This window comes from Olleya sp. AS48, from assembly GCF_038900355.1.
Lineage (GTDB): Bacteria > Bacteroidota > Bacteroidia > Flavobacteriales > Flavobacteriaceae > Olleya.
This window is the reverse complement of sequence record NZ_JBBMRD010000001.1, coordinates 115343-173013: the sequence shown is the minus strand read 5'-3', so window position 1 is coordinate 173013 and position 57671 is coordinate 115343. Positions and strand designations below refer to the sequence as shown.

General features: G+C 31.7%; 59 protein-coding genes and 1 other RNA gene (2 of these 60 running past the window's edge). 29 read left to right on the top strand and 31 right to left on the bottom strand.

Features of this window, described 5'->3' with window-relative positions:
- From WNY60_RS00815 to WNY60_RS00790, 6 genes are all read left to right on the top strand, one after another.
- Positions 1-64, top strand: partial view of a universal stress protein gene (locus WNY60_RS00815; RefSeq protein WP_342861184.1) — the 3' portion only. It extends 779 nt beyond the left edge of the window; only the last 64 of its 843 coding nucleotides appear in the window; its start codon lies off the left edge, out of view; its stop codon occupies positions 62-64.
- Positions 65-72: 8 nt separating this feature from the next.
- Positions 73-834, top strand: a complete 762-nt coding sequence (locus WNY60_RS00810) for a patatin-like phospholipase family protein (protein WP_342861183.1) — start codon at positions 73-75, stop codon at positions 832-834.
- Between the two features lie 80 nt (positions 835-914).
- A complete protein-coding gene (locus WNY60_RS00805) occupies positions 915-2477 on the top strand; it encodes a YdiU family protein (protein WP_342861182.1) in 1563 nt (520 codons plus the stop codon).
- 372 nt (positions 2478-2849) lie between these two features.
- A complete protein-coding gene (locus WNY60_RS00800; protein WP_342861181.1) occupies positions 2850-3359 on the top strand; it encodes a peptide-methionine (S)-S-oxide reductase in 510 nt (169 codons plus the stop codon).
- 35 nt (positions 3360-3394) lie between these two features.
- A complete protein-coding gene (locus tag WNY60_RS00795; protein WP_342861180.1) occupies positions 3395-3835 on the top strand; it encodes a DUF2452 domain-containing protein in 441 nt (146 codons plus the stop codon).
- Positions 3828-4244, top strand: a complete 417-nt coding sequence (locus tag WNY60_RS00790; protein ID WP_342861179.1) for a hypothetical protein — start codon at positions 3828-3830, stop codon at positions 4242-4244. The genes WNY60_RS00795 and WNY60_RS00790 overlap by 8 nt, the downstream gene beginning before the upstream one ends.
- 101 nt (positions 4245-4345) lie before the next feature.
- Here WNY60_RS00790 and fsa read toward each other — a convergent pair whose 3' ends face one another.
- From fsa to ffs, 4 genes are all read right to left on the bottom strand, one after another.
- Positions 4346-4999, bottom strand: a complete 654-nt coding sequence (gene fsa / locus WNY60_RS00785; protein WP_090840428.1) for a fructose-6-phosphate aldolase — start codon at positions 4997-4999, stop codon at positions 4346-4348.
- Positions 5000-5185: 186 nt separating this feature from the next.
- A complete protein-coding gene (locus WNY60_RS00780) occupies positions 5186-5617 on the bottom strand; it encodes a hypothetical protein (protein WP_342861178.1) in 432 nt (143 codons plus the stop codon).
- A gap of 2 nt (positions 5618-5619) precedes the next feature.
- A complete protein-coding gene (locus tag WNY60_RS00775; RefSeq protein WP_342861177.1) occupies positions 5620-6420 on the bottom strand; it encodes an SDR family oxidoreductase in 801 nt (266 codons plus the stop codon).
- A 141-nt stretch (positions 6421-6561) separates the two neighbouring features.
- Positions 6562-6660, bottom strand: an RNA gene (gene ffs, locus WNY60_RS00770) — signal recognition particle sRNA small type.
- Positions 6661-6748: 88 nt separating this feature from the next.
- On the opposite strand from ffs, the gene WNY60_RS00765 reads away from it, so the two are divergent.
- The 5 genes from WNY60_RS00765 (at position 6749) to WNY60_RS00745 (ending at position 11693) form a co-directional block, all read left to right on the top strand.
- The gene (locus WNY60_RS00765; protein ID WP_342861176.1) at positions 6749-7786 is read left to right on the top strand and encodes a glutaminyl-peptide cyclotransferase; all 1038 of its coding nucleotides are present in this window, start codon (positions 6749-6751) and stop codon (positions 7784-7786) included.
- 152 nt (positions 7787-7938) lie between these two features.
- Positions 7939-8646 (top strand): hypothetical protein, encoded by a 708-nt coding sequence (locus WNY60_RS00760; protein WP_342861175.1) that lies wholly within the window; start codon positions 7939-7941, stop codon positions 8644-8646.
- A 27-nt stretch (positions 8647-8673) separates the two neighbouring features.
- Positions 8674-9057 carry a thioesterase family protein gene (locus tag WNY60_RS00755; protein ID WP_342861174.1) on the top strand — a complete coding sequence of 128 codons (384 nt, stop codon included), beginning with the start codon at positions 8674-8676 and terminating at the stop codon, positions 9055-9057.
- 71 nt (positions 9058-9128) lie between these two features.
- Positions 9129-10682 carry a hypothetical protein gene (locus tag WNY60_RS00750; RefSeq protein WP_342861173.1) on the top strand — a complete coding sequence of 518 codons (1554 nt, stop codon included), beginning with the start codon at positions 9129-9131 and terminating at the stop codon, positions 10680-10682.
- A 393-nt stretch (positions 10683-11075) separates the two neighbouring features.
- Positions 11076-11693 (top strand): hypothetical protein, encoded by a 618-nt coding sequence (locus WNY60_RS00745; RefSeq protein ID WP_342861172.1) that lies wholly within the window; start codon positions 11076-11078, stop codon positions 11691-11693.
- A gap of 68 nt (positions 11694-11761) precedes the next feature.
- On the opposite strand, the gene glyA is transcribed toward WNY60_RS00745, so the two are convergent.
- Entirely contained in the window at positions 11762-13036 is a 1275-nt protein-coding gene (gene glyA, locus WNY60_RS00740) for a serine hydroxymethyltransferase (protein ID WP_342861171.1), read from the bottom strand.
- 144 nt (positions 13037-13180) lie between these two features.
- On the opposite strand from glyA, the gene fahA reads away from it, so the two are divergent.
- Together fahA and WNY60_RS00730 are read left to right on the top strand one after the other, a co-directional pair.
- Positions 13181-14473, top strand: coding sequence for a fumarylacetoacetase (gene fahA / locus WNY60_RS00735; RefSeq protein ID WP_339809435.1), 1293 nt, complete (start codon positions 13181-13183; stop codon positions 14471-14473).
- A 118-nt stretch (positions 14474-14591) separates the two neighbouring features.
- Entirely contained in the window at positions 14592-15773 is a 1182-nt protein-coding gene (locus tag WNY60_RS00730; protein WP_342861170.1) for a hypothetical protein, read from the top strand.
- Positions 15774-16037: 264 nt separating this feature from the next.
- On the opposite strand, the gene WNY60_RS00725 is transcribed toward WNY60_RS00730, so the two are convergent.
- From WNY60_RS00725 to ytxJ, 22 genes are all read right to left on the bottom strand, one after another.
- On the bottom strand, positions 16038-16640 hold the full coding sequence (locus WNY60_RS00725; RefSeq protein ID WP_145001946.1) for a short chain dehydrogenase: 603 nt from the start codon (positions 16638-16640) through the stop codon (positions 16038-16040).
- 127 nt (positions 16641-16767) lie between these two features.
- Positions 16768-17334, bottom strand: coding sequence for a hypothetical protein (locus WNY60_RS00720; protein WP_342861169.1), 567 nt, complete (start codon positions 17332-17334; stop codon positions 16768-16770).
- Positions 17335-17381: 47 nt separating this feature from the next.
- On the bottom strand, positions 17382-17621 hold the full coding sequence (locus tag WNY60_RS00715; RefSeq protein ID WP_342861168.1) for a hypothetical protein: 240 nt from the start codon (positions 17619-17621) through the stop codon (positions 17382-17384).
- A gap of 334 nt (positions 17622-17955) precedes the next feature.
- A complete protein-coding gene (locus WNY60_RS00710) occupies positions 17956-18663 on the bottom strand; it encodes a hypothetical protein (RefSeq protein ID WP_145001949.1) in 708 nt (235 codons plus the stop codon).
- A gap of 241 nt (positions 18664-18904) precedes the next feature.
- Positions 18905-19585 (bottom strand): hypothetical protein, encoded by a 681-nt coding sequence (locus tag WNY60_RS00705; protein ID WP_342861167.1) that lies wholly within the window; start codon positions 19583-19585, stop codon positions 18905-18907.
- Between the two features lie 374 nt (positions 19586-19959).
- Complete coding sequence (locus WNY60_RS00700; protein WP_342861166.1) at positions 19960-21144, bottom strand: YHYH protein; 1185 nt, start codon at positions 21142-21144, stop codon at positions 19960-19962.
- 166 nt (positions 21145-21310) lie between these two features.
- Entirely contained in the window at positions 21311-23068 is a 1758-nt protein-coding gene (locus tag WNY60_RS00695) for an FAD/NAD(P)-binding protein (RefSeq protein ID WP_342861165.1), read from the bottom strand.
- A 220-nt stretch (positions 23069-23288) separates the two neighbouring features.
- Entirely contained in the window at positions 23289-24944 is a 1656-nt protein-coding gene (locus tag WNY60_RS00690) for a serine hydrolase domain-containing protein (protein ID WP_342861164.1), read from the bottom strand.
- A gap of 199 nt (positions 24945-25143) precedes the next feature.
- Positions 25144-25560 carry a hypothetical protein gene (locus WNY60_RS00685; protein WP_342861163.1) on the bottom strand — a complete coding sequence of 139 codons (417 nt, stop codon included), beginning with the start codon at positions 25558-25560 and terminating at the stop codon, positions 25144-25146.
- Between the two features lie 182 nt (positions 25561-25742).
- Positions 25743-26570: a hypothetical protein gene (locus WNY60_RS00680; RefSeq protein ID WP_342861162.1), complete on the bottom strand. Its 828-nt coding sequence runs from the start codon at positions 26568-26570 to the stop codon at positions 25743-25745.
- Between the two features lie 261 nt (positions 26571-26831).
- Positions 26832-27251, bottom strand: coding sequence for a hypothetical protein (locus WNY60_RS00675; RefSeq protein WP_342861161.1), 420 nt, complete (start codon positions 27249-27251; stop codon positions 26832-26834).
- A 17-nt stretch (positions 27252-27268) separates the two neighbouring features.
- Positions 27269-28159, bottom strand: a complete 891-nt coding sequence (locus WNY60_RS00670; protein ID WP_342861160.1) for an ATP-grasp domain-containing protein — start codon at positions 28157-28159, stop codon at positions 27269-27271.
- A gap of 341 nt (positions 28160-28500) precedes the next feature.
- Positions 28501-29469 (bottom strand): TIGR03571 family LLM class oxidoreductase, encoded by a 969-nt coding sequence (locus WNY60_RS00665; protein WP_342861159.1) that lies wholly within the window; start codon positions 29467-29469, stop codon positions 28501-28503.
- Positions 29470-29528: 59 nt separating this feature from the next.
- Positions 29529-30467 carry an aldo/keto reductase gene (locus tag WNY60_RS00660; RefSeq protein ID WP_342861158.1) on the bottom strand — a complete coding sequence of 313 codons (939 nt, stop codon included), beginning with the start codon at positions 30465-30467 and terminating at the stop codon, positions 29529-29531.
- A gap of 3 nt (positions 30468-30470) precedes the next feature.
- On the bottom strand, positions 30471-31679 hold the full coding sequence (locus tag WNY60_RS00655; protein ID WP_342861156.1) for an MFS transporter: 1209 nt from the start codon (positions 31677-31679) through the stop codon (positions 30471-30473).
- A 25-nt stretch (positions 31680-31704) separates the two neighbouring features.
- Positions 31705-32643, bottom strand: a complete 939-nt coding sequence (locus tag WNY60_RS00650; RefSeq protein WP_342861154.1) for a cyclase family protein — start codon at positions 32641-32643, stop codon at positions 31705-31707.
- A gap of 135 nt (positions 32644-32778) precedes the next feature.
- Positions 32779-33876 (bottom strand): L-dopachrome tautomerase-related protein, encoded by a 1098-nt coding sequence (locus WNY60_RS00645; RefSeq protein ID WP_342861153.1) that lies wholly within the window; start codon positions 33874-33876, stop codon positions 32779-32781.
- A gap of 33 nt (positions 33877-33909) precedes the next feature.
- Positions 33910-34392, bottom strand: a complete 483-nt coding sequence (locus tag WNY60_RS00640; RefSeq protein ID WP_342861152.1) for a cupin domain-containing protein — start codon at positions 34390-34392, stop codon at positions 33910-33912.
- A 118-nt stretch (positions 34393-34510) separates the two neighbouring features.
- The gene (locus WNY60_RS00635) at positions 34511-35083 is read right to left on the bottom strand and encodes a Crp/Fnr family transcriptional regulator (protein WP_342861151.1); all 573 of its coding nucleotides are present in this window, start codon (positions 35081-35083) and stop codon (positions 34511-34513) included.
- A gap of 137 nt (positions 35084-35220) precedes the next feature.
- Positions 35221-35826: a MarC family protein gene (locus tag WNY60_RS00630; RefSeq protein ID WP_145001963.1), complete on the bottom strand. Its 606-nt coding sequence runs from the start codon at positions 35824-35826 to the stop codon at positions 35221-35223.
- Between the two features lie 5 nt (positions 35827-35831).
- A complete protein-coding gene (locus WNY60_RS00625; RefSeq protein ID WP_342861150.1) occupies positions 35832-36338 on the bottom strand; it encodes a DUF3124 domain-containing protein in 507 nt (168 codons plus the stop codon).
- A gap of 4 nt (positions 36339-36342) precedes the next feature.
- On the bottom strand, positions 36343-36729 hold the full coding sequence (ytxJ, locus tag WNY60_RS00620) for a bacillithiol system redox-active protein YtxJ (RefSeq protein WP_145001965.1): 387 nt from the start codon (positions 36727-36729) through the stop codon (positions 36343-36345).
- Between the two features lie 262 nt (positions 36730-36991).
- Here ytxJ and clpB point away from each other — a divergent pair, with 262 nt between their 5' ends.
- The 3 genes from clpB to WNY60_RS00605 all read left to right on the top strand — a co-directional run bounded on the left by clpB (position 36992) and on the right by WNY60_RS00605 (position 42181).
- Complete coding sequence (gene clpB / locus WNY60_RS00615) at positions 36992-39601, top strand: ATP-dependent chaperone ClpB (RefSeq protein WP_342861149.1); 2610 nt, start codon at positions 36992-36994, stop codon at positions 39599-39601.
- A 149-nt stretch (positions 39602-39750) separates the two neighbouring features.
- Positions 39751-41667, top strand: a complete 1917-nt coding sequence (locus tag WNY60_RS00610; RefSeq protein ID WP_342861148.1) for a PEP/pyruvate-binding domain-containing protein — start codon at positions 39751-39753, stop codon at positions 41665-41667.
- A 100-nt stretch (positions 41668-41767) separates the two neighbouring features.
- Positions 41768-42181: a hypothetical protein gene (locus WNY60_RS00605; RefSeq protein WP_339809054.1), complete on the top strand. Its 414-nt coding sequence runs from the start codon at positions 41768-41770 to the stop codon at positions 42179-42181.
- A gap of 21 nt (positions 42182-42202) precedes the next feature.
- Here the strand turns inward: WNY60_RS00605 and mqo are convergent, their stop codons facing one another.
- Together mqo and WNY60_RS00595 are read right to left on the bottom strand one after the other, a co-directional pair.
- Positions 42203-43690, bottom strand: a complete 1488-nt coding sequence (mqo, locus tag WNY60_RS00600; protein ID WP_342861147.1) for a malate dehydrogenase (quinone) — start codon at positions 43688-43690, stop codon at positions 42203-42205.
- 105 nt (positions 43691-43795) lie between these two features.
- Complete coding sequence (locus tag WNY60_RS00595) at positions 43796-44413, bottom strand: OmpW family outer membrane protein (RefSeq protein ID WP_342861146.1); 618 nt, start codon at positions 44411-44413, stop codon at positions 43796-43798.
- Positions 44414-44592: 179 nt separating this feature from the next.
- Between WNY60_RS00595 and deoC the strand changes: the two genes are divergently transcribed.
- From deoC to WNY60_RS00550, 9 genes are all read left to right on the top strand, one after another.
- Positions 44593-45264, top strand: a complete 672-nt coding sequence (gene deoC / locus WNY60_RS00590) for a deoxyribose-phosphate aldolase (RefSeq protein WP_342861145.1) — start codon at positions 44593-44595, stop codon at positions 45262-45264.
- A gap of 36 nt (positions 45265-45300) precedes the next feature.
- Entirely contained in the window at positions 45301-45999 is a 699-nt protein-coding gene (gene deoD / locus WNY60_RS00585; RefSeq protein WP_145001973.1) for a purine-nucleoside phosphorylase, read from the top strand.
- A 10-nt stretch (positions 46000-46009) separates the two neighbouring features.
- Positions 46010-46516, top strand: a complete 507-nt coding sequence (locus tag WNY60_RS00580; RefSeq protein ID WP_342861144.1) for a GNAT family N-acetyltransferase — start codon at positions 46010-46012, stop codon at positions 46514-46516.
- 34 nt (positions 46517-46550) lie between these two features.
- The gene (gene smpB / locus WNY60_RS00575; RefSeq protein ID WP_145001975.1) at positions 46551-47009 is read left to right on the top strand and encodes an SsrA-binding protein SmpB; all 459 of its coding nucleotides are present in this window, start codon (positions 46551-46553) and stop codon (positions 47007-47009) included.
- Positions 47010-47213: 204 nt separating this feature from the next.
- Positions 47214-49682, top strand: coding sequence for a DUF5686 and carboxypeptidase regulatory-like domain-containing protein (locus tag WNY60_RS00570; protein WP_342861143.1), 2469 nt, complete (start codon positions 47214-47216; stop codon positions 49680-49682).
- 122 nt (positions 49683-49804) lie between these two features.
- Positions 49805-50755 carry an SDR family oxidoreductase gene (locus WNY60_RS00565; protein ID WP_342861141.1) on the top strand — a complete coding sequence of 317 codons (951 nt, stop codon included), beginning with the start codon at positions 49805-49807 and terminating at the stop codon, positions 50753-50755.
- A gap of 10 nt (positions 50756-50765) precedes the next feature.
- Complete coding sequence (locus WNY60_RS00560; RefSeq protein WP_342861139.1) at positions 50766-51368, top strand: hypothetical protein; 603 nt, start codon at positions 50766-50768, stop codon at positions 51366-51368.
- A 76-nt stretch (positions 51369-51444) separates the two neighbouring features.
- Complete coding sequence (locus WNY60_RS00555; RefSeq protein ID WP_342861138.1) at positions 51445-52356, top strand: AraC family transcriptional regulator; 912 nt, start codon at positions 51445-51447, stop codon at positions 52354-52356.
- A 4-nt stretch (positions 52357-52360) separates the two neighbouring features.
- On the top strand, positions 52361-52876 hold the full coding sequence (locus WNY60_RS00550; RefSeq protein WP_339809063.1) for a hypothetical protein: 516 nt from the start codon (positions 52361-52363) through the stop codon (positions 52874-52876).
- Positions 52877-52926: 50 nt separating this feature from the next.
- On the opposite strand, the gene WNY60_RS00545 is transcribed toward WNY60_RS00550, so the two are convergent.
- Entirely contained in the window at positions 52927-53550 is a 624-nt protein-coding gene (locus WNY60_RS00545; protein ID WP_342861137.1) for a LysE family transporter, read from the bottom strand.
- Between the two features lie 185 nt (positions 53551-53735).
- Between WNY60_RS00545 and WNY60_RS00540 the strand changes: the two genes are divergently transcribed.
- Positions 53736-54410: a YiiX/YebB-like N1pC/P60 family cysteine hydrolase gene (locus WNY60_RS00540; protein ID WP_342861136.1), complete on the top strand. Its 675-nt coding sequence runs from the start codon at positions 53736-53738 to the stop codon at positions 54408-54410.
- 11 nt (positions 54411-54421) lie between these two features.
- Here the strand turns inward: WNY60_RS00540 and WNY60_RS00535 are convergent, their stop codons facing one another.
- Entirely contained in the window at positions 54422-55063 is a 642-nt protein-coding gene (locus WNY60_RS00535; RefSeq protein ID WP_145001983.1) for a protein-L-isoaspartate(D-aspartate) O-methyltransferase, read from the bottom strand.
- A gap of 159 nt (positions 55064-55222) precedes the next feature.
- On the opposite strand from WNY60_RS00535, the gene WNY60_RS00530 reads away from it, so the two are divergent.
- The 3 genes from WNY60_RS00530 to WNY60_RS00520 form a co-directional block, all read left to right on the top strand.
- On the top strand, positions 55223-56182 hold the full coding sequence (locus tag WNY60_RS00530; protein WP_342861489.1) for a Gfo/Idh/MocA family oxidoreductase: 960 nt from the start codon (positions 55223-55225) through the stop codon (positions 56180-56182).
- A gap of 158 nt (positions 56183-56340) precedes the next feature.
- Positions 56341-57228 (top strand): 3-hydroxybutyryl-CoA dehydrogenase, encoded by an 888-nt coding sequence (locus WNY60_RS00525; RefSeq protein WP_339809067.1) that lies wholly within the window; start codon positions 56341-56343, stop codon positions 57226-57228.
- A 112-nt stretch (positions 57229-57340) separates the two neighbouring features.
- Positions 57341-57671 carry the start of a DUF1015 domain-containing protein gene (locus tag WNY60_RS00520; RefSeq protein ID WP_342861134.1) on the top strand. Its footprint extends 908 nt past the window's final position, so the window shows 331 of its 1239 coding nt (coding positions 1-331); its start codon is at positions 57341-57343; its stop codon lies off the right edge, out of view.

Genomic DNA, 57671 nt, shown 5'->3' with positions numbered 1-57671 from the left:
TCATAGTAAAGTTGAAGACATTAGCTATCAAACAGATGTACCCTTTTTAGTGCTTCACGAATAATTTAAAAGATGAATATAGGCTTAGTTCTTTCTGGTGGTGGTATGCGAGGTGCTGCACATATTGGTGCAATTAAAGCATTAGAAGAGTACGATATTTTCCCTACACATATTGCAGGTACAAGCGCAGGAGCTATTATTGGTTCATTATATGCATATGGCTTTTCATGCCAACAAATGATGGAATTTTTAAAAACTATCCAACTTTTTAACTACAAAAAATTTGCTATTAGCAAACCTGGTTTTATTGATGCCGAAAAATATTATAACTACTTTAAAAAACAGTTTCCAGAGGATAATTTTAAAGCATTAAACAAACAGCTTTTTATAACTGCTACAAACATTTTAAGTGGTGATTTAGAAGTATTTAATGAAGGTGAATTAATTAAACCTGTTTTAGCATCGGCAGCTTTTCCTGGATTATTTTCTCCAATAAAAATGAAACATGGCTTGTACGTCGATGGTGGTGTACTTAACAACTTTCCTGTGGACGTGCTACAAAAAGAATGCGATCAAATTATTGGCGTTTATTTAAATTTATATAAAACAAAAACAGAAGCTCAATTAAAACATTTTCATAATATTATTGAGCGTTCCATTACTTTAGGTGCTGTAAAAACAGATATGGAAAAGTTTTCAAATTGTGATGTTTTAATAGCACCTCAAGCACTAAGTCAATTTGCACTTTTTGACAAAAAAAATATCGATGCTATTTATAAAATTGGTTACGATAGCATGAAAGACGTCTTAAAAAACCAAAAATCAAAGACTTAAAATATATTTCGTAAAGCAATAAAATGCACAACTCTTATTATGACAAGCAATTCCGTATCTTTGTTATATAAAGGCTTGACATGAAACTAAACATAAAAAATACATTTACCTCACAACTTCCCGCAGATCCAATAACAGACAATAGCAGACGTCAAGTTACTAAAGCTTGTTATAGTTTTGTAACACCAAAACAAACTGCAAAACCAGAATTAGTTCATGTCTCTCCAGAGATGTTGGACACCTTAGGTATGTCAGAAAACGATGCTAAAACAAAACAGTTTTTAAACGTGTTTACAGGTAATACTGTGTTGGAAGGGACAACACCATACGCCATGTGTTATGGTGGTCACCAATTTGGACATTGGGCTGGGCAATTAGGTGATGGTCGTGCTATTAATTTATTTGAAGTCGAACACAAAAACAAAAACTGGAAACTACAATTAAAAGGTGCTGGAGAAACACAGTATTCTAGAACAGCAGACGGATTAGCAGTTTTAAGAAGCTCTGTTAGAGAGTATTTATGTAGCGAAGCCATGTATCATTTAGGTGTACCAACCACACGTGCTTTAAGCTTAGCATTATCAGGAGACCAAGTCCTGCGCGACGTTATGTATAACGGTAATCCTGCTTACGAAAAAGGCGCGATTGTGTCTAGAATTTCTCCAAGCTTTTTACGTTTTGGAAGTTTCGAGATTTTAGCCTCAAGACAAGATACAGAAACCTTAAAAACACTTGTAGACTATACTATAAACACCCATTTTGCGCATTTAGGTAAACCAAACAAACAAGCTTACGTTCAGTTTTTTAATGACGTAGCTCTACGAAGTTTAGACATGGTTATCCATTGGCAACGTGTTGGTTTTGTGCATGGCGTTATGAATACCGATAACTTATCAATCCTAGGATTAACCATAGATTATGGACCTTACGGTTGGTTAGAAGGTTTTGAGCCTGGATGGACGCCTAACACTACAGACAATCAAAACAAACGTTATCAATATGGATCGCAACCAGATATTGTGCTTTGGAATTTATACCAATTAGCCAATGCCTTATATCCATTAATAGAAGAAGCCGAAGGTTTAGAAGCGGTGTTAGCAAATTATGCCGAACAGAAAGATATCCAATACCTACAAATGATGCGTAGTAAAATTGGATTGTCATCCGAAGAACAACTAGATGCCAACCTTATTCAAGAATTAGAAGATTGTTTGCAGTTAACAGAAACAGATATGACTATCTTTTTCCGTAATCTATGCGATTTTGATGGTGCAAATCCGACTAATGGATTACAAATTATTCGTGAATCGTTTTACGACATAAAATCAGTAACCGAAGCTATAAAAGACAGATGGAATTTATGGTTTGATAGTTATGCAGACCGTTTGGAACGCCACCCAATTTCAGCGCAAGCGAAAAAAGAAAACATGAACAGCGTAAACCCAAAATACGTGTTACGTAATTATATGGCACAATTAGCAATAGATGACGCCAACAAAGGCGACTACAAACTTATTGACGACTTATTCAATTTATTAAAACAACCTTATGCAGAGCAACCAAAACACGACAAATGGTTTGCAAAACGACCAGAATGGGCAAGACATAAAGTAGGTTGTTCTATGTTGTCTTGTAGCTCTTAATTGTTATAAACACTCTTAATTGTGATAAATATGTACTGTTTAACTCCTCTTTCTTCCTGCTTTTTTTCCAAAGCAATAATTCATTCTCCTCTTAAAATAAGAGGAGAGCTAAAAAACAAGATGAATTAAAATAAAAATAGAATTAAAAACACAACTAAAAACAACATCGCAAACAGCTCCTCTCTTTAGCTAAAGAGAGGTGATTTTTACTTCAGTAAAAATCGGAGAGTTTGACTTAAAACGCGAAGCAGTTTTAAAAAAGAACCTCAAATCAAACTATAACAAACTAACACCTCTTCCTTCACGCTTTTTTCCCAAAGTAGAAATTAATTCGCCTCTTAAAAATAATAAGAGAACTAAAAATTTAAAACAATGAACAATAAAATAGCATTTGGAGGTGGTTGTCATTGGTGCACGGAAGCAGTATTTCAAGCCTTAAAAGGTGTAGATAAAGTAGAACAAGGCTTTATAGCTTCCACTAAAGACCACACAACTTTCTCAGAAGCAGTGATTGTTCATTTTAATCCAGAAATAATTACGCTTGATATCTTAATTCAAATTCATTTATATACGCACAAAAGCACTTCTAATCATTCCATGCGTATAAAATACAGATCAGCAATCTATTATTTTTCCGAAGCACAAAAAAAAGATACTACTTTACTACTAGCAACTTTACAGTCAGAATTTGAAGCAACTATTATTACAAAAACACTTCCTTTTAAGGACTTTAAACCATCAGAAGCACAATTTAAAAACTACTACAAAAACAATCCAAACAAACCCTTTTGTCAAACTTATATTAACCCAAAACTTAAGTTATTACAAGCAAAGTTTAGCAAACATTTAACGGATAACCTACAGCGTAAATCTATTAGCTAGTAGCTATTTAGTATCTTTGTTAAAAAAGAAAAAGGATGTCAGACACTAAAAAACCTGATAATATTGTCTTTAACCAAGAAACACAAAAATACGATGCATCATTAAAACCGTATGCAACAAATGTTGGTGCTCCAGCCATAAAAGTAACTGAAAACGTCACTTGGAAAAACAAAAACGTACACAAAGCCAATCAGCAAATTAAAGCCAAGTATTTAGAGCTAAAAGCCGAATATGAAAAAATGATGGCAGAGCTAGAATATAACAATCTAGTCTATAATGCTAAGTTTAGTTTTCAGCCTATAATTGGCGATACCTATCATTTATACAGAGATAAAAAAGGACAACCTTTTTTATCCATTATTGCTCCAGAACAATGCAATTTTGACTTTATAGGTAGTTTTTACTTAAATTCTGAACATATCTGGAAAAGAATAGACGAAGAAATTACTGGACAAGATCTAATTACTAATGACTAATCTCCATATTATAAGTCTACTCTTCGATTTTGGATTAGTAGTTTTAATTTGGATGGTTCAGCTTATTATTTATCCAAGTTTTAAATATTACAATCAAGAGTCGCTAATAAAATGGCACGCCAAATACACGGTAAGAATAGCTGGTGTTGTTATCCCGTTAATGTTTGGACAGCTTATACTCTACTTATATCTAGTATTTACGCAACCCGATGCCTCTGTTTATATTAGAAGCGTTTTAACTATCAGTGCGTGGATAGCAACATTTGCAATATTTGTTCCGTTGCACAACACTATTAACAACGGAAAAAGTACAGAAAAAACACTACAAGATTTAGTATCAAAAAACTGGATAAGAACAGCAATTTGGACGTTATTATTTATAATTAACCTAATTACAATAGTAAAATAAAAAGCATAAAAAAATCCCAAGCATAACACTTGGGATTTTTTGTATAGTTTTTATAGTAATAAATAGCAGCAAAAGGACTCACTATTTAATAAGTCCTAAAACTAGTTTCCTTTTTTGTAATCTTCTAAAAACTTAGCTAAACCGCTATCTGTTAAAGGATGTCTTAATAACCCTTCAATAGAGCTTAAAGGACCAGTCATAACATCAGCACCTAATTTAGCACAATCAATTACGTGCATTGTGTGACGTACAGATGCAGCTAAAATTTCAGTTTCAAAAGCGTAGTTATCATAGATATGTCTAATCTCTGCAATCAGGTTTAAACCATCCGTAGAGATATCATCCAAACGTCCAATAAAAGGAGATACATAAGTTGCACCAGCCTTAGCTGCTAATAATGCTTGACCAGGAGAAAACACTAACGTTACATTAGTTTTAATACCTTTATCGCTAAAGTATTTACAAGCCTTAATACCATCTTTAATCATTGGTAATTTAACCACGATTTGATCATGTAATTCAGCAAGCGCCTCACCTTCTTTAACCATACCTTCAAAGTCAGTAGCAATTACTTCCGCACTAACATCACCATCCACAATGTTGCAAATGTCAACATAATGCTTCATGATATTATCATGTCCTGTAATCCCTTCCTTAGCCATTAAAGACGGGTTAGTAGTAACACCATCTAAAATACCCATATCCTGAGCGTCTCTAATTTGGTCTAAATTGGCAGTATCAATAAAAAATTTCATTCTAAAATATATTTAAGTTGTGTATATAATCATGTTGGGCGTTACCACAAGGGTCAGGCTGTTCGTTATATCTTTTTTTGCCATTTGTGGCAGCAAAAAAAGGATGCCACTTCCATCCTTAACGCAATGCAAAGTTACAATTTAACTTTTGCAAGTAAAATAATGATATCAAATGATATTAACATTTTACTTAAAAAACTCAAAGGTTTTCTCGCAATCTAAGTCTTGTATGTAATAATTCATTTTAAAATTATCATGATCCCATTCTAATCGCCAATCAAAAACGGTAATCTCAAAATAGATAAATACTAAAGAAAAAATACAGAAAATTGTAATTACACTTTTAGAAATAATCTTATAAACCTTATGCTTAGCAATACTTAACAAGTAAATCACACCATAAAATAAAAGACTCCAAAACAGAATGTTACCTATAAAGCCTTTTATAAATAAATCGCCAGACATAGAAAAAACCCAAGAACGGTCGGTACTTTGTATAAAAGGAAACCCTAAAAAACTAGGCCAATTCTCGTCTGTTTTACAAACATATTTATAACTAATACTATCCGTCAAAGTAAATCCTACAGCAATGCACAAAGACGCTAGGATTTTTTTCATTATTAAAGCTTATAATGATTAAGTAAAAGCTTCTCATACATCGTATCAGGCAACAAAAATTTTAAAATAATAGAAAACTTTTGCATTGGCGCACCAACCTTGTAATGTATTTTAGGCTTTTTAGTATTAATTACTTGATGTACTTTTTTAGCAACAGCAATTGGAGAACTGCTATTATCTACATGATCATCAATATCTTTAAGTACGTTTGGATACTTGGTGTAAGGCGAGTCTTTTAAAACAGGTGCATGATAACGTCCTGCAGCAATATTAGTTGCAAAATCACCTGGAGCAATATTGGTAAACTTTACGCCAAAATCCTTGGTTTCCATACGTAACGCTTCCGTAACAAGCTCTAAAGCACCTTTACTAGCACTATAAATACCACGATAAGGCAATCCCATATATCCTGCAATGGATGTAATGTTTATAACCAAACCTGACTGTTGTGCTCTCATTTGAGGTAACACTGCCTTGATAACATTTATAGGTCCAAAAAAGTTAGTATTAAAATTATGTTGGATTTGCTCTTGCGGAATTTCTTCAATTGCACCATTTATTCCAACACCTGCATTGTTAACCAACACATCCAACTTCCCTTCTGCTGCAATCACTACTTTTACAGCTGCTGCAATAGTCACCGTATCATTAACATCTAAAGCGACCAACTTAAATTTACTGTTGGTATAATTAGACGGATTACGACTGGTACCATAAACAACACACCCTTTTTCGGTTAAAAACTCACCTATAGATTTTCCTATTCCAGAAGAACCTCCTGTAATTAATACGACTTTAGACATGTAAATAATTTTAAAAGTTAAAAGTAAAAAAGTTGAATTACAAAACGACTGTAACCAAAAAAGATTTGCTAGAATTAACTAACAAATCTTTATTTTATGTTTTTAAATCTCTTTTTAAAAAAGGATTCAGAGTAATCAAAAAAAAGGCAAGCTACCTACATCACACCGCTACGACCATCTACCTTTGCTTCGTTCCCGACCTGGAGGATTCAACAGGAGCTGGTTGTGTAGGACTTGCCAGGTGCAAAGATACACACATTTTATTTTCTTGCAATCATTTTTTATAATGAATTTTAATAAATAACTTGCTCTCAAATAAGTTTACAAAATGAAAGCATTTAAATACCTTACAATCATATTTTTAGCAATCACAATATTTTCTTGTGGTAACGACGTCGAAGCACAAAAAAAGAGTTTTTCGGTATCAACCAACGCTAAAAACGGTACAATTAGCATTGATAAAACGCTAGAAGTGTCTCTAAAAAATCCTAAAAACATACCAATAACCTCTGCGCTTTATCAATTAGATGGCAAACCAATTGAGGCTAAACAAACACTTTCCGATTTTAAATTAGGAGAGCATACTTTAAAAGCAACCATTAATTTTGATGGCGAAACCGCAGAAATCAATCAAACCATTGCATTATTAAGTGATGTAGCTCCAAAGTTTTTATCTATAGAAGTAATTAATACGTTTCCGCATGACAACACTTCTTTTACACAAGGTTTAGAGTTTAACAATGGTGTGTTATTTGAAAGTACTGGACAACGTGGCGAATCTAAAATTAGAAAAATAGATTATAAAACAAGTAATGTTATTACTGAAACTGCTATTCCTGATGCCTTTTTTGGAGAAGGTATTACAGTTTTAAACAATACCGTTTACCATTTAACTTGGCAAGGTCAAAAAGGATTTACTTATGATGCCACTACCCTAGAAAAGAAAAGCAGCTTTAATTATGGTCAAAGTAAAGAAGGTTGGGGATTTGCAAACGACGGAACTAAACTATATAAAAGTGATGGTACTAGTTTAATTTGGAGCCTAAATCCAGATACGCTAATTGAAGAAGATCACATACAAGTTTGCACTACAAAAGGAAAAATTGGAAGATTAAACGAAATAGAATTTGCTAACAACAAGTTATATGCTAACATCTGGGAGAAAAACGGAATAGCAATTATCAATCCTAAAAATGGTGCTGTAGAAGCAGTTATTGACTGTACAATCTTAACAAAACAAATTCCTAATTTTTCGATTAACGAAAACTGTTTAAATGGTATTGCTTACAATCCAGAAACGCAAACTTTTTTCTTAACCGGAAAACGTTGGGATAAATTATTTGAGGTTAAAATTTTAGAAAACTAATCCAAAACAAAAAGTTAAAAGATTATAAATTAGCTGTTAAAGTCTCTTAATTAAATTTATCATGTCATTGATAAATCTAAATTTGAGACTAATCAACCAACCAAATTTTGAAATATCTTACGCTTTTATTTGTCTTTTTGACAAGCTGCTTTGTGTCCGCACAAACGGTAAATGGTATTGTTTACGACTCCATTTCTACCATAGAAAACATTAAAATAACCAACCTCTCTTCAAAACAAATGACAGCTTCCGATGTTAACGGAAGGTTTTCAATAGCAGGAAAAATTGGAGATACGCTTCATGTCAGTTCGTTATTTTATAATGAGCAAAAGTTAGTTTTAAAAGACTATCATTTCCACGAAAGTGTAGTTATCGAACTTAAACAAATTTTAAATAATTTAGACGAAGTACAACTTATCGAACCTTATAAGGAGACTTTAGCAGATATTAATGTTGTCGAATCAGAACTAAAAAATCAGATTTTGACAGACATCAAAAACAATCCTCATTTGTACTCTAAACAACCCACAACTGGTGGAATTGATATTATACAAGTTATTGGACTGATTGCTAAATTGTTTAAAAATAAGGACAAATATGTCGAACCGCCTTTTATTGAAATGACTTACGAAGATTTAGAATCTCTTTTTGAAAAATCTAGTTTATTTAATAGACGATTTTTAACTCAAGATTTAGCTATTGAAGAAGAATATATTCCCATGTTTTTTGAGTTTATTATCAAAAACGAACTAGATAGCGAGCTTTTAAAAAAAGAAAAAGAAGTAGATTTAATAGAGCTTTTTGTGCAAAAAGGAAAAGCATTTAATAATATTATTGCTGACTATAAAAACAAACAATAAATAGTATTTTAGTACTTTATTAGAGACATGAAAACATACAGTAAAAATTTAATAGTTACTCTTGATGATTTAGATGCGCTAAATCACGTTAATAATGTGCGCTATATTGAATGGGTAAATCACATTGCAAAAACACATTGGCAAACTGAAGCATCAACTAAAATGCAAAGTGATTTTTATTGGGTATTACTGTCACATCATATTGAGTATAAACATCAAATTGTGTTAGGTGATACAGTAAGACTTAAAACCTACATTAAATCTTGCCAAGGTGTTAAATCTGTTCGTGTTGTGGAGGTTTTGGTTGATGACAAAATTTGTGCGTATTCCGAAACTAAATGGTGTTTAATACATGCGGAAACTAATAAACCTGCAAGAATCACAAATGACATTATTTCTATTTTTCAATAATTTTAAAGTCATATACTATTTACCCCTCAAAAAAGTTATATTTTAGTCAACCAAAGTTACAATTACATTTTATGAAGCGTACGCTATATTTTATTTGCTGTCTTGGATTTATATTATTTTGCAGTTCTTGTCGTAAGGATTTTGAATTTCAGGCTAGTACTGGAAATTTAGGTTTTTCTAAAGACACGGTTTATTTAGATACTATTTTTGCAAATATTGGGTCAAGTACGTACAACTTAAAGGTATACAACACTAGTGATGATGATATATCTATACCTAATGTATCTTTACAAAACGGAGAAAACTCTGGATATCGTTTAAATGTAGACGGTCAAGCTGGAAAAAGTTTTCAAGACGTGCAAATCCTAGCAAAAGACAGTCTTTTTATATTTATCGAAACAACATTTAATACAAACAACTCACCTATTATTGATAATCAGTTTGTATATACAGATAAAATATTGTTTGATTCTGGAGATAATCTTCAAGACGTAGATTTAGTAACTTTAGTCAAAGACGCTATTTTTATCTATCCTGACAAGGACAATACAACTGGCATAATTGAAACCTTGACTTTAACTATTGATGGTGAATCTGTTGCAACAGACATACAAGGTCGCGAGTTACTTCCTGAAGAATTAACTTTTACTAATCAAAAACCATACGTTATTTATGGCTATGCAGCTGTACCAAATGGAGAAACACTAACCATAGATGCTGGTGCACGCGTTCATTTTCATGCTAACTCAGGTTTATTAGTCTCTGAAGGTGCTACTTTAAATGTCAATGGTGCTTTAAGTAGTGACCCAGAAGTATTAGAAAATGAAGTCATTTTTGAAGGTAACCGTTTAGAACCAATATACAGTGATGTACCTGGACAATGGGGAACTATTTGGTTATTTGAAGGCAGTCAAAATAATACTATTAATCATGCTACAATTAAAAATGCAACCGTAGGTGTGTTATCCGATGGTAATGCAGATGCTATAACGGATAAATTAACCATTACAAACTCTCAGATATATAACATAAGTACGTTTGGTATATTAGGACGTAACACGTCGATTAAAGCAGATAATATTGTTTTAAACAATGCTGGACAAGCTAGTTTTGGTGCCACTTTAGGTGGAAAATACAATGTCACCCACTCTACTATTGCTAATTATTGGAACAGTAGTTTTAGACAATTCCCAGCTTTATTAATTAACAATTTTGTTATCGATGAAGAAAATACTGCGTTTATTTCGGATTTAACCGAAGCTAATTTTAGTAATTGTATTATTTACGGAAATGATAATCCTGAATTATTAATAGATCAAATTGAAGATGCATCTGTAGTTTTTAACTTTAAGTTTACTAATTGTTTACTACGTTTTCAAGATTCTAGTAATTTCTTTTCTAGTCCTAATTATGATTTTGATGATGCCACACATTATGAAAACATGATTTTTAACCAAGATCCTGATTTTAGAGATGTTTTTGAAAACGATATGATTATTGGTGAAAACTCAGCTGCTAATGGTCAAGGTAACACAGCATTTGCTACACAAGTCCCAAATGATATTTTAGGCGTTAACAGAACCACTAGTCCTGACTTAGGTGCATTTCAACATATCACTTTTTAGTTTGAGCGAAAGAATAAAATAGGCCTAGCTTTTTCAATTAGTTTTGAACTAAATAACAACCCTCAATTATTTAGTCATGATAAAGTTAAAAAGAAATATGAGCAATTTTGATAGATTAGTCCGTTTTATTGTGGTGATATTGCTTATCTCTATATTATATGTTGGAGAATTTAAAGGTCTCATAGCTTTTATAATTATAGTAGTTTCCGCCATGTTTTTATTTGCTAGTGTTACAGCTTTTTGTCCATTTTACAAATCGACTAATATTTCTACGTATGACTCTGACGACTATCTATAACGTCCTCAATAACATCTGATTTTATAGTTACATTATATAAAAATGGTCTGATTATTGAGAATAAACAAAAAGTTTAATCTCTTAAATATAATCTTATGAAATCAAGTAAAATTACTCAACGTATTGCAGCTTTAATTTTATTATTATTTATGATTACTGCAAATGGACAAACAAGGCATAAAAGCAACTCTAGCTTATTAGCTTTGGAAACCTTAAATCTAATTACTTTTTTTAACACATTAAACACGTATCCAAATGACTTTTATAAAGGTGAAATGACTTTGAATGATGGATCAATCCTTATTGGACATTTTAGTCTAAACAATTCAAGTACTGATAATTATGTTGTGCTGCATGACGATGGAGAGACTTACCATTATTATTGTAAGGATGAAATTAAAGATGTTATGTTATACAATCCAAATTCTGTCAACAATACAATATTTGAATTTATAAAAGATGATGGTAAATTATACCGAAAAGTATATGATAATAATAAGGACGTTATTGTTTATGACACTGCTAATTATCCTTTTGATAATACTTTAGTAGACCAAGTTATTATTGATGTAGATAATCAATTAATTGAAACATGGAATTTTTGGACTTCTGGACCAAAACATGATTTGATTAAATATCTAAGAGATAGAGATAATATTAGATATAAGCGCAGCCAATTTAAGTCGTTAGACGATATATTTGAAAAATTATAAAACAAAAAAGCCTGCTAAAGTATAGCAGGCTTTTTTTCCGCGAAAGCGAAAAATAATTTTATAATAGACTAAGCTACAAACAATGGTAACTCGCTCATCATTGCATTAACTTTAATTGCTATTTCGTCTAATAACTCTTCGTTTTCATGATTCATGATTACTTGATCAATAAGCTCTACAATAGCTTCCATTTCGTTTTCTTTTAAACCTCTAGTTGTAATTGCAGCAGTACCAATTCTAATTCCAGAAGTTACAAATGGTGATTTATCATCAAAAGGCACCATGTTTTTATTAACTGTAATGTCTGCTTTTACTAAAGCTTTTTCAGCATCTTTACCTGTTATGTTTTTGTTACGTAGGTCAATTAACATCATGTGGTTGTCTGTACCACCAGATATAATTTTGTAGTCACGCTTAACAAAAGCGTCTGCCATTGCTGATGCATTTTTTTTAACCTGTAGCATATAATGCATAAACGGTTCTGTTAGTGCTTCTCCAAAAGCAATTGCTTTTGCTGCAATTATATGCTCCAATGGACCACCTTGATTACCAGGAAATACACCAGAATCTAAAAGTGATGACATCATTTTTAAATTTCCGTTTTTAAGTTTTAATCCAAATGGGTTTTCAAAATCTTTACCCATTAATATCATACCTCCTCTTGGTCCACGTAACGTTTTATGTGTTGTAGTTGTTACAATATGACAATGTGGTAATGGATCGTTTAAAATACCTTTTGCAATTAATCCAGCAGGATGTGAAATATCTGCTAATAACAAAGCACCAACACTATCAGCTATTGCTCTAAAACGTTTAAAATCTATATCTCTAGAATATGCAGATGCTCCTGCTATAATTAATTGTGGCTTTTCACGCGTTGCTATCTCTTGAATCGTGTCATAGTTTAAAACACCTGTAGCCTCTTCTACTCCGTAAAAAACTGGGTTGTAAAGTTTACCCGAAAAGTTTACAGGAGAGCCATGTGTTAAATGTCCACCATGAGATAAATCAAAACCTAAGATTTTATCACCTGGTTTTAATACTGCATGATAAACTGCTGTATTTGCCTGACTTCCAGAGTGTGGTTGCACGTTTGCATATGCTGCACCAAACAATGTTTTTGCTCTGTCAATTGCGATTTGTTCTACCTCGTCAACCACTTCACAACCACCATAATAGCGCTTTCCAGGATACCCTTCGGCATATTTGTTAGTTAGCACAGATCCAGCTGCTTCCATAACTTGGTCACTGACAAAGTTTTCGGATGCAATCAATTCTATACCATCTAGTTGGCGTTCTTTTTCTGCTTGAATTAGTTCAAAAATTTGTTCGTCGCGTTGCATAATTGTATGTTTTTAAATTTCCGCTTTAAGCGAAAATAGTTTTATCGTTAAATATTTATCAAAAATAAGAAATACTGCTTGTAAATAATTGAAAAAACATATATTTACTTAGAATTTATAAACAACAAATCAACAATTATATATATGCCATTATCCGCAAATAATCCAGACAGAAAATCATGGTTACACGTCGATAAAAACTCTGACTTTCCTATTCAAAATATTCCTTTTGGTGTTTTCTTAACTAGAGACGACATTATTACTATTGGAACACGAATTGGAGACACAGCAATTGATTTAGGCGCTTTACACCAATTAGGTTATTTTGAAGGCATTCCATTAACAGATGATATTTTTCTTCAAGACACCTTAAACGATTTTATTGCTGATGGACGCAAAACGTGGCGTTTGGTTAGAAACAGAATTGCTGAAATATTTGATGCTGACAATGACTCGCTTAAAAATAATGTAAAACATAAAGAAGTTGTTTTATTTAGATTAGACGAAATTGAAATGCAGTTACCAGTGCAAATTGGTGATTACACAGATTTTTATTCTAGTATAGAACATGCTACTAATGTTGGAACGATGTTTAGAGATCCTGACAATGCCTTATTACCAAACTGGTTACACATACCTGTTGGTTACCATGGTAGAAGCAGCTCTATCATCCCATCTGGAATACCAGTGCACAGACCACAAGGTCAAACCTTACCTGCTGGAGCAACTGAACCTGTATTTGGACCAAGTAAATTAGTGGATTTTGAGTTAGAAATGGCTTTTATTACTACTGATGCAAATGATTTAGGAGAACCAATTCCGGTTAATGAAGCTGAAGAATATATTTTTGGTTTAGTATTATTTAATGATTGGTCTGCACGTGACATCCAAAAATGGGAATATGTGCCATTAGGACCATTTTTAGCTAAAAACTTTGCGTCATCAATATCTCCTTGGATTGTTACTTTAGACGCGTTACAGCCATTTAAAGCTGACAGCCCGAAACCACTTAAAAAGCTTTTACCTTACTTACAACAAAACGGTAAAAAGAGTTACGATATTAATTTAGAAGTTGCTATACAACCTGAAAAAGCTAAAGAAACTGTGGTTAGTAAATCTAACTTTAAGCATATGTATTGGAGTATGTCGCAACAATTGGCGCATCATACTGTAAATGGATGTCCAGTTAACTCTGGAGATATGATGGGAAGTGGTACTATATCAGGACCAACACCAGATACTTATGGATCAATGTTAGAATTATCATGGAGAGGTGAAAAACCTGTAAAACTTAATGATGGTACAGAGCGTAAATTTATTAATGATAATGATACCGTTATTATGAGAGGTTACTGCGAAAAAGATGGTACTAGAATTGGATTTGGAGAAGTAAAAACAAAATTATTACCAGTGTTTGAGCCTAAAAAATCAAAATAACAACTTTTTAAATATCAGTTAGTTAACCCTTAAATCTAAAAGTTTAAGGGTTTCTTTTTTGGGTTTGGCACGTAAATTGAAATTCTATATATATAGAAACCAATTAAATCCAAAAAAGATGAGAAAATTTACACTTATTTCAGTAGTTCTTCTAGTGCTTACATCTTGTGTTGGAAGAAAACAAATCGAGAAACAATTACATTCTGGTGATTACGATTTAGCCATTAGTAATGCTTTAAAAAAGTTAGAAAATAACAAAGACAAAAAGCGTAAACAAAGCTACGTAATGATGCTTCAAGATGCCTATTACAAAGTGGTTGACGAAGATCATACTAACTTAAACCATTTAACTAAAGATGGAAATCCAGAGTTGTATGAAACGATATATAACACCTATTTAGATTTAGATAGTCGTCAAAATGCTATCAAACGTGTTTTACCTTTACAAATTAGTGGACAAAATTTAGAACTTAATTTTAATGATTATAGTGATGAAATAATTAACTATAAAACTAAAGTATCTGAGTATAAATACACGCAAGCTAAGCAGTTAATGACAACAGATAATAAGTTTTACAATCGTGATGCTTATGAGTTGTTACAGTCCATTGAAGCGATTAATCCTAACTACAAAAATGTTAGAGAATTATTAAATGAAGCTCATTTTAATGGGACAGATTTTGTTTTAGTTACTGTACAAAATCAGACTCGACAGATACTACCACAACGTTTAGAAGCCGATTTATTAAATTTTGATACTTATGGCCTTAATCAGTTTTGGACAGCATATCATGCTAATCAAGATCATACCATTGATTACGATTATGCAATGGAGCTACAATTACAACGTATAAATATCTCTCCAGAGCATATTACAGAAAGACAATTATTACGTCAAAAAGATATTATTGATGGTTGGGAGTATGCTTTAGACATTAACGGAAATGTTGTAAAAGACAGTTTAGGTAATGATGTTAAACAAGATAAAATTATAAATATTAAAGCTAGATTTTTTGAAGTTAATCAACTTAAATCTACGCAAGTTATTGCTAAAGTTGTTTATACAGATTTAAAGCAAAATCAAATAATAGATAATTTTTTAATAGATAGCGAGTTTATTTTTGAAAACACTTTTGGAACTGTAAAAGGTGATCGCAGAGCTTTAAATACTGAAGATTTACAATTACTAAAAAACCAACTTGTACACTTTCCTAGTAATGAACAAATGGTTTATGACACTGGAGAAGACTTAAAATACAAATTAAAAGATATTATAACAAGATATAGTTTTAGAGGTTAAACTTATGTGCTATATCAAAACAAAACTCCCAAATAACTTTGGGAGTTTTTTATCATTGCTGCTACTTGATTTTTAATATTAACAGGAAGGTTGTACAACTGTTTATAGACCCTTGCTTTTTTTTTATTATGTTGGATAACTATCTTGATTTTTAATATTTACAAATCACTTTAAAATTTTGTCCAAATGAGACGTTATTAATTAAAAGTAAAAATGTAATTATTAGTTTATTCATTTAAAAAATGGGAATTAACTTGATTTATTTTAGTTGTAAATTCTAATTATTTCGCCATTTCCCTTTCCATTTACGCTTCTAACATAGCCATTTATAACTTTATGCATAGGGATTGGATTGTGTCCAGGAAAATAGTCTTTGTATTTTTTATAAGCATCTTCTACCATTCCTGAAGAAACCACATTTACTCTAATTCCGTTTTCAATTTCTAGAGCTACTGCTTGTACAAAACTATGAATACCACCATTTACCATAGCAGCACTTGTTGTCTTAACAACAGGATCGTCTGCTAAAATACCAGTGGATAAAGTTATTGATCCTTTAGGGTTTAAATACTGTTGTCCAATACGCACCAGATTAACTTGTCCCATTAATTTACTTTTTAATCCAATATAATAATCGTCTTCAGTAAGATTATTAAAATCGTCCCATTTTGCCTCTCCTGCAATACAAATAATAGCATCTAATTTTCCAATTTGTTCAAACATAGCTTTTATTGACTTGCTATCTGAAATATCAACAGTTACATCGCTATTGCTACGTCCAGCGATTATTATTTGGTTGTTTTCTTTAAAATGCGCAACAACAGTTTTTCCTATTGTACCGTTTCCTCCTATTATCAAAATTTTCATAGTTAGTTTTTTAAGTTAAACATTGATTTTTCTTATAATTATCTTTGTAACTTCCTGACTTGTAAATGGTTAAATATAAACGGAAAGTCTTACTGGTACTTGAGCGTAATCCCTAATTAGCAGAATGCTAAACAAGGTGTTTTGATTTATTAATTTTAATTAGGTAACTGTTAATTACTATTTGTGTAATTAAAGCGCCACAGAAAACACCTAGATATCCAAATAGTTTAATATGAGTCAAATTTTTCAAAACAGTTCCAAAATATAAACCAGCTAAAATACCTAAGATTAAAATGACTATATATTTTAGTAATTTAATTCTTCCTAATTTTACTAATTCAATATTCTTTTTTTCAAAAGATTCATTATTAATAATATACTGTTTTAAATTTTCTATATATTTTTCAAAAATTGATGAAAAAGCTATTGGTGAAATAACTCCAAAACCATAGGTTTTAACTGTATGATGGATAACAATTTTATAATTATCAACACTTTTGACTCTAATATTAGATTCCCAATTTAGAACATTTAGTTTCCAGCCATCAAAAATTGACCATTTTTTCTCAAAAACAAGATCGGTTTCATCCTTTATAATTTTAAGATTATTGTTTTCAAAATAGTTAATAAGCTTGTCCTTTGTGACTGCATTATAATTTATTTGAAATTCAAAACTATTATGATATTCTTTCATGAAATCAGATAATTAGACTCTTTTACTATGATTAATTAAGGATAAATTTAAACATTAATTTTATACGCTGTTGTCGTTCGTTTTTTTATCCAATTCCTAAATTCTAAATTAACCTTTAATTCTTGAATTCCGTGAATTTTATTTTCAAAAATAAAAGTAGGATGATATTCGATTTTGTATTTTTTTAATATTTTATCGATTTTTAATTTCTCGAATTTTGCTTTAGTTTCTTGTTTTTTAAACGCTTTAAGTTTAGAGTACGTCATTCCTAAAAAAGTAAAACCCATTCCAATAATTCCAAGTTTTACTGACCATATAAACACGCTATGTATTGTCCATTCATAAAATTAATATCCTCCAATTATTAATAAAAATCCACTAATACTAGTCCAAAATATAGTGAGATGAATTGAATTTTTATTTTTACTTAATATTACTAACTCTAGATTTGTCCTTTCTAATTTTTCTAGAAATTTTTCATCCAATTTAATTTTGGAGCAAGTATTTATAACGTTTGGCTTTTTTTTGGTCAAATTACAAGTCAAACCGTTTTCAAAACTTGTTCTTTCGTTTTGACATAAAGCACAATCATTGAATATACAAAGTTTAGACATTAGTTCTTTAATTTATTTCTATTGGTTTAACTTCCATAACTTTAATCCACTCTGTCACTTCTAAAGGTTTCCAATGCTTATTGGTGTATACTTTATAGATATAATCGTACAAGGCTTTAGTTAAAAATATTAGTCGACCATCATTTGCGCCAGAAGCTAAATAAACCCTTTCGTTAATGCCTTGTTTTTCTGCTTCTTGGTTTATTATTTGAGCAAATCTCATCACTGATTCTCCCCAACCATAATTTTTAAAGTTTTTAAAAATTACATATTTAGTTCCGTTTATTGTTATCCTATGATTTAACCATTTATTTTTATCATCCCATTCTTCGATATGGTCCGTTATATTTATTGTCAACCCAATTTTATTAAAAGTTGGTTTAACTTGTTCTAATAGCTCTGTAAATCCTCCAAGTTCAAACACGGTTTCGCCATCACACCAATAATATCTATAATCAAGAGGAACACCAGTTTGATCATCCCAAATCGACACCAACTCGTTTGTTGGATCATAATTTTTAATTAGTTGATTTTTTAAACTATCAATATTTTTTTTGTCAGTGTATTTATAATAACCCAACTCCTCAATTTTTGTCACAAATTGAGTTGCTGATACCTCCTGATTTGATTTTAGTTTTGCTTTGGTTTTTACATTATAGGCACCAAAAAGACCCAATCCTATTAACAGTCCAATTATAATTCCTAATTTATTCATTCAGTTAAATGTTTGCTAGCGTGTTAATAGATTGCTTGTTGTTTGACATGTATTATAAAATTTTACAAGAAAATTGAATAAAAGTTACGACATAGTAAGTTAGCACTAATTTGTGGGTGATTTAATAGCATATTTATACACTAAAACTAACAAATAAATTACAGATAGAATATTTGTGAAGATTTAAATAAGTACTCTTAAACTAAAAAAATAATTTTACACGAAGTAGGTCATGAATTTTTTATTCAACTTTCCTATACACATCTGTTCCGCAGTCAATACAAAATCCTTTACCCTTTGTTAAAGTTAATAGTCCATTTTGTTTGACTTGTATTGAATACAGTTTATTACATTCAAATTCAATATAATAATTTCCCCAACCTTGGCTGATAAGCTCAAATTTACCATTTGAAACTAATTTACCATTATTGAAAATTTTTAGTGTTTTATCTTTATGAAATAGTAACTGTTCATCCTTACTTCCTTTAAAGGGTTGTAAGAGATTTGTCATAGTTTCCCATTGCCATTTTCCAACTATTTGACTGATGTTTAATTGTTGTTTTTGATAATCTATCCCTCTAATTCTATCTATTGCGTACATTGAATAAAAGGACTCTTTATTCTGTTTAGCAAACGTTAAGTATTTTTCTATTAAAATTGAATCTTTTGTTTTTAATTCGTTGTTTTTTAAATAAGATACATACTCTGAAAAGTTTTTCTTCCTTAAAGAGTCTAACGAAAAATCTTCTGAAATTAATTTCTCGAATTGTATCGTTGGTAAATTTCCTAAAGAATCAATTTTTGACTTTAAAATAGATATTTCATCATTTAATTTTAAGTTTTCATCCCTTAATTTAGCTTCATTGTTATTACAGGATTGTAAAGTCAAAATAACCAATAAAAGTAAAATTATTATTCTCATAGACCTCTATTTCTCTTGCTTTTAGTATGCACTATTGTGGATTATTTATTTACTTAAAAGTTCTTCTATTCTAAAAATTACCATTCGCTTAATTAAGTCTTTAGGTAAAGGCTTGTTTAACGGAAACGACTGTCCCCTTACCTACTATTAAATCTTTTAACTGGTCTGCAAAGTGGTCTACTGTTGCTTGATAAGAATAAAACCTTATGTGTTTAGCATAAGCAATTATCATGATTTACTGCTGTGGTTTCACTTTTGGAATAAGGGTAAAAGCAGGCACTTTATAGTTAGTAATTTCCACTGTTTCTGGAACAGCTTCTTTTATTAAAGATTAGACCTGTATTATTTTTATACCTTAATGTAATCGTATTTTTCTACTCTTGTACTTCTGTATAGCCTGGTAGTCCGTGTAAACATTTTATAATTTGATTTCCTCCAGGTTCGCCAGCGTGATAATGGTATCCTCTTTCATCATCAAAGTGTCCACCACATTCGTCTAAATTGGTAGGTTTATTTCCATTTTTGTCTAACAATCCATAAATTCCAAATCCATCAATCGCATAACCAATAATTGGCGCATGTGCATTGGTTTGAGCGATTTCTTTTGTCGAACCTGTTACTGCGTGATAATGGTATCCTCCATGTGGATTTACGTGTCCTCCATGATCGTCTAAAGGTGCAATTGTATGAGCAGCCAATATTGCGTGCGTTGGTGCTGGTGGATCATATTTAACTCCGTTAAAAGCAACTCCAATTCCGCCTCTTCCAAAACTTTGAGTGGTTTTTAGATATACAGGTTTTACAGGAAGTATAAAAGTGGTTACTTGATCTTTAAAATATTCTGGTAAACATTCCACACAATAATTATGGTAGGCTTCCTCAACTTCTGGTTTAGCAGCAGCCAAACAACCTTCTTCTGTGTCTGTAACCCTTATTGTTCCATCTTCTCTGTACAGCTGCCATTTATCGTCACTATAAAACTCATCAAGTTTGGCTATAAAATGACCTGAAACATCATATACTTTATCATCTTTAAACCAGATTCCTGCTTTTTCCATGCCATCCTCGATATGTGTTGGACACCAAGGACCCATTTTATGTTCTGTTGCTTGCGAATTTGTTTTAATAACGTAGCACAAGGTTTCAACTCCATTTAATTTGATCATTTGTTGTTGGATTCCGTCAATAATATTTTCTGAAATAAAGTAATCTGTATTTACAGGCATTACCTTCACAGAAATATCAATCTGGTTTGATAAATCCTTGTTTTCATTTGATTGTCGTGGTGGTCTACCCTCTTGATTTTTTTCTGCTTTATTAAGTTCGTCTAAAGTCAAAAAGCCATCATTATTACTATCTATAATTTTAAAATCATTGGCAATTGGTCCATTAACCTCACTCTCGGACAGTTTACCATCGTTATTACTGTCTAATTCTGATATTAATTCTGCCGAAGACGGTCTTTGTCCATTAGGTTCTTGTTGCTCTTTTTTTTCTTGATTTGATTTACAAGAAATTAAGTATACTAAAACCAGTAGAAATGATAAAGTCTGTTTCATTTATTTATTATTTAGGTTGTTTTATATTTTTTATAGTTATTCGTTTAAGGTAATTAATAAATTAGCGTAAAATATACTATCTATTCAAAATCTCACTGTAAAAAGCTAATAAATATCCCTTTGGTTATTGTCAAGTTTAACTTTATAAAGGCGTCAATCAAATATTTTAAGCTGGATGGTCTGTATTTAATCTTTTTACTAAACCGTCTGCCCAATCTTTAATTCTGGGTCCAAAGCATTCTAAAATAGCATCAACACCAACAACGCTTCCTTTTGCTAGCCTACCTAAAACTGCTAGATTAAGTGTTTGTTTTTTATTTTTAGAGACTACTAATCCATTTTGTTTTGTGTCTACACCAAGTTTACTGTGTATGGCTTGTATTAAATTATCATTTAATAAATTGGTTACAATTGGCGAAATTACTTTTTCGATTTTTGGACTGTCTAAAACAGCGTTAATCATGGTGTCTACTGTAATTTCTTGGTTATGTTTTTGTAACTGCCAACCATTATCTGTTAAATTAATTTCTGGATTGTTGACAAAATTTAAATCTAATGTACCTTGATAAGTTAAAGCTAATATCTGTTGTAAACTTTCAATAGGTGGTCCAAAAGCGTACCGTTTTATACGCTCATCAAGCGCGATAACTTTGTTTATTACATCCTCTTGTAAAGCTGAGTGAGACATCATTGCGTATAATGTTGGCTGGCAATGACGCCAAACTTGACCTAAGCAATAATCTAAACTTATTGGCTGTTTTGCAGTAGCCATATCTACATAAGCTTGAATAATAACTTCTGGTGCATTATCTTGAGATAGTAATAGCTCGTGTTTAAAATTTTCGTCTTTTAGATAGGCTTCTGTTATTGTTTTTAATGCTGTAACAGAAAAATTATGTTGGTAAGCGTGATTTCCTAATTTTAAGTATTGATTGGCAACTATAGTCGCCATAGCTTTAATTAAAAAGGTGTTGCCATTATTGTAATTTACATCCTCTTTAATTTGTAATAATTCTGACTTAAAACTTAAAATTTTAGCATCACTTGGTGTAAATAACGCATCAATTTTAGAGTTTAAAGGTTTACAAGCCATAGGTAAACCATCCAATGAAAAAGGTATAAGTTTTAAAGTGCTTTTTCCTGGATGATAATTCATTTTATGTGTGTTGGCATCAATAACTTCAAAATAACCACCATTTGCTTTAGTTATAGCCCTAATAACATCTATGGTTGCTAGTCCAAAACCTCTAAGTCCAACTGTATGAGCTATGTTTTTATAATCTATAGATAGTAAGTGTTTTATAGGATACGCTTTTAAAAACAAATTAACTGTGTTATTATTTTGAGCATAATTTATCCAATCTTTTAATTGTTTGGATGTTTTGGTTTCCTGATGTCCAATAGTCAGTACTACCTCATCTGCATTATAATTGTTACCATTATCAACAGTAATTGTAAAGGATTGATTGTTGTTTTTTACTTCTGTAACTTCAGAATTAAAAACGGTCAGTACATCAAGTTTTTGTAACGTTTGAGCAATACTAGTGTAGCGCGCTTTTAAATACTTACCAACCTCAGAACGTTTAGGAAACACTTCATGTTTATTACTATAAATAGCATCTTGGCTTTTACCTGTCCAATCATGGTAAGACATAAAGCCTTCAATTTTAGTGTTTTCAATTTGTATTACAGGTCTTTTAGCGATAGTTAAAGCGCGTTCCGAAATATTTAACCAGTTAGTATCTGGTTGATCTAAATTATAAATAGAACCACAACCTAGTTGAGCGGATTTCTCAAAAATTACAATTTTTGGAAGTGTTTTTAAATTAGTATTTGATAATGCAATCATTATATTTTCTAATGCTGAAAGACCTCTTGGTCCACATCCAATGATAGCAATTGTTGTAGTTTTTGGTGTACTCATTTATAATTTTAAAATTGAAAAGGCACTAATGAATTGTAAGATACTTAAAGAATAATTTTATTCAAAATACAATTGCTACTTAATTATAAGATACTCCTTCAGACTCATTTTTAAAATTGAAATATTAACCTAAATTGTGATTATACAACTAACAAACACTTAAAAGTATTAGTAGCTAGTCTATAGTTACAAAAATTATAAATGGTGTCAGCCACAGTCTTTATAGCTTTTCAAATTGGATTCCCATTAATGTAAAACTAGTAATTTCGTTTTTTTCATTTCTTTCAAATGCTATTGGACTAATAGATATTTCTAATAGGTTTTTAGAAATTGATGTCAATTCTGTTTTGTATGCTCCATTTTTATAATATAAATATAACGACCCATTATCTAAACTAATTTTTTTTGCTATTTGAAAGTCTGTATTGTAGTATTCTCCTTCAAATTGACTTAATTCTTTTTCAGAATGCGCATAAGGCTTAAATTGGTTAAATACCCAAGGCTTGTCATTATTAAATTCATTATAAGTAAAATAGGTATTTCTCTTTTCTAAATTAAACTTAACAAGCGCTTTACTGTTACCCATTAAAAATATAAATTCATTATTACCAATAGGTTTTAGCTCTGCAATTTTATCTCCATCTAATGTATATGCTATAAGTTTATCGTTTTTTACTTGAATTGAATTTGCTTTCTTATCGTCATCATTATAGTAATATAAATAGTGTCCTTCATATTGCTTTAATTGTTTATTTGAAAGTGTTATAAAATTATATGTTTCGTCTAAAGTTTCGTTTTTAAGATTTGGAGTTACATATAAGTCTACAAAATCAAAAAAAGTATCTCTAAACTCGTCTTCAAATTTATTTTGAGTAGTAAAAAAGGCGATTTCTAAGGTTGGAAAATAAAGATATTTAGAGACAAAGCCACCAGCACTCATTCCATCAAATCCAACAGCTTCATGTCCATTATAGGTTTCAAACTCTACACCTAAACCAAAATTTATTTTTTTACCATTATTTAATGTGGCTTTTGTGTGCATTTTTTTCCATAATTCTGGCGAACCAATTGTAGCATTTCTTAAATTAAGGTGCCATTTGTGCATATCATCAGGGTTTGTTAAAATCTGTCCATCTCCAACAAATTTTACAGCATGAAAATGTGTTTTATAATACTGACCATCGTCTTCTATATACCCAATTGCTCTATTTTTTATGGACTTATAAATATTGTCCTTAATAGATGTATTATCCATATTAAGTGGATTGAAAATGTTTTTTTGTAGATAATTACTATACGTTTCGCCAGAAGCTTTTTCTATAATAGATGCTAGTAGTATATAATTGGCATTGGAATAATAAAAATACTCTCCAGGTTTAAAACGAAGGTCACTAACTTTAGTAATAATGTTAATGATTTGCTGCTGATCAATATAGTCGTTAAACCACAAATCAATAACACCAAAATAAGGATCAACTTCTTTAATTCCACTAGTTTGGTTTAGTAATTGTTCTATGGTAGGATTTCCCTTTTTATAACGCGGAAGTTTATCTATATACTTATACGCTGGCTCTTTTATATTTAATTTACCTTCTTCCTCAAGTAATAAAATAGCTGCTGCTGTAAATTGCTTAGAAATAGAAGCTATATCAAAAACCGTTTTGCTGGAAATAGGAATATTGTAATCTAAATTTGTTGTTCCATATTGTTTTTGAAACAAAATTTGGTCCTTTTTAAAGACTGCAATCGAAAATCCAGGTTCATTTGCTTCTACTTTATATAATTTATCAATTTTGGTTTCTAAATTTTGAGCGCAACCTATTTTTGGAATTATGCAAAAAACTATTAAAATTACTAAATATTTACGTTGATTCATTTGTGATTGTTTCTTTTAAAGATAGATGTTTTATCAAAATGTTACAGTCTCTCTTTTATTACAACAGATGTAATTGTTTAGTTAGGTTGCATATTTTGAGTTAGTTATTTAGCAAATAATTACGAAAAAAAATCCGTTCCTTTTGTTGTTGATAGGATTAAACTGATAGTAGATTATATATTGGTGTTACCATACGTTTTTATTTAATCAGTCCAAACAATGTGTTTTCATCGACGTCAAGAATTTTTAAAATTCCTTTTTCTTTTGAATAGTAAAGCGTTTTAGGATAATTTCTAAGAATATATACATTTGAATAATCAACACCTTCTACACTAGTAGTGTCAATAAATTCATTTTGGAAATAATAAAAATCATCTCCAAAACAATCATAAAAATAAGCTGTAAATTCAAAACCATTATCTCTAACACTTTTTACAATAATCTCTCCTTTATAGCAATTTGAATTATCAATAAATGAAATTCTTCCAACTTCTATAAAATCGTCTGAAGAAGAGCCAAATATAAATGATGATTCATTAGGACCATCAGCAATATAATCTACAGTTTTTGAGTTAACAGAAAATGAAATAATTTCATTAGTTTCTATGTTTTTCAATTGAAAAATTCCGCCTATTTCATAAGTTAGTAATGCTTTACATTCTTGACTTAAATCATAATATTGGTCTTCAACTTTGCAAGAGGTGTAAAGTTAACCAATAAATCACAGATAAAACATCCACAAGGATTTTTGTAGTTAGGCCAGAACCAGCAATACATTATATACGGTTTTGTACATCGTTATTTTTGATATTCGATTTTTCTTTCCCATACCAAACCTAACTCTCCATTTGTGTAGCTTTTTTTAGTTATCCAATGTCCTTGCTTGTCATAATGGTATTCCCAATTATTCCACTGTTTTTGTTTTCCATCTTTATCGTACCAATGTTGTGTTAAGATATTGTTTTGCTTATCATAAGTAGAAATAAATTTTGTATAATCACCATTAGCTTTAAACAATTCGGAAATCACTTCATTTCCATTTGAATCATAAATGTATGTTTGAGTTTCGTTGCTTCCATATGAATCGTAATGTATTTTTTGTATCATTTCATTATTAGAATTATATTCAAATTCAGTTGTAGAAACTTTATCCGATTTAGGGACGCCTCCAATTTTTGATATTACATTTCCGTTTTTATCATATTCGTTTTTTTGGATGTAAAATAATTTATCTTTGCTGTTATAATTTTTTAATTCTATTTCATTTCCGTTATCGTCAATTGAAATAATATAATATTGTTTCAAGTTTCCTTTTACATCACAAATTGTTTTTTTTATTTGTTTTTCACTTTCGTCTTTTTGAATTTTGAAAACCCTATAAATATTCCCTTTGCCATCGTATTGACCGTATTCAATTATCTTTTCATTGTCATCATACATTTCATACTTTACAAGATGATCGTCTTTAAATGCAGAATCTCGTGGCATTTCTGAAAATCTATTTGTGCTGTATTTTGCCTGAATGGTTTTCCTTATTTTTAAACTATCTTCCGCACTTTGAGCATGAATAATAAAAGTTGAACTAATTAATGCTAATGTCAATAAAAATATGTTTTTCGTTTTCATTTTTTAATGTTGTATCACTTGATTGTGTGTGGCTTTTTTCGTGGTTTAAGGCTCTAATTTAGCAAATAAATCAGAAATAGAAAATCCGTAGGAATATTCGTAAGTAGGCTGGAAATAGCAATTAATTATGTACGTTGTTGCCAATAGTTATTTTACTCTTTTATAAATTGTGTAAACACTATCAGTTCCAAGTTGAATTCGGTTTTTGTTTATAGATTTAATTTTTATTTCAGTCGGTTGTAAATAATAGAACCCATTTTCCTATTTAAATATTAAGTTATTCGATTTCAATACGTTCAATAATTCTTTATTAGAATCAGTATTTTTTTTCTCCAAAATATGATTTAGTACTAAATTGTTATCTGCTATTTCCCACTCGCCATATTCTTTATAGTCAGCTGTATAATAATCAATATAATCTCCATTAACTTTGAATGTTCTGTCAGGATAACCTGTTCCGTTTTCTGTTTTTATCTGTTTAAAATTACATCGCGTTATTTCTTTATCTTCTTTTAGAGTCCTTAAATTAACAGTTTTTTTGACTCTCCAAGTTCCAATTATAACGTCTGAATAATTGAAATTATAAACTCCAAAATGAAAGATTAATATGATTGAAAGTATGTTTTTCATAATTATTGGCAACGTCTCTTGTATGGTGCGTATGCATCCCGTAGGGTGCATATGCATTATACAAATTGTTATAGTGCGTTTTCTTTTAGGTTATTATAAAATTCATTTCTATCTGCATTATCAGGTAATCCAGCGACTTGTCCATCTCCGAGTTCCATAATAATCCAGTCTCCATTTTTCTTTTTAGCAACATCCATAGTAAATAATTTACTATCAATATTTTGTGCTATTTCTATAAAATCGTCAAGTTCAGGTTTTACTTCTCCATATTCTCCTTCATCCCAATAATTAAATACTTTTACTATTCTCTTATTCGCAAAAAAGATTCGAAACTCTTTAGTTAAAGGCATTCCACTTTTCGAGTGTTCGGTCAGAAATTCAAGTTCTTCAAATTGTCGAAATACTAGTCCTTCGTTTAATGAATTATCTCTTAATTCAAGGAACTTATCCACTACAGATTTTACTTTTTCAGAATCAGATGCATTTGGAATAAAGCAAGCCTCATCCCAATTATGTTTCTCAGATTTCACGAAGTCTTTTACTATTATTGGACTCTCTCCAAAGTTGCTTACCAATTCTATTATAGTATCAGTATTCAATTCCGTAGTCCAATTTGATTTTGGAGTTTTAGACTTTATTTTTTCGTATGAATCGGGTAAATAATGACAATGCTGATATTCAGCAGGAGAGTTTATCAACTCAATGTTCTTTTTTAAAAGTCCGTCATATAAATTTCGGTATTGATTTGGTGTAAGCATCCAGCCTCGATAAATTCCCAATTCTTTATTTTCAGGTTCTTTTATAAACCTTAAAGCTGTTACGATATTTCCATCCGTCAATTCTTCAAAGCTGATTAATGAAAAGTTAAATCCACAATTAACCGCAGATTTTTTTTCTTCTTCATAATCAGGTTCGATTATTTTATTATCCAATACACTATCGCAATATATTATTCTCATTATTAAGTTTTTCTCCAATGCACTACAACGTTGTTGTATATGGTTTGATGCGTGGTTAAGCATCTAATTTAGCAAATAAAAACCAAATAGAAAATCCGCAAGGATTTTCGTAATTAGGCTAGAACTAGCCATTAATTATAAGCTTTGTTGTATAGGGTTTGTTGCGTGTTTAAGCAACTAAGTTAGCAAATAATTACTGATCAGGAAAGTCCGCGAGGACTTTCGCAAGAAGTGAAGAAGCCAGCAATAAATTATATACGGTGTAGCCACTCGTTTTTAATGCAGAAATTTTTATTATTATTTAATCTTTTTTATGAATCATTTAAAGAATAGTGGAAATACTAGATAGTATCAAACTCTGGTAAAACAATTGCTTCAATTTTAGCAATAGCCTCACTTACGGGAGTTTCAGACTTTCTAAGGTTTATTGCCATATGGTTGACTCCTACATTTTCATAGGACTTTAAGTATTCGGTAAGATGGTTGATGCCTACCGTACCACCAAAACGCTGTGGTTTAAAAGCAGCATTATCATTTGGATCTAAGTTTAAATGTATAGCAGAGATATAAGGTTTTGCTGCTTGGTCTTCATCATATAAAGCATTACACCAGTATTTTCTGTTCTTTAAAGTTTCGGCAATAGGTCTTGGGTAATTAAACCAAGCTTGTGCGTTTTTTGCGATCCAATTAATACTTTGTCCGGAATGACCAGCTACGACTAGTGGAATGTCATTTTTCGGTTTAGGATAGACTTCTATACCACTGGTTAAAAAATCGTATTTAGATTTTAAATTGCTATTCGTTTTCCAAGCTTCTTTGATGATATCAAGATTTTGTCTAAAGATTTCAGGTCTTTTGCTATAGTTAATATTATACATTGGGAACTCCACTGGTCTGTCTCCTAAACCCAAGCCTAACAAAAGTCTGCCATTACTTAAATTTTCTATGGTAGCAGCAGCTTTCGCTAATTTTATAGGTTGTTGTAATGGCAATACTATGGCAGCTGTACCCAACAAAATGTTTTTGGTAGCTGCAGATAAATAGCCTAAATATGGAAGCGTATCAAACAATTGAGCTCCATCACCAAAATTAGGGTCATATATAGGAACATCTCGCATCCATAAAGCAGCAAAACCTGCTTCATCAATTTGTTGTGCTAATGCTAAATGGTTAGAAATATCGGGTACTCCAAAAGGTCTATTGTCTTCCAAACGTTTGCGGTTTCCTTCTGTTGACCAATCGTTATCTAAAGGAAACTCTATACCAAGTGTCATTTTACCTGGTTTGTATAATTTATCAAATGGATTCATAGTGTTATTTATTTTTGAAATCATCAGGTATCTCTCAGGACACCTGATAATTTTCAAGATTAGTTATTCCAGATACTATCTGCAGTGTATGGTCCGTTTTCAAATTCCCAAAATTTACCATCTATAAAGCGGTGTCCCTTATCTAAATCCTTCAGTAACGTCATATCTTCTTCTGTAAGCGTATGGTTTAAAGTCTCTAAATTCTGAAGCAATCTCGCTTCATTAATAGATTTAGGAATTACCGCAATGCCTCGTTGTATTGTATACGCCAGTGCTACTTGTGCAGGCGACATACGTCTTGCTTTGGCAATGTTTTTTATTGTATCATTTTCTAACAAACGTAGCGTGCTATTTTCATCTACAAGCGAACCTAAAGGTGCGTATGCAGTTAGCAGCATATCGTTTTTTACGCAGAATGATTGTAATGCATCTTGCTGCAAAAACGGATGCATTTCTACCTGATTCATTTCTGGTTGATGAACTGCACTCGCCATTATTTCTTTCAACTGATTTTCATTGAAATTACTCACGCCAATATGTTTTGTAAAACCTTGCTCTAAAGCAGCTTCCATCCCTTTCCAAGTATTGGTTAATGGCACCTCTGAAAGTGGAATAAAATCTGATGCTTTTTCAGGCATTTCCGTCCCTTTTTTAAGAGCGACAGGCCAATGGATAAGATACAGGTCTAGATACTCTAGTTGTAAATCTTCTAAAGTTTGATTCAGTGCAGGAATCACATTTTCAACTCCGTGAGAAGCATTCCATAATTTGGAAGTCACCCATAAATCTTCACGTGTAACTAAGCCTTGTTTTATCGCATCGGCAATGGCATTACCTACTTCTTTTTCGTTTTCGTATGCCGCAGCACAATCTATATGTCTGTATCCTATTTTAATAGCCGAAAGTACAGCCTTGTACACCTCATTTGGTTCAGAACGAAACGTTCCTAAACCTAAAATTGGCATTTTGTCGTTATTTCTAAATTTTAATGCAGTCATTATTTATATTTTTTCTTTTTTGAATAAAACTAAGGTTAACAAGAATCCCACAATTACTAGAATACCACCTACCCAAGGAGTCGCTTCAATACCTAAGCTCGATTCTACAACCATTCCGCCTACATAAGCGCCAATAGCAATACCAACGTTAAAAGCTGCAATGTTTAAGGCTGATGCTACATCTTCGGTTCCTGGTAAGTATTTTTCAGCCATTTTCACCACGTAAAATTGCAATGCAGGTACATTCGAAAAGGCTAATATTCCCATAAAAAACAGGGTTACGATGGCAAAAATCTGACTAGAAGCGGTGAAGTATAACACAAACAATACGATGGCTTGTAAAGCAAACATGACCAATAAGGCTTTGCCTGGTTTGTTGTTAGAGACTTTACCACCTATAATATTCCCAATCGCGATGGCAATACCATAAATTAAAAGAAATACACTAGTCATATCCGAAGAGAAACCAGTCACTTCTTCTAACAGCGGAGTTAAGTAGGTAAAAGTGACAAACGTACCACCATAACCAAATGCGGTAATGGCTAACACCAATAAAATAGACGGATTCTTAATCACTTTTAATTGGTCTATAAGTCGCAATGGAGCCGATTGTTTGATGTTTTTAGGAACCAAAGCTAAACTAGCTATTGCACCTACTAATCCTAAAAGGGCAACACCAATAAAAGTAGCTCTCCATCCAAAATTCTGACCTATATATGTTCCTAAAGGAACACCGGTTACAATAGCCACAGTAAGACCTGCAAACATTATAGAAATGGCAGTTGCTCTCTTATCTTTTGGTACCAAACTAGCTGCAATAGTAGACCCGATAGAAAAGAATACACCATGAGCAAAACCTGTTACAACTCTAGATAAAAGCAACAACTCAAAACTTGGTGAAATAGCTGCTAAACCGTTACCAATTATAAATAGTGACATAATACCCATTAGTAATTGTTTTCTTGGAATTTTACCCGTTAAGGCTGTTAAAATAGGTGCACCAATGGCAACACCAATGGCGTACAGACTTACTAATAATCCTGCTGATGTTAATGAGGTGCCTAGGTCACTTGCAACAGTAGATAATAAACCTACAATTACAAATTCCGTTGTTCCTATGGCAAATGCACTTATGGTTAATGCCCATAATGCTGCTGGTAGACTCTTCTTTTTTGCTACCGTAGTATCTCTATGTATTGTTGATGTTTCCATAATTTCTAATTATTTTTTATTATTGTTATTTAATGGCAACAGGGTTTATTTGTACTTGCGTAGAGCCTTCATATAAAGGGTGACCTAATACAAAAAGGAATTCCCAAGCTTTATCCTCAACCAACTCATCTACAAGAATATTTTCCAAAACTTGTACACCGTATTCGGTTGCCATCATTTGATTTACAGGGAAAGAAAGTTCGCTGTTTTCGTGTGGTACTGCTTCAAAAGACCAGTTGTCTGCACCTGCTGCAACAATTCCTTTTTTACCTAAATAATGTGCAGCTTCAGTACCAATTCCAGGTCCACCAGCTAGGTAACGTTTGTCATCTTTACCCATTAATTTGGTCCATCCTGTGTAAAACAGAACCACATCTCCTTTACGGATTTCAATGCCTTGTTTTTTGGCTACTTTTTTAATGTCTTCCACCGTAAAAACAGTGCCTTCTTTTACAATATCTTGATTGTAATAAGAGCGCATATCTAGCACAACACCTCTAGTTACAATTGGAGGTAATTTTTCTAGCCCTAATTTTTTAACACCAGAAACGGTTAAAAAATCTTCTACTTTATGTCCGTTATAATGCACATTGTCTCTACCGTAATGTGCCAATCCGTTTATTTGAGATCCAACACCTGTCCAACCAATTAATTGGTCATCTACGTAGGTGAATTTATTAGAACCTGCAGCAGCAGTTTCAGGTTGTAACGTTTCAATATGAAAGTATCTGTGACGGAAAGCTGCGGTTTCTGCATTTACCACCATTCCTAGGCGGTATACTTTTCCTTTCTTCACCAATTTTACCGCATCTAAAACCGTTTCTTCATTTAAAAGATTAAGTGCACCAATTTCATCGTCTGCACCATAAGGTGACGTTGGTACTTGTTGTGCGTTTGTAGTTAAAGCAGTGAAAAGTGTAGCTGCTAAGGCAATTGTTTTTAATGTATTTACTATTGTTTTCATTTTAATATGTTTTTAAATTTCTTATACAAATTTCCGATTAAAGCAAGAGGTGTGCGAGGATGTACATCACCATTTTAAAGTGATGTATGTCACATTTAATACTGCTCATACATCACTTGTTTTTTTTAGAGATACTTACTCTTCAATCTTCATCCTTAACACCAAGTAAGGCGGTTTACTGGCATCGTTTCCTTCATTTAATAAAGGAAGGTTGTGAAGTTGATTAGCTACTATATATAAGTAGTTACCGTGTATGGCAACACCATCAGGCCAAGACAGGTCTTTTTTGGATTGAGCAATGGTTTTCATTCCTGCAGGCGTACTTTCTACAATAGCTGAATTTTCAACATCGGTTACATACACTTTTCCGTTTGCACCTATTTTAAATCCGTCAGATTTTGGTTTGTTGGCATAAAACTCGATGTACTTATTTAGGTCGCTATCTTGCTTACTTTCATCAGCTAATACAGAAGACGGTATGCGGTAAATCTTGGTGTTTCCCATTGCACCATAGTAGATATACTTGTTTTCGTCATCTATTGAAATTGGATTTAAAGGATATCTTGGCTGAATGGTAGTACCGTCTTTTCTTTTGTGGGATACTAATCTACCGTGAATTTTCACTGGTTCATCAGCAGACAAAAATGAAGCATTCCCTTCCATAACTCGTCTTATATAACCTGTTTCTAAGTTTATCACTACAAAAGCAGGTGCAATTGGCGGATTTAAAGCATCGGTCATATCTGCAATTACTGCAGTGTTATTTTTTACATCAATCACAAAATCTTGTAAAAAAGGTTTTGATGACAATACCGTATTCGGAATAGGAAAAACCTTTGTGACGTTACCGGTAACCAAATCAAATCCAACCAATTTTGGTACCTGATTTTGTTTTACATTACCCATATCCAACACCCAAAGGATTCCATTAGCATCGGCTTGAATTCCGATAGTTGAATTGATACCTTTTATACTTCCGTTTTCTGGTTTTACAATCCATTCTTTATCTCCAAAAGGAATAGCTTCTCCATTAGGTAAAATTTCTTTTACCATATATTTTGAAGCGCTTAAGGCACTCATTGTTACAAATATTCTTCCGTCGCTAGACACTGTTATATTCCCTGGTCTAGATTCTGGAAATGTTGCTATAGTTTCTAATTGTGCTTGTGCTAATAGTGTAAAATTCATTACAAATGCGAACAAGACTGTTTTTATAATTGTTACTGTTTTCATCGTTATTGTTTTTAAAAAGTGAATATGATTTAATTAGTTGCCTAAAAATTTCTTTTGCGTTGATGGGTCTACCCAGATAACATCGCTTGGGTCTCTGGCTATGGCATCAAAAACGAGAACGTCTAACGGACCTTCTAAAATTTTTCCGTTACCGTGCGGTGTTCCTTTAGCCCAAAACAATAAGTCGCCTTTTCCTGCAACAACAGGACCTTTATCGGCAACATAAAATTCTGCTTTGCCATTTAAAATGTAGAGGTAGGCATCAGATTTTGCGTGGTAGTGCATAGGTACTTCATCATACAACCTAAAGATTCTAACACCAGCGTGTTCGCGATCTAATAGTCTGATGTCTTTAATGATTCCGTTATGATTTTTTGGGAGTAGCGTAACGTATTCATCAATATTAATAATACCGTAAGAGTTACCCATTGAAGGTCTTTTGCCTTCTTGCGCATAGGAACTAAAACTTATGGCAATAATTGTTATTAAAAGAAATAGTGTTTTTGTTGTTTTCATAATTAATTGTATTTAATTGTTCGATACAAAATTCTATGAAAACGATGAAGTGTGCGAGGACATACCTCACAGTTTTAATGTGAGGTATGTCAATATGGAAAAGTGATTTAGGTCACTTTTAGCTGTTAAAACGACTTAAAGTCTCTCTGGATACGCCTAAATAAGAAGCTATTAATTTTTTAGGAACGCGTTGTATTAATTTTGGAAGTTTATTTAACAGGTATTCGTACCTGCTTTCTGCGGTCATTGTAAGCAAAGAAAGGATTCTTTGCTGTAAATTTATATAACCGTTGTTAGATTTAATTCTGAAGAAGTTGGCAACTGCTGGGACTTCTAAGCAAATTTTCTCTCTGTTTTTTAAAGACAAACAGAAAAAATCGGAATCTTCAAGGCAATCTACAAAAATAGTCCCTGGTTCTTGATGCTGAAAAGCACAATGGTCACTCACCCAATAATTTTCCATTGCAAATTGAAGAATATGTTCTTTCCCTTTATCGTCTATGGAATACGCTTTTACCAAGCCTTTAATAATCCAATATTCAAAATCCACAGCTTGTCCTGCTTGGATTAAGAATTGGTGTTTTTTTAAGCTTTTATATTCAAAGTGCGATTGTATAAAATTCCATTCGTCATTTGTTAATGCAAATAACTCTTCAAAATGTTGTCTTAGTAAATCAAATTTTTCTTCCATATCGCAAATTTATTTCTTTATTTCTGTTTCCGGAAAGTTTTACTAGTGGTTAAATATATTGATTGGTGTTGCTTGTCAAATGTGGATCAACAAACATATAAACTCCCAAATAATATCAGAAGCCAATTAATTAATAGTTAAGCAAAAAAATCTTTTAAGCCACTCAATATACTTTGTACTGCATATGAGGCTAATATTAATCCCATAATTTTACTAATTACGGTAATACCATACTCACCAACCTTTTCTTGCACAACATTTGCTGCTAAAAGTAATAGCGATGTAATTGCAACAACAACTAAAACTAATAAAATAGTAATGGTTTGCTGCTCTATTGTATAAACATGATTATCGGTCATTAAAACCACAGCCATTATGGCTCCTGGAGACGCTATGGAAGGTATAGCTACAGGAAAAATAGTGACGTGTTTATAATCTTTAATTAAGTGTTTTTCGGTTTCTGGTTTACCATCTCCAAAAATCATTGTCAATGCAAACAAAAATAAGATTACACCTCCAGAAATCTGAAACGCATCTAAAGTTACTTGCATACCTTCTAAAATAAATTGACCAATAACCATAAAAAACAGAAGTACAAAAAACGCAACAATACTAGCTCTGATGGCCACACGTTTTTTATATTTTTTATCAAAATTTTTGGTAGCTTCTAAATAAACAGGTACTGATCCTAATGGATCAATTACAGCAATTAAAAATAATATAGTTGTTAAAATGTCTTTCATATTTTTTACTCGATTTCAACACCTTGAGTTGTAAAAGACAAACCTTGTTGTCCTGAGGTAGAGATCATCACTGCTTCAAAATAAGGCGGTTTTGCATCTTTAGACGCTAACCAATCAAAAACAAAATTAGCACCTGTACCACCTTCTATATCTCTTTCATTAATAACAATTTCAATAGTTTGCATCGGATTTACATAAATTGTTTCGGTAAAATACACTTTAACTAAATCCCCTTTTGTATTGTAAAAATCCGCTTCTTTTATAAAAATAGTATCCTTTTTATTAATATTTCTAATACTAACAGTTGCAGTCAAATCATGGCGTTTATGCTCTGTAACACTATATATTTGGGAGTACACAGATAAATATGTTGACCCAGAAACTAACGAGTCACTAAGTGGTTTATTCCATTGCATCGCTTTCCAATTATTAGAAGCTACATAGACGTCTTCCTGTTCAGTTTCGCAACTAAAAGCGACTAACACGATAATAAAAAGCAATACATATCTCATAATTTTAAATAAATTTAGTTAAATCAATCTCATTTATTGCACCATGACTGGCATGTGCCACCACTACTCCATTTTTTATCACTAATAATTGTGGACTTTGGTGCATTACCTGAAACTTATAACCAGTCTCATTAGAGACTTCTCTGTAGCTTAATAAGTCTAGATAATATAAATCTAAATTAGCATCCACGTCAAACGCAGCAACAAACTGGTTCATAACCATACTACTTATTCCACATCGTGTAGAATGCTTAAATATAACTTGTGTTTTACCAAGTGATAAACGCTCTATCTCTGATAACTGAGACACTTCGGTTAAATTTTTCCATGGTAATACTTTCTCTTCTTTTGGCGCTTTTGATCCTCCAAATAATTTTCCAAACATAATAATTTCTTTTTAGCAAATTAACGCTATAAGTTAAACAAAAATATCATTTTTATGATACATATCATAGTTTATGTCGAAAGGTTTTGATTAACTTACATAGAAATAAAACGAAACCATCAACTGACTAAAAGTCAGCTAAAAACCAGACCAAAGCGACATTTTGTCTTGCAATTGCAATTGGTAAGGTAATTGAAATATAGCACTCGTAAACAATAATAAACTTAAGGTTTTCGCTTACGCGGAAATTAAAAAACACATACTATATATGAACCCAGATAATTATACAATCAAATCGCAAGAAGCCATACAACGCGCTCAGCAGATTGCGCAAAGTTATGGTCATCAACAAATAGAAAATGAACACTTTTTTAAAGCCATTTTTGAGGTTGATGAAAACGTATTACCATTCATCTTAAAAAAACTGAATGTCAATCTTAATGTATTAGAATTAGCATTAGATAAGCAACTAGAAAGTTTTCCTAAAGTTACAGGAGCAGATTTAATGCTGTCTCGTGAAGCCAGTAAAACATTAAACGAAGCGTCTATTATTGCCAAAGCAATGAATGACGATTATGTGTCCATAGAGCACTTTATTTTAGCAGTCTTTAAATCAAAGAGCAAAATAGCACAAATGCTAAAAGACCAAGGTGTGACAGAAAAAGGTTTAAAAGCAGCTATTGACGAGCTTAGAAAAGGAGATCGTGTCACCTCACAAAGTCAAGAGGAAACCTACAACTCCCTTAATAAATACGCTAAAAACCTAAATAAATTAGCCAGAGACGGAAAATTAGATCCGGTAATTGGTCGTGATGAAGAAATTAGAAGAATCCTCCAAATTTTATCTCGTCGTACTAAAAACAATCCAATATTAGTTGGTGAACCTGGAACTGGTAAAACTGCTATTGCAGAAGGTTTAGCACACAGAATTGTAGATGGTGACGTCCCAGAAAACCTAGTGGATAAGCAAATATTTGCGTTAGACATGGGTGCACTAATTGCAGGTGCTAAATTTAAAGGCGAATTTGAAGAACGCCTAAAAGCAGTTATAAAAGAAGTAACAGAAAGTGAAGGTGATATTGTACTATTTATTGACGAAATACACACCTTAGTTGGTGCTGGTGGCGGACAAGGTGCAATGGATGCTGCAAACATTTTAAAACCTGCTTTAGCTCGTGGTGAGTTGCGCGCTATTGGAGCAACCACTTTAGATGAGTACCAAAAGTATTTTGAAAAAGATAAAGCCTTAGAGCGTCGTTTCCAGAAAGTAATGGTTAATGAACCTGACACAGAAAGTGCCATTTCTATTTTAAGAGGAATTAAAGAAAAATACGAAACACACCATAAAGTACGTATTAAAGATGATGCTATTATTGGTGCTGTAGAGTTATCTCAACGCTATATTACCAACAGATTTTTACCAGATAAAGCTATTGACTTAATGGATGAAGCTGCTGCTAAAATGCGTATGGAAATCAACTCAAAACCAGAAGAACTTGATGTTTTAGACAGAAAAGTGATGCAGTTAGAGATTGAAATCGAAGCAATTAAGCGTGAAAAAGACGAAAGTAAATTAAAAACATTACAATCTGATTTAGCTAATTTAAAAGAAGAACGCAACGAGATCAATGCTAAATGGATTAGCGAAAAAGAAGTTGTAGACAACATACAAAACAGAAAACAAGACATCGAAAACTTTAAGCTTGAAGCAGAAAAAGCTGAACGCGATGGAGATTATGGTAAGGTTGCCGAGTTACGTTATGGTAAGATTAAAGAAGCACAAGAAGCATTAGAAAAATTACAGAAAGATTTAGCTGATAACCAGTCTGAAAATTCTTTAATCAAAGAAGAGGTAACTTATGAAGATATTGCAGAAGTTGTTGCTAAATGGACAGGCATTCCTGTTACTAAAATGTTACAAGGCGATCGCGAAAAGCTTTTAAACCTTGAAAAAGAATTACACAAACGTGTCGTTGGTCAAGAAGAAGCTATTTTTGCGGTTAGTGATGCAGTAAGACGTAGTCGTGCAGGATTACAAAATCCAGAAAAACCAATCGGAACCTTCTTGTTTTTAGGTACAACTGGTGTTGGTAAAACAGAGTTAGCTAAAGCATTAGCAGAATATCTGTTTGATGATGAAAGCGCGATGACCAGAATAGATATGAGCGAATACCAAGAGCGTCATGCGGTAAGCAGATTAGTTGGTGCGCCTCCAGGATATGTTGGTTATGATGAAGGTGGACAACTAACCGAAGCAGTTAGACGTAAACCTTATTCTGTAGTGCTTTTAGACGAAATTGAAAAAGCGCATCCAGACACGTTTAATATTTTATTACAAGTGTTAGACGAAGGACATTTAACAGATAATAAAGGTCGTATTGCAGATTTTAAAAACACTATTATTATCATGACCTCCAACATGGGAAGTCAAATAATACAAGAGCGTTTTGATGCTGTAAAAGATGTAGAAACTGCTATTGAAGGTGCTAAAGTGGATGTTTTAGCCTTATTAAAACAAACGGTAAGACCTGAGTTTATAAATAGGATTGATGACATAATTATGTTTACACCTTTAACACAAGATAATATTACAGAAATTGTAGGATTACAGCTAAAAGGTATTTCTAAAATGATTGCAAAACAAGGGATAACTTTTGATGCAACACCTGAAGCTATTAAATATCTAGCAGACAAAGGTTATAATCCAGAATATGGTGCAAGACCTGTAAAACGTGTCATTCAGAAAGATGTACTTAACCAATTAAGTAAAGAGATTTTATCAGGAAAAGTAACAACAGATAGTATTATTTTATTAGATGCTTTTGATGGCGAATTAGTCTTTAGAAATCAAAGCGATTTAGTAACGGAAGAACTGTAATCACAAAGTTCTGTTAACATAAAATAAAGCGTAAAATAGCACGTTTTAATTATGGTTGGTTAGTTGAAAAGCAACACAATACTTTACAAAAGTGGCGTGTTGCTTTTTTTTGTTCTATATTGTATTACTCTAATAAAAAACCACTTAGCTTGATCACATCCCAACTAAAAAATCATCTTGTCGTTCTTTTTATATTAACCTCAACATTTGTTTTATCTCAATCTAAATTTAAACGTGTATTAACTTCGGAAACCGATTTTAACGCCTTAAAAACATCACCAAACACTAATAAATATGGGAATATTGATGCTTTAAAAGTCGTTTTTGATATTAAAGAACAACAACTCTATTTTATAAATAGTAAAGACTATAAATACCATTACCATTTTTGTAAAGGCTATTTAGAGATCCCAGAAACTTTAAGAGAATTTAATAACACTAACTATACTTCTCAACATAAAAACAAACGTTTTTTATTAGGGAACATAAACCATTATTTAGCAAACAACACTTATAATTTAGAGCTTTCTCCTATTGATGATATGAAAATCGAAGATGTAAAAATCTTTTATGAAGCCATCAAAAAAGCAACATATTTCAAAACCTTTAATTTCTTTTTAAATACAGCACGTTTAGAACAACTAGATGCTGTTTTAGACATTCCTACAATAACAGCTTCAGATTTATATGGAGACCAAACGTATCAAGCGGTGAGCACTCAAAAAAGCTATGGATGCTTAAAATTTGTTGCTGTTGATTCGTTAAAACAAAACAATATTTCTAAACATGATATAATTGTTATTAATCAACCAATCTTAGAATTACCTATTACTGCTGGTGTTATAACCACTATTTTGCAAACCCCATTAAGTCACATTTCAGTTTTAGGAAAAAATAGACAAATTCCAATTGCAGCTTACACTAAAGCCATGCAATCTGATATTTTAAAAAGCTTCGACAATCAATATGTTTATTTTGAAGTGGCTTTAGACACCTTTTACATCAAACCAATCTCTAAAGAATTGTTTGAAAGAAAAACTAAAAAACAGAAAAAAGCGACGTTATTTCTAGAAAAAAATACAGCGGTACAAACACTAATTAATGCTGACAATTTAAGTCAAAACTCAATAAACACTGTTGGTGGTAAAGCTGCTAACTTTGGTGTGTTATATGATTTAGCTAAAAAAGAAGCCTTTAAAATTCCGGAATCCGCTTTTGCTATTCCGTTTTACTATTATGAAGCACATCTAAAAACGTCTGGAGCAGACAGCTTAGTTAAGCAAATGATTTATGATTATAAAATCAATCAAGATGCTAATAAACTAACCCAGCAACTAAAAACAATACAAAAACTTATAAAAAAAACACCTTTAGATCCTGATTTAATATCTCAAGTCGAAGCTAAAATTAAAAGTTTAGGAGACGAGACACGCTTACGATTTAGAAGCTCGACAAATGCAGAAGATATTGTTGGGTTTTCGGGAGCAGGATTATACGACTCTAAAACAGGAATTGTTGGTGGCAAGAAAAAATCTATTGAAAAAGCCATCAAAAAAGTATGGTCAAGCTTATGGTATGAGCGCGCCTTTTTAGAACGTGACTACTTCAATATTGACCAAAACAGCATTGCAATGGGTATTTTAGTGCATCGCTCCTTCCCTAACGAGAAAGCCAATGGTGTTGCCATTACTAAAAATTTATATCGAAAAAACTACTTAGGTAATGTTATAAATGTACAAGTTGGAGATGCTAGTGTTGTTAAACCTGAAGACGGTGTGACTTGCGACCAGATTATTTGCTATTCTGGATCGTCTTCTAAATTATATAACGAAAAACGTATTGTCGAAATCATATCACACTCTAACCTTAACAATGGTAAATTAGTGATGACGGAAGCCGAAATAATTACACTATCCGAACAATTAGAAAAAATCAAGAAACACTATTACTATAACGTGTATAAACCCAAACAGAAGTATTTGGACTTTGGTTTGGATATCGAGTTTAAATTGGATGGAGAAGATAGAGACCTATATATTAAGCAAGTACGCTATTTTAATGATTAAATTCTATTTTAAAAGATTAAAACTTAATCTCATATTTTACTAACTCCCATTAAATTACTATCTTTAAATGTGTACTTTTTTATTAAACACCTAACAAGTTATGGGATTATTTCATTTTTACGATATTGGAAATACAGAAATTTACGTTTTTGATGATTTTATTATTAAACAAGTAAAAGAAGGTGTTTTTATAGACATACAAGATGTTAAGCAATTAGTAGAAATAATTGACAAACATTTTAAATCTAAAAAATTTGGATTTATTTCTAATCGTGTTAACTCGTATACAATTAACCCCTTAACTTATTCCGAAGCCAATAAAATCGATAATTTGATTGTTTTTGCTGTAATAACAAACGACGCTAAAATGCGTGAAACCTCTGAGTTTGAAAATAAATTTCATAATAAACCATTTAGTGTTTTTGAAAATTTAAGCGATGCTATACTCTGGATTAATGACGCACTTAAACAAAACAACAATCAAACCACTAGCACTTCCTTAAAAGAAAAGTAATACCTGTACTTAACTAAAGTATTATAATTTTAGTGCTTTTTTACTTTTTTCTAATTGTGCTTTAAACAATCCTTCTGTAACCTCAGCATTATAAAAAGGAATCATTTTATCCATAACAGCTTTACCTTCATTTGAATGTAAAATCTCTGGAAATGCTTTTTCTAGTACTTGTAACATAACTGACGTTGCTGTTGATGCTCCTGGACTCGCTCCCAACAAACAAGTAACACTTCCGTCTTTACTGCTTACCACTTCTGTCCCAAATTGTAAAACACCACCTTCAAATTCGTCCTTTTTAATAATCTGTACACGTTGTCCTGCTACCAAAATTTCCCAATCGGCACTATTAGCATCTTTAACAAATTTGCGTAACGCAGTCATACGGTCTTCATGAGAGGATGTTACTTGCTCTATTAAATACTTAGTTAATGGTAGATTATGCCAAAAAGCTCCTAATAAAGGCGAAATATTATCAAATTTGACCGATTTTAATAAATCAAAATTAGAACCTTCTTTTAAAAATTTAGGACTAAAACCCGCAAAAGGACCAAAAAGCAATTCGCGTTTTCCGTTAATATAACGTGTATCTAAATGCGGTGTGGACATTGGCGGATCGCCAAGTCCAGCCTTACTATATACTTTAGCATTATGCTGTTTAATAATGTCTTCATTTTTACAAACTAACCATTCTCCACTAATAGGAAAACCACCATATCCTTCTTTTTCTTCAATTTCTACCTTTTGTAATAAAAGAAGACTTCCTCCTCCTGCTCCAATAAAAACATGTTTAGATTCTATATTATATTTTTGGTTAGTTTTAAGATTTTCCATTTCTACAGTCCAATCAATATCTGGACTAGGATCAATATCTATGACTTCCATATTACAATACACTGGTGTATCAAATTTGGTTTCTAAAATATTGAATAATGTTTTTGTTAACGTTCCATAATTAACCTCTGTACCTCTGTCAATTCTGGATGCAGCCATCACCTCATCTTCATCTCTGTTATGCATGATTAACGGAAACCAATCTTTCATTTTATTTTTATCCTTTGTAAACTGGATAGTATCAAACATAAAATGGTGTTTCATGGTGTTAAAACGCTGCTCTAAATATGTAGCATTTTCTTCACCTAAAACCCAACTATGATGTGGCACTGCAGCAATAAAACTATCAGGATCGTCAATTAAACCAAGCTCCACTAAATAGCTCCAAAACTGTTTAGACTCTTCAAACTGCTGACAAATTTTTATGGCTTTTTCAATAACGACTTTTCCATCTTCCTCAGGACAATAATTAAGTTCGCAGAGTGCAGAATGTCCTGTACCTGCATTATTCCAAGCAGCAGAACTTTCCTGAGCCACCTCACTAAGACGCTCGACAATCAATACTTTTAAATCCGGTTTTAAAATCTTGGACATTAATGCCAAAGTAGCACTCATAATTCCGCCTCCAACACAAATTAAATCGTATTCCTGTGTACTGTCTAGTTTAGCTTTGCTCATTCTAAATTATTTTTTTTAAATATAAATAAGTCAAACGAGAAAATAAGTTTGAAACAAAAAAAAGACTACAAATTGTAGTCTTTTTTTATATAGTGTATTCTTAAATTAAAGCTTTACACCAATCCCTAGACCAATAATTAAAGGGTTAATATCCACCTCTACAGGTATTACAGCCTCACCTGCATTAACCGTCACATCTGTACTAAGTAATAATTGTTTAACGTCTAAATTTAAAAACCATTTATCGTTTAAATTATAATCAATTCCTGCTTGAAATGAAAAGCCTACCGAGTTTTCATAATCCATACCCACAACATCTCCAGCATCTTCTCCATAAAAAATAGTATAGTTTACACCTGCTCCAACGTAAGGTTTAAAATCTCCTGAATAAAAATGATATTGCACATTTAAAGTTGGAGGCAATAACCATACATGACCTAAATCCAAACCTTCAACCTCAACCTCATGTTTAGTGGTTGCCAGAATAAGCTCTGCAGCCCAATGCTTGGTAAAAAAATAAGTAAAATCAACCTCTGGAATCACAGTTGTACAAATATCAACATCTGCGCCTTCAAGATTATCTCCAGGAGAAGGGATTACAGCTGCTACTCTAAAACGAGCTTGCCAAGTATTAAACTCAGAATCGTTAGAAGGTGCATCTTGTGCTTTTACACTAAAAGATAAAAGTAATAGTAACACAAAGGGTATAATTATTTTTTTCATAATAAATTAAATTAGTTGTTTTTGTATACTGCAAATTTAAGTGAGACTTAAAACACAAAAGCTGACTTATGTCATTGTTTAAGTAAGTTTATTTATCGTTTTTGCAGCATGTAGTTTGATAAAATGCTTTAACTTTTTTAATCAAAAAACAACTAACTTTATATCTTAATATTTTTTAGATGAAACCATTAAGTAAATACATAGATCACACCATTTTAAAAGCAACTGCAACTAAAGCAGATATTATACAATTGTGTCAAGAAGCAATACAACACCAATTTTTCTCTGTTTGTGTCAATAGCTGTTATGTTAGTTTGGCTAAAGCCGAATTAAAAGATAGCGACGTTAAAGTGTGTAGTGTTATTGGTTTTCCTTTAGGAGCCATGAGTACTATTGCTAAAGTTGAAGAAACCAAACAAGCTTTAAAAGATGGCGCAGATGAGATTGATATGGTTTTAAATATTGGTTTACTTAAAAGTAAAGCTTTTGAGACTGTATTTGAAGATATTAAGGCTGTAAAAAAAGTGATGCCAAACAACACATTAAAAGTAATTTTAGAAACTTGTTATCTTAACAACCAAGAAATAAACGAAGCTAGTAAATTAGCCATTAAGGCTAAAGCCGAATTTATAAAAACCTCAACAGGTTTTGGTACTTCTGGTGCCACTATTGAAGCTGTAACTATAATGAAAGAAGCCATTAATAATGGTACTACAAAAATTAAAGCCTCTGGAGGTATTAGAGACACTGACACTGCATTACAATACATAAATCTAGGTGTTGACCGTATTGGAACGTCCAACGGAATTGCAATTGTGACAGGCAATGCATCAGGAGATAAAAATTATTAAACACTAGGCTATTCATTTCAACTAAATAAAAAAAACATGAGTATACATATTGGAGCCCAAAAAGGCGATGTTGCAGAAACTATTTTATTACCAGGAGACCCTTTACGTGCTAAATGGATTGCCACAACATTTTTTGAAAACCCTGTTTGCTTTAACGAAGTTAGAGGTATGCTAGGTTACACTGGTACGTATCAAGGTAAACGTGTCTCTGTAATGGGAACAGGAATGGGTGTGCCAAGTATATCTATTTATGCTCATGAGTTGATTACACAATTTGGTGTAAAAAACCTGATTCGTGTTGGTAGTGCTGGATCATACCAAAAACACATCAAAATTAGAGATGTCGTATTAGCTATGGCTGCCTCATCAAACTCTGGAGTAAACGAGCTTAGATTTGGAGGAGCAGATTATGCACCTACAGCTAGTTTTGAATTGTTTCAAAAAGCAGTAGAAGCTGCAAAAAATAAAAATATTACTATTAAAGCTGGTAATGTTTTTACTTCAGACGAGTTTTATGCAGACGATTTTGAGTCCTATAAAAAATGGAGTAAATTTGGTGTGCTTTGTGTCGAGATGGAAACTGCTGGGTTATATACCGTAGCTGCCAAACACAATGTTAATGCTTTAACTATTTGTACCATATCAGACTCATTAGTCACTGGAGAAAAAACAACTAGTAAAGAACGCGAAACTACTTTTAAAGACATGATTGATATTGCTTTGGAGTTAGCTTAAAACTAATCTATTGAAATTAAATTTAAAACCCATTACACTAGCCAACCACGAGGTGTTATTGCAGTTAATGCAACGTATTTACCCTCCTGCTTACAAACACTTATGGATAAACAATGATTGTAATTGGTACATAAACTCGCAATATAATTTAAAGCAACTAACCAAAGAGTTACAAGATTTAAATGCCAATTATTTTTTTATTAAATATGATACTAAAACCATTGGCATTTTAAGATTAATCCATCAAAAACCATTAAGGACCACAAAACTACATCGCTTATATTTAGACCAAGCGTATCAAGGTTTAGGTTTAGGCCAACAATTAATGCAACTAAGCTATGACATAGCAACAGATAATCTATCTACCTCTATCTGGTTAGAAGCTATGGACACACAATTACAAGCTTTAAACTTTTATAAAAAATGTGGTTTTAAAATCGTGGACTCTTATACATTAGATTTTGATTTAATTTTAGATCAATTTAGAGGCATGAATAAAATGACTAAACAATTATAATTACTTTAACTTCTATTTTATTAGCTTTGCACTAATGCAAAAAAAGATAAACATACTTAACAAAAAGGCTAAATTTCAATATGAAATTTTAGATAAATACACTGCTGGAATTGTTTTATCCGGAACAGAGATTAAATCCATTAGAAATAGTCAAGCGTCTATTGCCGAATCTTTTTGCGAGTTTAATGAGCAAGGCGAATTGTTTGTTATTAATATGAATATCCAGGAATATGCATTTGGTAACTATTATAACCATAGACCAAAAGCAGAACGTAAATTGTTACTTAACAAACGTGAACTTAAAAAATTATTAAAAGAGGTAAACACGTCTGGTTTAACAATCATTCCGTTACGTCTATTTTTAAACGAAAAAGGGTTAGCCAAATTAGATATTGCTTTAGCTAAAGGAAAAAAACTTTACGATAAACGCGAAACGCTTAAGGATAGAGATAATAAACGTGATTTAGATCGTATTAAAAAATCTTTCAACTAAACATCAGTTTACTTATGCTGCTTCCGTTTATGCTTTAGTTTCGACTAAAACAAAAATAGGAGACCTTTCTTTTTTTATTTTTCTTCAAGAAAAACTTTATAATTTTTATAACAATATTCAATTTCAATAAGTTATATGTTTGAGGCTAGGCAACCTTTTTATAAAAATGTGCGTCTATACTATTAAACAACCAACTTAAAAAAAATGAAATATTCTTTACTTACACTGTTTACTTTAGTTAGCAGTTTTGCTTTTGCACAAATTACAGGTACTGTAACATCCAACCAAAACGACCCACTGCCTGTAGTCAATATTTTTATTGAAAACACGTATACTGGTACTACAACCAATAATGATGGTAATTACATATTGGACCTTTCAAAAACGGGAGAGTATACCATTACCTTTCAATACTTAGGTTATAAGACTATAAAAAAACAAGTTAACGTTACAAAGTTTCCGTTTGTACTTGATGTTGTTTTGGTAGAAGAAGACATTAACTTAGATGAGGTTGTGATAAATTCGGATGAAAATCCAGCAAATGCAATTATCAGACAGACCATTGCTAAACGAAAAGAGAATTTAAATAAACTTAAATCGTTTAAAGCCGAGTTTTACTCCAGAGGGTTACTAAAAATGGTCAATGTCCCAGAAAAAATTATGGGTCAAGAGGTTGGCGATTTAGATGGTGCATTAGACTCGACCAGAACTGGTATTGTCTATTTATCAGAGACAATATCCAAACTAGAATACCAATCTCCTAAACCTATTAAAGAAACCATTGTCGCTTCTAAAATTAGTGGAGACAGTAATGGTTTTAGTTTCAATAATGCGACTGACGTCGAATTTAATTTTTATAAAAACACCTTTGAGTTAGGTAGCGAGATTGTATCTCCTATTGCTGACTTTGCTTTTAACTATTACAAATACAAACTAGTAGGTACGTTTTACGACGACTTAGGCAACCTTATTAATAAAATTGAATTACTTCCTAAACGTAAAAATGATAAAGCATTTGGAGGCTATATATATATCGTTGAAGACCAATGGAGTTTATTTGGTACAGACGTTACACTAACTGGACAACAAGCGCAAATACCAGCTGTGGATTTATTTAAAATTAAACAAACCTTTACCTATTACGACCAAGAAAAACAATGGGTTAAAACCACACAATTATTTGATTTTGAGTTTGGAATATTTGGCTTTAATGGTGATGGTCGTTTTACAGCTGCTTACAGTGATTATGATTTTAACCCTAATTTTGATAAAAAGAATTTTACAAGAGAAGTACTTTCGTTTCAAGATAATGCCAATAAAAAAGACTCAGTATATTGGGAAACCAAAAGACCTGTGCCTTTAACTAGTGTAGAAGCAAATGACTATGTTAGAAGAGACAGCATACAATTAATCAGAGAATCAAAAACCTATTTAGACTCTGTAGACCAAGTTGACAACAAGTTTAAAATTGGTGATATTTTAGGTGGCTATAGTTATCGTGACTCGTATAACAAAACGTATTTTAATATCTCCTCTCCTATTACTAAACTAGGTTTTAACACAGTACAAGGTTGGAATGGTTCATTAACCGCAAGCTATACTAAGCGTTTTAAAGACGATAGTCCAGAGTATTTTAATATGTCATCTACTATTAATTATGGCGAGTCTGAGGATAGATTAAGAGCAACAGGAATTATTAATTACAGATTTGATAAAAAAAACAGAGCTTTTGTGTCCTTATCAGGAGGTAGTAAAGTTGAGCAGTTTAATCCTAACCTAACTAGTTTAGATTTCCTAAACACATCATATTCCCTTTGGGCCGAAAAAAATTATCTAAAAATCTACGATCGTAATTTTGCACAATTAAATTATAGTCAAGAGTTGCTAAACGGTTTACATGTGTATTCTGACCTAAGTTATAATGACCGTAAACCATTATTTAACACTACAGATCAAACTTGGCAACCTCAAGACGACAGAGACTACACTAGTAACAATCCAATAGATCCTACCGCAAATGGTGTTGCATCTTTTGATGCGCACAATATCATGAAGTTTAATCTTAATACACGTATTAACTTTGGACAAAATTACATGAGTTACCCATTTGGAAAATACAACCTTCCTAATAGTAAAATCCCGACCTTATATCTAGGTTACGAAAAAGGATTTGGAAGTAGTAATGCTGATTATAATTTTGATCAATTTAAAGCTCAAATTTACCAAAGCTTAAACCTAGGTAACAAAGGTGATTTAACCTACTTAGCAAAAGGAGGAATATTTAATAATGCAGACGATATTGCTTTTGTAGACTACCACCATTTTAATGGTAATCAAACCAATACGGTTATAGACGGTAATTACATAAATGCCTTTAAAATACTACCATATTACGCTTTAAGTACTAATAAGGCTTACGCCGAATTTCATGCAGAACACAACTTTAAAGGGTACATTTTAAACAAAATTCCGTTACTAAATAAGCTTAATTTTAATTTGGTTGCTGGATTTAATGCAGCAGCAACTAAAGAAAACAAACCATACACCGAATACTCGCTTGGATTAAGTAATTTAGGTTGGGGTAAAATGCGTTTTTTACGTGTAGATTATGTGCGTGCTTACCAAGGAAGTGGTTTGGTTAACGATACCTTTATGTTTGGGTTTAGTTTTTAAGTGATAAACAGTTTTTAATAAAAAATAGTAATACTAAAAAGTATACAACTTTAGAAAAACTGTGTAAGTCCTTTTTCCATCTCCAAACTACCTTTGTCTTATAAATTTAAAAGATAAACACAATGGAAAAAAATCAATTTGGAAAAAAGGGATGGACACCAGATAAAATTAATAGCTTAAAAGGAAAAACGTATGTAATAACTGGTACCACAAGTGGTACAGGCTTTGAAGCTGCTAAAATATTATTATCAAAAGGCGCTAAAGTAGTAATGCTTAACCGTAATAATAAAAAAGCCAATAATACTATTGCCTTATTAAAGTTAGAACTTGGTAATACTATTGATGTTTCTAATATTGAAATGGATTTGGCTGAACTAGCATCTGTTAAAAAAGCAGCGTTAGAAGTCAATCAAACCATACCTCATATTGATGCATTAATCTGTAATGCTGCAATTGCCCAAGTCCCTAAACAAACCCTTACTGTTGATGGTTTTGAAAGCCAATTAGGTGTAAACCATTATGGTAATTTTTTACTACAAGGTTTACTTTTTCCTCTTATTGAAAAATCAAATGGACGTATAGTTACTGTTGGTAGTGAAGGTTATAAAATGGGAATTAAAACCATTAAATTTGATGACATGAATTGGGATAAAAACTATAATCCTAATACGGTTTACAGTCAAAGTAAACTTGCTCAAATCATGTCTGTTTATGAGTTACAAGATAGACTTAAAAATGCAGGTAAAACAAATGTAAAAGTGTATGCTTGTCATCCTGGTGCTTCTAGAACCTCTTTAATTAAAACTAGTGGTAGCTTAATGACTAGGTTTATTTGGCAATTGATGAAACTATCTCCTTTTGTACAATCTGCAGAAAAAGGAGCGTATCCAGAATTACTGTGTGCTACAGAACTTAACCTTAATCAAAAGGGGTTTTATGGACCTACAGGAAGAAATTATTGGACTGGACCTGTTGGAGAATGTAAACTAGAACCTCATGCCAAAGATAAAACTGTAATGGAAAAACTTTGGAAAGTGTCAGAACAAGCAGTAAACTTTAATTGGAATTTATAAACATATTATTATGAAACATATTAAATACCTCAGTATAGTAGTAGTCTTGTTAATAGCTAGTAATGCTTTTTCTCAAACTAGAAATTGGACAGAAAAAACCTTAAAAGACGGAAAAACTACAGTAAAATATGAACTAGTAAAAGAAGATGAAGGGACTCACTTTTATTATATAGCTCAAACGACTGTAAACACGACTTTAGATAAATTAGACACTTATTTTTCTAACACCGAAAATCATAAACTATTTTTAGAAAGAACACCTATTACTAAACAAATAGAAAAAACTTCTGAAAACCAATGGATAGCGTATTACTATTTTAATGCGCCTTGGCCTCTTTCCGACAGTGATTTAGTAATTAAAATCACTCGTTATAAAGCAGACAACAAACTTAAATTTATTGCAACAGCTACCACCAGCGACTATAAAACTAAGGATGTTGAAAGAATGAAAACCTATAAAGTAATCTACGAATTCGAAAAAATTGATGAATCAACAACTAAAATTACTTACAATGCAGATTACATACCAATTGGGTCCATTCCTAACTTTTTAATAAAAACATGGTTCCCAAAAGGTCCTGCTAATATTGTTATTAATTTAGGAGCTACATGACAAAAGTAATATTTGATTAAAAATCAGTAATTTTAAACGACATCTTAAGTATTTTAAATGTAATACACCATTAAAAATGAAACATTTTAAAACACTATCCTCTTATTTAAACTATCTAGAATTACCTAGACCAGAGCATCCTATGCTTAGCATATTCACTTCCAAAGGAGATGGTTTTTTACCGTGTCCCAGAGAAAGCTCTCCTCCTATCACTACAGATTGTTATTCAATAAGTTTAAAAAAATTCGTGAAAGGAGATCTTAATTATGGACGCACTAAATACGATTTTACAAATGGAGCTTTAATTTTTATAGCGCCAAAACAAGTACTACAATGGGATAATAGTGTCGTATTTGAACAAAAAGGCTTTAGTATTAATTTACACGAAGATTTTTTAAAAGGAACAGAATTAGCACATCAAATAAAAAAATATGGATTCTTTTCTTATTCTGCTAACGAAGCATTACACCTCTCTCCAAAAGAAGAAAAACAAATTGAAGCTTTAGTTGAAAGTATTGAAATAGAATACCAAAACAATCAAGATGAATTTAGTAAAGACATCATTATCTCGCAACTAAGTACACTTTTAAAATATGCCAATCGGTTTTACGAAAGACAATTTTTAAACAGAAAAGAATTATCTAATAGTTTATTAGAACAGTTTAACAACCAACTAACGGACTATTTTGAATCAGGACTTTTACAAGAAAATGGTATACCAAGTATTGAAAAAATCGCAACTAAAATGTCAGTATCTAAACGCTATTTAAGTGATACACTTAAAATTGAAACTGGTAAAACAACAACGGAACATTTACAATTGTATTTAGTAGATCAAGCTAAAAATATTTTATTAAAACCTAACAAAAGCATCTCTGAAGTGGCATATGAATTAGGCTTCGAGTATCCTCAGTATTTTTCTAGATTATTTAAAAAGAAAGAAGGTATTAGTCCAACCGAATACCGCGAATTATATAAAATGAATTAACAGTATGGATATTTTAAAAACAGCAACAGATTGGGCAAAAGCCGAACTTTTTTCAACACCTTTTTTTGTAGTGTTTGGACTACTATTTTTAGCAGCAAGTATCGGGTTTTGGCAATTAGGAAAAACAGATATAGCAAGAGCTTACATTATACCGACACTAGTAGCAGGACTATTATTAACAGTCATTGGATTAGGTTTGTTTTTTACAAACAAATCAAGAGTCACAGCGTTTAAAACTGCGTATAATACAAATGCTTCAACTTTTGTTAAATCAGAAATTGAGCGTACCGAAAGTACTTTAAAAGAATATCAAACAGTAGTCTTTAAAGCCATTCCTGTTATTATTATTGTAGCTGCATTATTAATCCTACTTATTAGTAGTCCAACCTGGCGTGCAATTAGTGTTACTACTATTGCAATGCTAATAGTAATTTTAATAATTGATGGTTCAGCACATGCAAGAATAAAAGACTATAACAATCAATTACAGCTATACGTAAAACAACATAATATTAAATAATTTAGTTAACGATACCTTTATGTTTGGGTTTAGTTTTTAATATAGGCATACTACTTACTAAACAAATAGATTACGTTACCAATACCAACAATACCAGTTAAACAACCTAAAATAAAATCCATTTTAGAAGCAATATAAGTTAGTTTATGTTCAATATTTTTAGCAACAATCGCATAAATCGTGTATAAAGTAAAAGATCCAATGGTAGAACCGATTGAAAAATAAAAAGCATTAAATACAGTGTATTCAAAATATTTAAAACCAATTAACAACGAAATAAATGTAAAGTAAAACGGTATAGCCATCATATTTAATGAGGACATTAAAATACCGTAAAAATAGGATTTAGATTTAGGGATTTCTTTCTCACTAACTTCCTTTTTAGGTGAAAAATAAAGTCTAAAAAAATTAATGGACAACAAAAAAAGAATACCTGTTCCTATTTTTTGAATTAAAGTTATGTATTCAGAATTTTTCATTAAAACATTAGCCAAATAAGCGCCTAAATTGGCTTGAAAAAACAAAACTGTAGCATAACCAGTTATTAAATAAAATGTAGATTTTTTACCGTTTTTTAAGCTATACTTTACTACCGTTAAATTTAGAAAACTAGGTGTAATACTTCCTAAGGCAGCAATACAAAAACCTAATAGTAAGCAAATAAAAAATGTCATAATTTATTATTATTTATAAGCAAACAAAGAAACAACATGTGTGGCTTATTATTAGTAGCTATTAACATTTTTTAAGACTTAACTTAAATTTCAAAAAATAAAAAGCTTTTGTATTTTACAGTATTCACTTTAATCAAGTACAGTTTTTCCGTAATTTTGATAATTCATTTTAGCACTTTTAAATAATGAATTATTTTTTACAACGCATATCATACATTGTATTACTATCATGTATTTTATTAAGTTGCAATACAAAAACTAACACCAATTTTCAGTTAAAAGAAGGTGATTTACTGTTTCAAAACACAGGATCAGACGACATTGATAATGCTATAAAGGACGTTACAGCAACCGCTTCTGCCAAAAATTATTCTCATGTTGGTATGGCTATGCAAAAAGACAACAAATGGTTTGTGGTGGAAGCTATACCTAAACAAGGCGTTTGCATAACACCAATAGCTAAATTTTTAGAAAGGAATAAAAATAAATTTAATAAATCGCAAACCACAGTTGCGAGGCTAGACAACTACTACAAGCCCTATATAAAAACAGCCATAAACTATGGTATTACCAGAGTTAATATACCTTATGATGATATTTTTTTATGGGATGACACATCCTATTATTGCTCAGAGTTAGTTTACAAAATGTTTTCAACTCAAAACTTACCTAAAGATTCCATCCCGTTTTTGACACACCCAATGACTTTTAACGATAGTTCTGGTCAACCAATGACTAGTTGGGTTAAATATTACAAAGCTCGCAACCAATCAATTCCAGAAGGTATTGAAGGCACAAACCCTAATTTAATGGCAAGCAGTAATCATATTACGTTTGTTCATGATTACGAAAATGACTAGAACTTAATCTACTAATTCTTATCCTCCAAAAGCGGAACAAATCTAAACTCGCCAAACTCTGTTTTCTCAAAATCCTTTGGACCTTTTCTAACAAAAAGCGTCATAGTTTGCACTTTATCTCCAACAGGAATTACTAAACGTCCTCCAATTTCTAATTGTGCTAGTAAAGGGTTAGGCACAAAAGGTGCTCCTGCAGTTACAATAATACTACTAAAAGGTGCTTCGGTTTTTAAACCTTTATAACCATCTCCAAAAATTAGTTTTTTTGCTCTATAGCCTAATTTTGGCAAAAAACGACTCGTAATTTTAAACAACTCTTGTTGCCTTTCAATGCTATATACTTTAGCACCAAGTTCACAAAGCACAGCAGTCTGATAGCCACTACCTGTACCAATCTCTAACACTTTATCACCTCGTTTAACTTGCATTAATTCGGTTTGAAAAGCCACAGTATAAGGCTGAGAAATGGTTTGATCTGCTGCAATAGGAAATGCCTTATCCTGATACGCATGATCTAAAAAACTAGAATCCATAAACAAATGTCTTGGTATTCTGCCAATTGCAGCCAAAACTGCGGTATTAGTAATTCCTTTGTCCTTCAAAACAGCTACTAGTTGCTGTCGTAAGCCTTGATGTTTAAAAGTGTCTTTCAATGGTAATGGATAGTTTAGAGCATAAAATTACTTCAAAAATATAACCCTGAAAAGGTTTTCATTCAATTTATAATTTTGTCTTAAATCCTGTATATAATTATCAAATTGATATTAAATAGTGTATAAAAAAACTTATTTTTGTTGAAAACAGAACAAACTATGCTAAAAGCTGGTGTATTAGGTGCTGGTCACCTTGGAAAAATTCATCTTAGATTATTAAATCAATCAGATAAATTCCAATTAGTAGGATTTTACGATGCTGATGCGGACAACGCTAAAAAAGTAGAAGCCGAATTTGGTTACAGATATTTTGATACCATTGAAGCCTTAATTGATGCTGTAGATGTTGTAGATATTGTAACGCCTACCCTATCGCATTACGATTGTGCTAAGCAAGCTATATCTAAAGGTAAACATATATTTATTGAAAAACCAATAACCAATACTGTGCATGAAGCCGAAAGTATTAGAGCTTTAGTTGCAGAAAATGGTGTAAAAGGTCAAGTAGGTCATGTCGAGCGTTTTAATCCTGCATTTATTGCAGTTAAAGACCAATTAGATAGTCCAATGTTTATTGAAGCCCATCGTTTAGCCGAGTTTAACCCTCGTGGGACTGATGTACCTGTGGTTTTAGATTTAATGATTCATGACATTGATGTTATTTTAAGTGTAGTTAAATCTAAAGTTAAAAATGTATCTGCAAGCGGAGTTTCAGTGATAAGTGATACACCTGATATTGCTAATGCACGTATCGAGTTTGTTAATGGTTGTGTTGCTAATTTAACTGCCAGCCGAATTTCGCTTAAAAACATGCGTAAAACACGTTTTTTTCAACGTGATGCTTATATCTCTGTAGACTTTTTAGAAAAAAAATGTGAGGTTGTAAAAATGAAAGATGCACCCGAAACACCTGGTGATTTTGACATGGTTTTACAAAATGCAGAAGGTGTTAAAAAACAAATTTATTTTGACAACCCAGAAATAGCTACAAACAACGCTATTTTAGACGAGTTAGAATCCTTTGCGGACGCCATAAACAATAATACAACTCCAATAGTGACCTTACACGATGGTACAGAAGCCTTACGTGTGGCCACTATGATTATAGATCAGTTTTAAAACCTTTTAAATTATGACCAATCAAAAAGATAAAAACAAAAAATCATTACTAAAATACATTGTAGATTTTTTTGTCAACGTGCTATTTGGTGGTAAGAAAAAAAAGTAAAACAATAATAAAAGCCCATAATTGTGGGACGCAAAAACAATAAATTTTAATGAAAAACATAGCAGTTATAGGTGCAGGAACAATGGGTAACGGTATTGCACATACCTTTGCACAATCTGGATTTAAAGTACAATTAATAGATATTAGTGAGGCGTCATTAAAACGCGGAATGGATACCATCTCTAAAAATTTAGATCGCATGGTCGCTAAAGAAAAAATATCTGAAGCAGATAAAGCTGAAACTTTAAGTAATATTAGCACTTTTACTAATATTGAAGAAGGTGTTGAATATGCAAGCCTAGTTGTAGAAGCTGCAACAGAAAACTTAGATTTAAAACTAAAAATATTTAAGCAATTAGACCAAGCTTGTGGTGATGACACGATTTTAGCGACTAACACCTCTTCTATCTCTATCACACAAATTGGAGCTGTAACCTCTAGACCTGATATGGTTATTGGAATGCATTTTATGAATCCTGTGCCAATCATGAAATTAGTCGAAATTATTCGTGGTTATAATACAAGCGATGAAGTGACTAATACTATCATGGAATTATCTAAACAATTAGGTAAAATACCAACTGAAGTTAATGATTATCCTGGTTTTGTTGCTAACCGTATTTTAATGCCAATGATTAACGAGTCTATTGAGACCCTTTACAATGGTGTTGCTGGTGTCCAAGAAATTGACACAGTAATGAAGTTAGGTATGGCACATCCAATGGGTCCTTTACAACTAGCAGATTTTATTGGCTTAGATGTATGTCTATCAATTTTAAATGTCATGTACGATGGATTTAAAAACCCTAAATACGCACCATGTCCTTTATTAGTTAATATGGTTAACGCAGGAAAATTAGGTGTTAAATCTGGTGAAGGTTTTTATGATTATTCTGAAAGCAGAAAGGCAGAAAAAGTATCTCAGCAATTTATATAATTAACAATAAAAGGCATAGTTAGATTAACAGTTTTTACCTGCAATCTTATGCCTTTTATTGTTTTTAAAGTTTACCAACTGTCTAATCTTTCTTGATTTATTTGCAATAACAATGACTAAAATACTACCATTTAAAGCGGTTAGACCTACTAGAGATAAAGTTAGTTTAGTAGCCTCACGCTCCTATCAAAGTTATACGCAACCCGAAAGAGAAGCACGTTTAGACCATAATCCATTTTCGTTTTTACACATTGTAAATCCTGGTTACAAATACGATAAAGAAATCTATGGAGAAGCACGTTATAAGTTAGTTAAAAACAGATATTCTGAATTTAAAGAAGATGGTGTATTTAAGCAAGATCAAAAACCTTGTTTTTACATTTACAAAATAGTAGATCGTGATTCTCAGGTTTTTAATGGAATTGTAGCTGCTGCTAGTGTTG

Bases quoted from the DNA above. Each gene is read 5' to 3' on its own strand.
- WNY60_RS00755 (WP_342861174.1), top strand. From the start codon at position 8,674: ATGAAAACATACAGTAAAAATTTAATAGTTACTCTTGATGATTTAGAT.
- WNY60_RS00705 (WP_342861167.1), bottom strand. From the start codon at position 19,585: ATGAGAATAATAATTTTACTTTTATTGGTTATTTTGACTTTACAATCC.
- WNY60_RS00605 (WP_339809054.1), top strand. From the start codon at position 41,768: ATGGGATTATTTCATTTTTACGATATTGGAAATACAGAAATTTACGTT.
- WNY60_RS00720 (WP_342861169.1), bottom strand. From the start codon at position 17,334: ATGAAAGAATATCATAATAGTTTTGAATTTCAAATAAATTATAATGCA.
- mqo (WP_342861147.1), bottom strand. From the start codon at position 43,690: ATGAGCAAAGCTAAACTAGACAGTACACAGGAATACGATTTAATTTGT.
- WNY60_RS00645 (WP_342861153.1), bottom strand. From the start codon at position 33,876: ATGAAAACAGTAACAATTATAAAAACAGTCTTGTTCGCATTTGTAATG.
- WNY60_RS00695 (WP_342861165.1), bottom strand. From the start codon at position 23,068: ATGAGTACACCAAAAACTACAACAATTGCTATCATTGGATGTGGACCA.
- WNY60_RS00715 (WP_342861168.1), bottom strand. From the start codon at position 17,621: ATGGGTTTTACTTTTTTAGGAATGACGTACTCTAAACTTAAAGCGTTT.
- glyA (WP_342861171.1), bottom strand. From the start codon at position 13,036: ATGCAACGCGACGAACAAATTTTTGAACTAATTCAAGCAGAAAAAGAA.
- WNY60_RS00650 (WP_342861154.1), bottom strand. From the start codon at position 32,643: ATGAAAACAATAGTAAATACATTAAAAACAATTGCCTTAGCAGCTACA.
- WNY60_RS00730 (WP_342861170.1), top strand. From the start codon at position 14,592: ATGAGAAAATTTACACTTATTTCAGTAGTTCTTCTAGTGCTTACATCT.
- WNY60_RS00790 (WP_342861179.1), top strand. From the start codon at position 3,828: ATGACTAATCTCCATATTATAAGTCTACTCTTCGATTTTGGATTAGTA.
- clpB (WP_342861149.1), top strand. From the start codon at position 36,992: ATGAACCCAGATAATTATACAATCAAATCGCAAGAAGCCATACAACGC.
- WNY60_RS00690 (WP_342861164.1), bottom strand. From the start codon at position 24,944: ATGAATCAACGTAAATATTTAGTAATTTTAATAGTTTTTTGCATAATT.
- WNY60_RS00795 (WP_342861180.1), top strand. From the start codon at position 3,395: ATGTCAGACACTAAAAAACCTGATAATATTGTCTTTAACCAAGAAACA.
- WNY60_RS00540 (WP_342861136.1), top strand. From the start codon at position 53,736: ATGAATTATTTTTTACAACGCATATCATACATTGTATTACTATCATGT.
- WNY60_RS00800 (WP_342861181.1), top strand. From the start codon at position 2,850: ATGAACAATAAAATAGCATTTGGAGGTGGTTGTCATTGGTGCACGGAA.
- WNY60_RS00570 (WP_342861143.1), top strand. From the start codon at position 47,214: ATGAAATATTCTTTACTTACACTGTTTACTTTAGTTAGCAGTTTTGCT.
- WNY60_RS00525 (WP_339809067.1), top strand. From the start codon at position 56,341: ATGAAAAACATAGCAGTTATAGGTGCAGGAACAATGGGTAACGGTATT.
- deoD (WP_145001973.1), top strand. From the start codon at position 45,301: ATGAGTATACATATTGGAGCCCAAAAAGGCGATGTTGCAGAAACTATT.
- WNY60_RS00670 (WP_342861160.1), bottom strand. From the start codon at position 28,159: ATGAGAATAATATATTGCGATAGTGTATTGGATAATAAAATAATCGAA.
- WNY60_RS00630 (WP_145001963.1), bottom strand. From the start codon at position 35,826: ATGAAAGACATTTTAACAACTATATTATTTTTAATTGCTGTAATTGAT.
- WNY60_RS00550 (WP_339809063.1), top strand. From the start codon at position 52,361: ATGGATATTTTAAAAACAGCAACAGATTGGGCAAAAGCCGAACTTTTT.
- fsa (WP_090840428.1), bottom strand. From the start codon at position 4,999: ATGAAATTTTTTATTGATACTGCCAATTTAGACCAAATTAGAGACGCT.
- WNY60_RS00675 (WP_342861161.1), bottom strand. From the start codon at position 27,251: ATGCACCCTACGGGATGCATACGCACCATACAAGAGACGTTGCCAATA.
- WNY60_RS00710 (WP_145001949.1), bottom strand. From the start codon at position 18,663: ATGAATAAATTAGGAATTATAATTGGACTGTTAATAGGATTGGGTCTT.
- WNY60_RS00625 (WP_342861150.1), bottom strand. From the start codon at position 36,338: ATGAGATATGTATTGCTTTTTATTATCGTGTTAGTCGCTTTTAGTTGC.
- WNY60_RS00640 (WP_342861152.1), bottom strand. From the start codon at position 34,392: ATGAAAACAACAAAAACACTATTTCTTTTAATAACAATTATTGCCATA.
- WNY60_RS00745 (WP_342861172.1), top strand. From the start codon at position 11,076: ATGAAATCAAGTAAAATTACTCAACGTATTGCAGCTTTAATTTTATTA.
- WNY60_RS00775 (WP_342861177.1), bottom strand. From the start codon at position 6,420: ATGTCTAAAGTCGTATTAATTACAGGAGGTTCTTCTGGAATAGGAAAA.
- WNY60_RS00565 (WP_342861141.1), top strand. From the start codon at position 49,805: ATGGAAAAAAATCAATTTGGAAAAAAGGGATGGACACCAGATAAAATT.
- WNY60_RS00805 (WP_342861182.1), top strand. From the start codon at position 915: ATGAAACTAAACATAAAAAATACATTTACCTCACAACTTCCCGCAGAT.
- WNY60_RS00725 (WP_145001946.1), bottom strand. From the start codon at position 16,640: ATGAAAATTTTGATAATAGGAGGAAACGGTACAATAGGAAAAACTGTT.
- WNY60_RS00680 (WP_342861162.1), bottom strand. From the start codon at position 26,570: ATGAAAACGAAAAACATATTTTTATTGACATTAGCATTAATTAGTTCA.
- WNY60_RS00595 (WP_342861146.1), bottom strand. From the start codon at position 44,413: ATGAAAAAAATAATTATACCCTTTGTGTTACTATTACTTTTATCTTTT.
- WNY60_RS00560 (WP_342861139.1), top strand. From the start codon at position 50,766: ATGAAACATATTAAATACCTCAGTATAGTAGTAGTCTTGTTAATAGCT.
- WNY60_RS00750 (WP_342861173.1), top strand. From the start codon at position 9,129: ATGAAGCGTACGCTATATTTTATTTGCTGTCTTGGATTTATATTATTT.
- WNY60_RS00660 (WP_342861158.1), bottom strand. From the start codon at position 30,467: ATGACTGCATTAAAATTTAGAAATAACGACAAAATGCCAATTTTAGGT.
- fahA (WP_339809435.1), top strand. From the start codon at position 13,181: ATGCCATTATCCGCAAATAATCCAGACAGAAAATCATGGTTACACGTC.
- WNY60_RS00700 (WP_342861166.1), bottom strand. From the start codon at position 21,144: ATGAAACAGACTTTATCATTTCTACTGGTTTTAGTATACTTAATTTCT.
- deoC (WP_342861145.1), top strand. From the start codon at position 44,593: ATGAAACCATTAAGTAAATACATAGATCACACCATTTTAAAAGCAACT.
- WNY60_RS00780 (WP_342861178.1), bottom strand. From the start codon at position 5,617: ATGAAAAAAATCCTAGCGTCTTTGTGCATTGCTGTAGGATTTACTTTG.
- WNY60_RS00635 (WP_342861151.1), bottom strand. From the start codon at position 35,083: ATGGAAGAAAAATTTGATTTACTAAGACAACATTTTGAAGAGTTATTT.
- WNY60_RS00530 (WP_342861489.1), top strand. From the start codon at position 55,223: ATGCTAAAAGCTGGTGTATTAGGTGCTGGTCACCTTGGAAAAATTCAT.
- WNY60_RS00765 (WP_342861176.1), top strand. From the start codon at position 6,749: ATGAAAGCATTTAAATACCTTACAATCATATTTTTAGCAATCACAATA.
- smpB (WP_145001975.1), top strand. From the start codon at position 46,551: ATGCAAAAAAAGATAAACATACTTAACAAAAAGGCTAAATTTCAATAT.
- WNY60_RS00665 (WP_342861159.1), bottom strand. From the start codon at position 29,469: ATGAATCCATTTGATAAATTATACAAACCAGGTAAAATGACACTTGGT.
- WNY60_RS00810 (WP_342861183.1), top strand. From the start codon at position 73: ATGAATATAGGCTTAGTTCTTTCTGGTGGTGGTATGCGAGGTGCTGCA.
- WNY60_RS00655 (WP_342861156.1), bottom strand. From the start codon at position 31,679: ATGGAAACATCAACAATACATAGAGATACTACGGTAGCAAAAAAGAAG.
- WNY60_RS00545 (WP_342861137.1), bottom strand. From the start codon at position 53,550: ATGACATTTTTTATTTGCTTACTATTAGGTTTTTGTATTGCTGCCTTA.
- WNY60_RS00555 (WP_342861138.1), top strand. From the start codon at position 51,445: ATGAAACATTTTAAAACACTATCCTCTTATTTAAACTATCTAGAATTA.